The organism is Azoarcus indigens, assembly GCF_004361735.1.
GTDB lineage: Bacteria > Pseudomonadota > Gammaproteobacteria > Burkholderiales > Rhodocyclaceae > Azoarcus > Azoarcus indigens.
The window spans coordinates 57032-103676 of sequence record NZ_SNVV01000019.1 but is presented as its reverse complement, the minus strand read 5'-3'; the positions used below and the strand labels follow the sequence as shown (position 1 = coordinate 103676).

The 46645-nt window shown below is 67.2% G+C and carries 51 protein-coding genes; 31 read left to right on the top strand and 20 right to left on the bottom strand.

Annotated elements, in window-relative coordinates; translation table 11 throughout:
* The first annotated feature begins 306 nt into the window (after positions 1-306).
* From C7389_RS18700 to ribD, 8 genes are all read left to right on the top strand, one after another.
* Entirely contained in the window at positions 307-495 is a 189-nt protein-coding gene (locus tag C7389_RS18700) for a 4Fe-4S binding protein (RefSeq protein ID WP_133594161.1), read from the top strand.
* A gap of 10 nt (positions 496-505) precedes the next feature.
* On the top strand, positions 506-1351 hold the full coding sequence (locus tag C7389_RS18695; RefSeq protein ID WP_133594160.1) for an electron transfer flavoprotein subunit beta/FixA family protein: 846 nt from the start codon (positions 506-508) through the stop codon (positions 1349-1351).
* Positions 1352-1361: 10 nt separating this feature from the next.
* Positions 1362-2444, top strand: coding sequence for an electron transfer flavoprotein subunit alpha/FixB family protein (locus C7389_RS18690; RefSeq protein ID WP_133594159.1), 1083 nt, complete (start codon positions 1362-1364; stop codon positions 2442-2444).
* Positions 2445-2455: 11 nt separating this feature from the next.
* Positions 2456-3757 carry an FAD-dependent oxidoreductase gene (locus tag C7389_RS18685; protein ID WP_133594158.1) on the top strand — a complete coding sequence of 434 codons (1302 nt, stop codon included), beginning with the start codon at positions 2456-2458 and terminating at the stop codon, positions 3755-3757.
* A complete protein-coding gene (locus C7389_RS18680) occupies positions 3754-4053 on the top strand; it encodes a ferredoxin family protein (RefSeq protein ID WP_133594157.1) in 300 nt (99 codons plus the stop codon). Before C7389_RS18685 ends, C7389_RS18680 begins: the two co-directional genes overlap by 4 nt.
* Before the next feature lie 405 nt (positions 4054-4458).
* On the top strand, positions 4459-5709 hold the full coding sequence (gene glyA / locus C7389_RS18675; RefSeq protein ID WP_133594156.1) for a serine hydroxymethyltransferase: 1251 nt from the start codon (positions 4459-4461) through the stop codon (positions 5707-5709).
* Positions 5710-5797: 88 nt separating this feature from the next.
* Complete coding sequence (gene nrdR, locus C7389_RS18670) at positions 5798-6313, top strand: transcriptional regulator NrdR (RefSeq protein WP_133594155.1); 516 nt, start codon at positions 5798-5800, stop codon at positions 6311-6313.
* Positions 6294-7388 carry a bifunctional diaminohydroxyphosphoribosylaminopyrimidine deaminase/5-amino-6-(5-phosphoribosylamino)uracil reductase RibD gene (gene ribD, locus C7389_RS18665; protein ID WP_133594154.1) on the top strand — a complete coding sequence of 365 codons (1095 nt, stop codon included), beginning with the start codon at positions 6294-6296 and terminating at the stop codon, positions 7386-7388. The genes nrdR and ribD overlap by 20 nt, the downstream gene beginning before the upstream one ends.
* Here ribD and C7389_RS18660 read toward each other — a convergent pair.
* The 5 genes from C7389_RS18660 to gpmA all read right to left on the bottom strand — a co-directional run bounded on the left by C7389_RS18660 (position 7379) and on the right by gpmA (position 12171).
* A complete protein-coding gene (locus tag C7389_RS18660; RefSeq protein WP_133594153.1) occupies positions 7379-8143 on the bottom strand; it encodes a HesA/MoeB/ThiF family protein in 765 nt (254 codons plus the stop codon). The two genes, ribD and C7389_RS18660, sit on opposite strands and share 10 nt — an antisense overlap.
* 63 nt (positions 8144-8206) lie before the next feature.
* Complete coding sequence (locus C7389_RS18655; protein WP_133594152.1) at positions 8207-8656, bottom strand: hypothetical protein; 450 nt, start codon at positions 8654-8656, stop codon at positions 8207-8209.
* 17 nt (positions 8657-8673) lie between these two features.
* A complete protein-coding gene (locus C7389_RS18650; protein ID WP_133594151.1) occupies positions 8674-10038 on the bottom strand; it encodes a S41 family peptidase in 1365 nt (454 codons plus the stop codon).
* Positions 10039-10093: 55 nt separating this feature from the next.
* Positions 10094-11401 (bottom strand): murein hydrolase activator EnvC family protein, encoded by a 1308-nt coding sequence (locus tag C7389_RS18645; protein WP_246034892.1) that lies wholly within the window; start codon positions 11399-11401, stop codon positions 10094-10096.
* Positions 11402-11421: 20 nt separating this feature from the next.
* Positions 11422-12171, bottom strand: coding sequence for a 2,3-diphosphoglycerate-dependent phosphoglycerate mutase (gene gpmA, locus C7389_RS18640; RefSeq protein WP_133594150.1), 750 nt, complete (start codon positions 12169-12171; stop codon positions 11422-11424).
* A gap of 131 nt (positions 12172-12302) precedes the next feature.
* Between gpmA and C7389_RS18635 the strand changes: the two genes are divergently transcribed.
* The 6 genes from C7389_RS18635 to C7389_RS18610 all read left to right on the top strand — a co-directional run bounded on the left by C7389_RS18635 (position 12303) and on the right by C7389_RS18610 (position 15341).
* Positions 12303-12629, top strand: coding sequence for an ArsR/SmtB family transcription factor (locus C7389_RS18635; protein WP_133594149.1), 327 nt, complete (start codon positions 12303-12305; stop codon positions 12627-12629).
* A 43-nt stretch (positions 12630-12672) separates the two neighbouring features.
* Positions 12673-13089, top strand: coding sequence for a rhodanese-like domain-containing protein (locus C7389_RS18630; protein ID WP_133594148.1), 417 nt, complete (start codon positions 12673-12675; stop codon positions 13087-13089).
* A 2-nt stretch (positions 13090-13091) separates the two neighbouring features.
* The gene (gene grxC / locus C7389_RS18625) at positions 13092-13361 is read left to right on the top strand and encodes a glutaredoxin 3 (RefSeq protein WP_425455584.1); all 270 of its coding nucleotides are present in this window, start codon (positions 13092-13094) and stop codon (positions 13359-13361) included.
* 64 nt (positions 13362-13425) lie between these two features.
* Complete coding sequence (secB, locus tag C7389_RS18620; RefSeq protein ID WP_133594147.1) at positions 13426-13887, top strand: protein-export chaperone SecB; 462 nt, start codon at positions 13426-13428, stop codon at positions 13885-13887.
* A gap of 12 nt (positions 13888-13899) precedes the next feature.
* Entirely contained in the window at positions 13900-14352 is a 453-nt protein-coding gene (locus C7389_RS18615) for an SH3 domain-containing protein (protein WP_133594146.1), read from the top strand.
* Positions 14353-14357: 5 nt separating this feature from the next.
* Positions 14358-15341 carry an NAD(P)H-dependent glycerol-3-phosphate dehydrogenase gene (locus C7389_RS18610; RefSeq protein ID WP_211168420.1) on the top strand — a complete coding sequence of 328 codons (984 nt, stop codon included), beginning with the start codon at positions 14358-14360 and terminating at the stop codon, positions 15339-15341.
* Positions 15342-15389: 48 nt separating this feature from the next.
* On the opposite strand, the gene C7389_RS18605 is transcribed toward C7389_RS18610, so the two are convergent.
* Both C7389_RS18605 and C7389_RS18600 read right to left on the bottom strand, forming a co-directional pair.
* Positions 15390-15854: a tRNA (cytidine(34)-2'-O)-methyltransferase gene (locus tag C7389_RS18605; RefSeq protein ID WP_133594144.1), complete on the bottom strand. Its 465-nt coding sequence runs from the start codon at positions 15852-15854 to the stop codon at positions 15390-15392.
* A 72-nt stretch (positions 15855-15926) separates the two neighbouring features.
* A complete protein-coding gene (locus C7389_RS18600; protein ID WP_246034890.1) occupies positions 15927-16595 on the bottom strand; it encodes a ComF family protein in 669 nt (222 codons plus the stop codon).
* Between the two features lie 112 nt (positions 16596-16707).
* Between C7389_RS18600 and bioB the strand changes: the two genes are divergently transcribed.
* The 3 genes from bioB to C7389_RS18585 are packed head-to-tail and all read left to right on the top strand — an operon-like array spanning position 16708 to position 19279.
* Positions 16708-17700: a biotin synthase BioB gene (gene bioB, locus C7389_RS18595; protein WP_133594143.1), complete on the top strand. Its 993-nt coding sequence runs from the start codon at positions 16708-16710 to the stop codon at positions 17698-17700.
* Positions 17701-17719: 19 nt separating this feature from the next.
* Entirely contained in the window at positions 17720-18613 is an 894-nt protein-coding gene (locus tag C7389_RS18590; protein ID WP_133594142.1) for a methyltransferase domain-containing protein, read from the top strand.
* A 12-nt stretch (positions 18614-18625) separates the two neighbouring features.
* Positions 18626-19279 carry a pyrimidine 5'-nucleotidase gene (locus tag C7389_RS18585; protein ID WP_133594141.1) on the top strand — a complete coding sequence of 218 codons (654 nt, stop codon included), beginning with the start codon at positions 18626-18628 and terminating at the stop codon, positions 19277-19279.
* On the opposite strand, the gene C7389_RS18580 is transcribed toward C7389_RS18585, so the two are convergent.
* The 3 genes from C7389_RS18580 to yihA all read right to left on the bottom strand — a co-directional run bounded on the left by C7389_RS18580 (position 19262) and on the right by yihA (position 21689).
* A complete protein-coding gene (locus C7389_RS18580; protein WP_246034888.1) occupies positions 19262-19783 on the bottom strand; it encodes a GNAT family N-acetyltransferase in 522 nt (173 codons plus the stop codon). The two genes, C7389_RS18585 and C7389_RS18580, sit on opposite strands and share 18 nt — an antisense overlap.
* The gene (gene hemB / locus C7389_RS18575; RefSeq protein WP_133594140.1) at positions 19780-20796 is read right to left on the bottom strand and encodes a porphobilinogen synthase; all 1017 of its coding nucleotides are present in this window, start codon (positions 20794-20796) and stop codon (positions 19780-19782) included. The genes C7389_RS18580 and hemB overlap by 4 nt, the downstream gene beginning before the upstream one ends.
* 269 nt (positions 20797-21065) lie before the next feature.
* On the bottom strand, positions 21066-21689 hold the full coding sequence (gene yihA, locus C7389_RS18570) for a ribosome biogenesis GTP-binding protein YihA/YsxC (protein ID WP_133594139.1): 624 nt from the start codon (positions 21687-21689) through the stop codon (positions 21066-21068).
* A gap of 121 nt (positions 21690-21810) precedes the next feature.
* Between yihA and C7389_RS18565 the strand changes: the two genes are divergently transcribed.
* On the top strand, positions 21811-22437 hold the full coding sequence (locus tag C7389_RS18565) for a c-type cytochrome (RefSeq protein ID WP_133594138.1): 627 nt from the start codon (positions 21811-21813) through the stop codon (positions 22435-22437).
* Positions 22438-22549: 112 nt separating this feature from the next.
* Here C7389_RS18565 and C7389_RS18560 read toward each other — a convergent pair whose 3' ends face one another.
* Complete coding sequence (locus C7389_RS18560) at positions 22550-23473, bottom strand: ferritin-like domain-containing protein (protein ID WP_246034886.1); 924 nt, start codon at positions 23471-23473, stop codon at positions 22550-22552.
* A gap of 33 nt (positions 23474-23506) precedes the next feature.
* On the opposite strand from C7389_RS18560, the gene C7389_RS18555 reads away from it, so the two are divergent.
* Positions 23507-23953, top strand: coding sequence for a CBS domain-containing protein (locus C7389_RS18555; RefSeq protein WP_133594137.1), 447 nt, complete (start codon positions 23507-23509; stop codon positions 23951-23953).
* 87 nt (positions 23954-24040) lie between these two features.
* On the opposite strand, the gene pepN is transcribed toward C7389_RS18555, so the two are convergent.
* From pepN to C7389_RS18525, 6 genes are all read right to left on the bottom strand, one after another.
* Positions 24041-26731 carry an aminopeptidase N gene (pepN, locus tag C7389_RS18550; RefSeq protein ID WP_133594136.1) on the bottom strand — a complete coding sequence of 897 codons (2691 nt, stop codon included), beginning with the start codon at positions 26729-26731 and terminating at the stop codon, positions 24041-24043.
* A 98-nt stretch (positions 26732-26829) separates the two neighbouring features.
* Positions 26830-29568, bottom strand: a complete 2739-nt coding sequence (locus C7389_RS18545; RefSeq protein WP_133594135.1) for a cation-transporting P-type ATPase — start codon at positions 29566-29568, stop codon at positions 26830-26832.
* Positions 29569-29735: 167 nt separating this feature from the next.
* On the bottom strand, positions 29736-30248 hold the full coding sequence (locus C7389_RS18540) for an RDD family protein (protein WP_133594134.1): 513 nt from the start codon (positions 30246-30248) through the stop codon (positions 29736-29738).
* Complete coding sequence (locus tag C7389_RS18535) at positions 30245-30703, bottom strand: DUF3106 domain-containing protein (RefSeq protein WP_133594133.1); 459 nt, start codon at positions 30701-30703, stop codon at positions 30245-30247. The genes C7389_RS18540 and C7389_RS18535 overlap by 4 nt, the downstream gene beginning before the upstream one ends.
* Entirely contained in the window at positions 30676-31086 is a 411-nt protein-coding gene (locus C7389_RS18530; protein ID WP_133594132.1) for a DUF3619 family protein, read from the bottom strand. Before C7389_RS18530 ends, C7389_RS18535 begins: the two co-directional genes overlap by 28 nt.
* On the bottom strand, positions 31083-31646 hold the full coding sequence (locus C7389_RS18525) for an RNA polymerase sigma factor (RefSeq protein WP_133594131.1): 564 nt from the start codon (positions 31644-31646) through the stop codon (positions 31083-31085). The genes C7389_RS18530 and C7389_RS18525 overlap by 4 nt, the downstream gene beginning before the upstream one ends.
* A gap of 124 nt (positions 31647-31770) precedes the next feature.
* Between C7389_RS18525 and C7389_RS18520 the strand changes: the two genes are divergently transcribed.
* The 11 genes from C7389_RS18520 to C7389_RS18470 all read left to right on the top strand — a co-directional run bounded on the left by C7389_RS18520 (position 31771) and on the right by C7389_RS18470 (position 42669).
* Positions 31771-33480 carry an acetolactate synthase 3 catalytic subunit gene (locus C7389_RS18520; RefSeq protein WP_133594130.1) on the top strand — a complete coding sequence of 570 codons (1710 nt, stop codon included), beginning with the start codon at positions 31771-31773 and terminating at the stop codon, positions 33478-33480.
* A 154-nt stretch (positions 33481-33634) separates the two neighbouring features.
* Positions 33635-34126: an acetolactate synthase small subunit gene (ilvN, locus tag C7389_RS18515; protein WP_133594129.1), complete on the top strand. Its 492-nt coding sequence runs from the start codon at positions 33635-33637 to the stop codon at positions 34124-34126.
* Between the two features lie 82 nt (positions 34127-34208).
* Positions 34209-35225, top strand: a complete 1017-nt coding sequence (gene ilvC, locus C7389_RS18510) for a ketol-acid reductoisomerase (protein WP_133594128.1) — start codon at positions 34209-34211, stop codon at positions 35223-35225.
* Positions 35226-35294: 69 nt separating this feature from the next.
* Positions 35295-35945 (top strand): phosphatidylserine decarboxylase, encoded by a 651-nt coding sequence (locus C7389_RS18505; protein WP_133594127.1) that lies wholly within the window; start codon positions 35295-35297, stop codon positions 35943-35945.
* A 97-nt stretch (positions 35946-36042) separates the two neighbouring features.
* Positions 36043-36819, top strand: a complete 777-nt coding sequence (gene pssA, locus C7389_RS18500; RefSeq protein ID WP_133594126.1) for a CDP-diacylglycerol--serine O-phosphatidyltransferase — start codon at positions 36043-36045, stop codon at positions 36817-36819.
* A gap of 40 nt (positions 36820-36859) precedes the next feature.
* Entirely contained in the window at positions 36860-37549 is a 690-nt protein-coding gene (locus C7389_RS18495) for a response regulator transcription factor (protein ID WP_133594125.1), read from the top strand.
* Complete coding sequence (locus C7389_RS18490) at positions 37539-38840, top strand: sensor histidine kinase (protein ID WP_133594124.1); 1302 nt, start codon at positions 37539-37541, stop codon at positions 38838-38840. The genes C7389_RS18495 and C7389_RS18490 overlap by 11 nt, the downstream gene beginning before the upstream one ends.
* Before the next feature lie 91 nt (positions 38841-38931).
* On the top strand, positions 38932-39615 hold the full coding sequence (locus C7389_RS18485; RefSeq protein ID WP_133594123.1) for a class I SAM-dependent methyltransferase: 684 nt from the start codon (positions 38932-38934) through the stop codon (positions 39613-39615).
* Complete coding sequence (locus C7389_RS18480; RefSeq protein WP_133594122.1) at positions 39615-40295, top strand: lipopolysaccharide kinase InaA family protein; 681 nt, start codon at positions 39615-39617, stop codon at positions 40293-40295. Before C7389_RS18485 ends, C7389_RS18480 begins: the two co-directional genes overlap by 1 nt.
* A 29-nt stretch (positions 40296-40324) precedes the next feature.
* Entirely contained in the window at positions 40325-40981 is a 657-nt protein-coding gene (locus C7389_RS18475; RefSeq protein ID WP_133594121.1) for a class I SAM-dependent methyltransferase, read from the top strand.
* 134 nt (positions 40982-41115) lie between these two features.
* A complete protein-coding gene (locus C7389_RS18470; RefSeq protein ID WP_133594120.1) occupies positions 41116-42669 on the top strand; it encodes a 2-isopropylmalate synthase in 1554 nt (517 codons plus the stop codon).
* A 54-nt stretch (positions 42670-42723) separates the two neighbouring features.
* Here C7389_RS18470 and C7389_RS18465 read toward each other — a convergent pair whose 3' ends face one another.
* The gene (locus tag C7389_RS18465) at positions 42724-43095 is read right to left on the bottom strand and encodes a DUF2069 domain-containing protein (RefSeq protein ID WP_133594119.1); all 372 of its coding nucleotides are present in this window, start codon (positions 43093-43095) and stop codon (positions 42724-42726) included.
* Complete coding sequence (gene wrbA, locus C7389_RS18460; protein WP_133594118.1) at positions 43092-43694, bottom strand: NAD(P)H:quinone oxidoreductase; 603 nt, start codon at positions 43692-43694, stop codon at positions 43092-43094. Before wrbA ends, C7389_RS18465 begins: the two co-directional genes overlap by 4 nt.
* Before the next feature lie 67 nt (positions 43695-43761).
* Between wrbA and C7389_RS18455 the strand changes: the two genes are divergently transcribed.
* Complete coding sequence (locus tag C7389_RS18455) at positions 43762-44991, top strand: YihY family inner membrane protein (RefSeq protein WP_133594117.1); 1230 nt, start codon at positions 43762-43764, stop codon at positions 44989-44991.
* A gap of 96 nt (positions 44992-45087) precedes the next feature.
* On the opposite strand, the gene C7389_RS18450 is transcribed toward C7389_RS18455, so the two are convergent.
* Complete coding sequence (locus tag C7389_RS18450; protein ID WP_246034884.1) at positions 45088-46563, bottom strand: hypothetical protein; 1476 nt, start codon at positions 46561-46563, stop codon at positions 45088-45090.
* Between the last annotated feature and the right edge of the window lie 82 nt (positions 46564-46645).

Here is a 46645-nt window from a genome sequence, read left to right as displayed (position 1 = left end):
TTGCTCCTGAGATGAATCGACGACGTGGCCTTCCCAGAAGACCACGCCCAACATAGCATCGCGCATGACGGGGAAGAGGAAGGGGATCGGTTTGTTTGGCGACTGCCAATCTACCAACCTCCGAACCGTCAACCACTACTTCCCCCAGATTGCGCGAAGAACCGAAAGAAAGGCCGCTCCGAGCGGAAGCCCCGCTTCTCCACCCCTCTCGCATTTACGCTTTTTTTGCACCGCAGCATCGACTGTTTACCGGAATTAGCCATCGCAATCCCTAAGCTGGACTCATTCCCCATCCAGGAGCGAGTCATGGCCTTGAAGATAGATCCGCTGCAATGCACCAGCTGCGGCATGTGCGAATCCCTCTGTCCCACCGGTTCCATCGCGGAAAAGAAAGGCGTCTATCGCATCGACGCCGGCAGCTGCACCGAGTGCGACGGCGGCGACCCGGAGTGCATGGACAACTGCCCGGTCGACGGCTGTATTTCCTACGCCTGAGGAGCCCGCCATGCACAGCGTCGTCTGCATCAAGCAGGTACCGGACAGCGCCCAGATCCGGGTGCATCCGGTAACCAACACCATCATGCGGCAGGGCGTGCCCGCCATCATCAACCCCTACGACCTCTTCGCCCTGGAAGAGGCGCTGCGGCTGAAGGACAAGCACGGCGGCCGCGTCACCGTGATCACCATGGGGCCGCCGCAGGCCGAAGCCGCCCTGCGCAAGGCACTGTCCTACGGGGCCGACGAGATCATCCTCGTCACCGACAAGGCCTTCGCCGGCGCCGACACGCTGGCGACCAGCTTCGCCCTGGCCTCGGCCATCCGCAAGATCCACGAGAGCCACCCGGTCACCCTGGTGTTCACCGGCAAGCAGACCATAGACGGCGACACCGCCCAGGTCGGCCCCGGCATTGCCAAGCGCATGGAGCTGCAGCTGCTCACCTATGTGTCCCGCATCAACGAGCTGGATGAGACCAGCGGCACGATCACGGTGGAACGCCGCGCCGAAGGCGGCGTGCAGCTGCTCAAGACCGCCCTGCCCTGCCTGGTGACCATGCTGGAAGGCACCAACGAGATGCGCCGCGGCAGCCTGCCCGACCAGCTGCGCGCGGCGCGTCACGAGCTGACGCGCTGGGACCGCGTGGCCGCCGGCATCGAGGACGTCACCAAGATCGGCCTGAAGGGCTCGCCGACGGTGGTGAACAAGGTCTTCACCCCCAGCCCGCGCGCCGAGAAGGCGGAAATGGTGACGGTGGACAGCGGCCGCGCCGCCGACCTCGCCGTCGAACTCATCGCCCGCCTGGGCCAGCGCTTCCCGGTGGTGGAAGCCGAACTCGCCCGCCGCGCCGGCTAAGGAGACGAACATGAGCAATGACGCACCCGTGAAGAAGAAGCGCAAATTCGAACTGGACCCGCGGCTGGCCGCCTACAAGGGCGTGTGGGTCTTCATCGAGCATGAGCGCGGCCAGGTCCATCCGGTGTCCTGGGAACTGCTGGGCGAAGGCCGCAAGCTGGCCGACATGCTGGGCGTGGAGCTGGCCGGCGTGGTGCTCGCCGCCCCCGGCGACGATGGCCAGCGCTTCTGCCACGACGCTTTCGCCTACGGCGCCGATCTCTGCTACCTGATGGAAAGCCCGACGCTGCAGGACTACCGCAACGACCCCTTCACCCGCGGCATGACCGAGCTGGTCAACACCTACCAGCCGGAAGTGCTGCTGCTGGGCGCCACCACCCAGGGCCGCGACCTCGCCGGCTCGGTGGCCACCACCCTGCTCACCGGCCTCACCGCCGACTGCACCAGCCTCACCATCGACATGGACAACCGCAGCCTCGCCGCCACCCGCCCGACCTTCGGCGGCAGCCTGCTGTGCACCATCGTCACCCTGAACTACCGGCCGCAGATGGCCACCGTGCGGCCGAGGGTGATGGCGATGCCGGAACGCCAGAAAGGCCGCGGCGGCAGGATCATCGAGCATCCGCTGGCGATGGCGGAGGAGTCCATCATCACCAAGGTGCTGGACTACATCCCCGACGACAGCCGAGACAAGCCGCAGCTGCCCTTCGCCGACATCATCGTGTCCGGCGGCAAGGGCCTCGCCAAGCAGGAGAACTTCCAACTGGTGTGGGAGCTGGCCCGGGTGCTGAGCGCCGAAGTCGGCGCCTCGCGGCCGGTGGTGCAGGCCGGCTGGGCGGAGCTGGACCGCCAGGTTGGCCAGTCCGGCAGGACGGTGCGGCCCAAGCTCTACATCGCCGCCGGCATCTCCGGTGCCATCCAGCACCGCGTCGGCATGGAAGGCGCGGACTGCGTCATCGCCATCAACAACGACCCCAACGCTCCCATCTTCGACTTCGCCCACTACGGCATCGTCGGCGACGCGCTGCAGATCCTGCCGGCGCTCACCGAGGCCTTCCGGCAGAAGCTGGCCACCACCCGCCGCGCAGGCTGAGGAAAGCGACCATGTCCGAAAAATTCGATGTCATCGTGGTCGGCGCCGGGGCCTCCGGCAACGCCGCCGCCTACACCCTGGCCAAGTCCGGCCTCAAGGTGCTGCAGCTGGAGCGCGGCGAAACGTCCGGCGCCAAGAACGTGCAGGGCGCCATCCTCTATGCCGATGCGCTGGAGCGCATCATTCCCGACTTCCGCGAGGAAGCGCCGCTGGAACGCCACATCATCGAGCAGCGCATGTGGGTGATGGACGAGCGCTCCTACGTCGGCAGCCACTTCCGCTCGGACGACTTCAACAAGCCACCCTACAACCGCTACACCATCATCCGCGCCAAGTTCGACAAGTGGTTCTCCGACAAGGTGAAGGAAGCCGGCGCGCTGGTGATCTGCGAAACCACGGTGAAGACGTTGCTGCGCGATGACGCTGGCAAGGTCATCGGCGTCGAGGTGGATCGCATCGACGGCAAGATATACGCCGACCTGGTGATCCTCGCCGACGGCGTGAACTCCACCCTGGCGCGCAAGGCCGGCTTCCGGCCGGAACTGGATCCCAAGCATGTCGCGCTGGCGGTGAAGGAGATCCACTTCCTGCCCAAGGACGTCATCGAGTCGCGCTTCAACATCCAGGATGAAGAAGGCGTGGTGATCGAGATGATGGGCAAGATCACCCACGGCATGATGGGCACCGGCTTCCTCTACACCAACAGCGATTCGATCAGCGTCGGCGTCGGCTGCCTGCTATCCGATTTCATGACGCAGAAGATCACCCCCTACCAGTTGCTGGAACAGTTGAAGGCACATCCCTCGGTCGCGCCCATGCTGGAAGGCGGCGAGATGAAGGAATACGCCGCCCACCTCATCCCCGAAGGCGGCTACCACGCCATCCCGCAGATCTACGGCGATGGCTGGATGATCGTCGGCGACTCCGGCATGTTCGTGAATGCGGTGCACCGCGAAGGCTCCAACCTCGCCATGACCACCGGCCGCATCGCCGCCGAAACCGCCATCGAACTCGGCCGCGCCGGCAAGGCCATGAGCGCCGCCAACCTTGCGCTCTACCGCAAGCGGCTGGACGACAGCTTCGTCATCAAGGACCTGAAGAAATACAAGGATCTGCCCGAGTTGCTCGACAACAACAAGCAGTTCCTCACCACCTACCCGGAACTGCTCAACCGCTCCGCCTACGCCATGCTCAAGGTCGATGGCGAAGACAAGCGCAGCAAGCAGAAGGACATCTATCGCGGCTTCCGCGCCGAACGCAGCCTCTTCGGCCTGCTCGGCGACGCCTACAAATTGTGGAGGGCATTCCGATGAGCGACAAAGCGGTCAGCATCAAGGTCGAAGACAAGCTGTACCAGAACCGCTACCTGGTCGACGCCGAGCGCCCGCACATCCAGATCAAGGATGAAGCCCTCTGCGCCAGTTGCACCACCCGCCAATGCACCGTCTGCTGTCCGGCCGGCTGCTACGAGGGCGCGGCGGACAAGGTGGTGCTGACCACCGACGGCTGCCTGGAATGCGGCACCTGCCGGGTGATCTGCACCACCCACCGCAACGTGGAATGGGAATATCCGCGCGGCGGTTACGGCATCCAGTTCAAATTCGGCTGACGAAGCAGGCCGCCGACGCTCCCGCAACCATGGATCACGGCGGGAGCGCTGGCCGCCGGGCCCGGCCACGCGCCTTCCCCTGCGCGCTGCAGGAGAGCGGGCAGCCCCGGGTCCCGAACGACGCGAAAGGGCAGCGCCGTGACAAGACCTGGACGCAGACCCAGCCAGCTTCACCGCCGGCCACCGGGCAAAAAGCCGGGAACCGCATCCATGCGGACAACATGATTCAAAGGCAATGAGCGCGAAGAACCAGAGGCCGGCAACGGCAAGAGCCGCCCCGCCCCCTCCCGGAAGCACTTCTGCTGAGCTTCCGCACGGGATGCAGCTCACCGACGCCGATGCCACTTTTCTGTGCAGGCCGCGTGGTAACATCCGCTTTTAAAAACCACGCGTTTCGAGCCCCCCATGTTCTCCTCGCAAGACACCCTCGCCAAGGTTGATCCCGAGCTCTGGTCCGCCGTCCAGGCCGAGAACCGCCGCCAGGAAGATCACATCGAACTGATCGCCTCGGAAAACTATGTCTCCCACGCGGTAATGGAAGCCCAGGGCTCCCAGCTCACCAACAAGTACGCGGAAGGTTATCCGGGCAAGCGTTACTACGGTGGCTGTGAACATGTGGACGTGGTCGAACAGCTGGCCATCGACCGCCTGAAGGCGCTGTTCGGCGCCGAGGCCGCCAACGTGCAGCCCAACTCCGGCTCCCAGGCCAACCAGGCGGTGCTGATGGCCTTCGCCAAGCCGGGCGACACCATCATGGGCATGAGCCTGGCCGAAGGCGGCCACCTCACCCACGGCATGCCGCTGAACATGTCCGGCAAGTGGTTCAACGTCGTCGCCTACGGCCTCGACGAGAACGAAGAGATCGACTACGACGCGATGGAAGCGCTGGCCCGCGAGCACAAGCCGCGCATCATCGTCGCCGGCGCCTCCGCCTACTCCCTGCGCATCGACTTCGAGCGCTTCGCCAGGATCGCCAAGGAAGTCGGCGCCATCTTCTGGGTGGACATGGCCCACTACGCCGGCCTCATCGCCGCCGGCTACTACCCGAACCCGGTGCCGCACGCCGACGTCGTCACCTCCACCACCCACAAGACCCTGCGCGGCCCGCGCGGCGGCATCATCCTGATGAAGGCCGAGCATGAGAAGGCGATCAACTCCGCCATCTTCCCCGGCCTGCAGGGCGGCCCGCTGGAGCATGTCATCGCCGCCAAGGCGGTGGCCTTCAAGGAAGCGGCGACGCCGGCCTTCCGCAACTACCAGGAACAGGTCATCGCCAACGCCCGCGTCATGGCGCGGGTGCTGGGCGAGGAGCGCGGCCTGCGCATCGTCTCCGGCCGTACCGAGAGCCACGTCTTCCTGCTCGACCTGCGGGCGATGAAGATCACAGGCAAGGAAGCCGAAGCCGCGCTGGGCCGCGCCCACATCACGGTGAACAAGAACGCGATCCCGAAGGACCCGGAGAAGCCCTTCGTCACCTCCGGCATCCGCATCGGCTCGCCGGCGATGACCACCCGCGGCTTCACCGAGATCGAAGCCGAGAAGATCGCCCACCTGATCGCCGATGTGCTCGCCGCGCCAGCCGACGAGGCGGTGCTGGAGCGGGTGCGCGGCCAGGTTGCCGAGCTGTGCGCCAAGTTCCCGGTCTACGGCGCCTGAGCCGGTCGTAATACGCCGGCACGGGACGGCCCGCGATGCACGCTGCAGTGGCAGTCCCCTCCCCGTCAGGCCCCACGGCTCCACGTCCATGAAGTGCCCTTTCTGCGACGACCCCAACACCCAGGTCACCGACACCCGTGAGAACGAGGACGGTGACGTGGTGCGTCGTCGTCGCCGCTGCGTGAAGTGCGACAAGCGCTTCACCACCTACGAGCGCATCGATCTCAAGATGCCGCACATCGTCAAACGCAACGGCAGCCGCAGCGAGTTCGACCACCGCAAGCTCACCGCCAGCATGCAGCTGGCGCTGCGCAAGCGGCCGGTGACCACCGAAGACGTGGAGGCCGCGGTGGACCGCATCGAGGCCCGCCTGCTGTCGCTGGGCGAGCCGGAAGTCCCGAGCGAGAAGATTGGCGAACTGGTGATGAAGGAGCTGAAGAAGCTCGACAAGGTCGCCTATATCCGCTTCGCCTCGGTGTATCGCAACTTCGCCGACGTGGACGAGTTCGCCGAAGTCGTGCGCGAGGTGCAGGCCAGGCCCAAGCGCAGCCGCGGTAGCGGTCCGGCCACCCCGGACCCCGAGCATGACCTTTTCGGCGGCTGACCATGCCGCGATGGCGCGCGCGCTGGCGCTCGCCGAGCAGGGCCTCGACACCACCACACCGAATCCACGCGTCGGCTGCGTACTGGTACGCGACGGCGTCATCGTCGGCGAAGGCTGGCACCAGCGCGCCGGCGAACCACACGCCGAGATCCATGCGCTGCGCATGGCCGGCGAGGCCGCCCGCGGCGCGACCGCCTACGTCACCCTTGAACCGTGCTCCCACTTCGGCCGCACCCCGCCATGCGCCGATGCGCTGGTGGATGCCGGTGTCGCCCGGGTGGTCGCGGCGATGGAAGACCCCAATCCGCTGGTCGCTGGCCGTGGCCTTGCCCGCCTGCGTGCTACCAGCATCATTGCGGAAAGCGGGCTGATGGAAGCCCAGGCGCGGGATCTGAACATCGGCTTCGTCTCGCGCATGACCCGCGGCCGCCCCTGGGTGCGGCTGAAAGCAGCCAGCACCCTGGATGGCAAGACCGCGCTGGAGAATGGCGTCAGCCAGTGGATCACCGGCGAAGCCGCGCGGCGCGACGGCCACCGCTGGCGCGCGCGTGCCTGCGCCGTCCTGACCGGCATCGGCACCGTCAGGGAAGACAACCCCCAACTCACCGTGCGCGCCGTGCCCTGCGAACGCCAGCCGCTGCGCATCCTCGTCGACGCCAGGCTGGCTATCCCTTCCACCGCGCGCCTGCTGGCGGGCCCCCCCATCCTGATCGCCACCGCCGGCGGCAATCCGGCGCGCGAAGCGGAACTACGGGCAGCCGGCCATGAAGTGCTGCCACTGCCGAACGCCGCTGGCAAGGTCGATCTGCCGCAGCTCTTCCGCGCCTTGGGCGAACGCGGCCTCAACGAAATCCACGTCGAAGCCGGCTTCAAACTCAACGGTTCGCTGCTGCGGGAAGGCTGCGTGGATGAGTTGCTGCTCTATCTCGCGCCCCTGCTGGTCGGCGATGCCGCGCAGGGGCTGTTCAACCTGGCGCCGCTGAGCGCGCTGGACCAGGCCCTGCGCCTGGACATCCGCGACCTACGCCAGTTGGGCGACGACTTCCGCCTGCTGGCGCGACCGCGTCAGGCCTGAGCCCTCGCGCGCTCGGCGCACACCGGGCAAGCCGGGTCGCGCCCGAAGGACACGCTGCGCCAGTTCATGCTCAGGCTGTCGAGCAACAGCAGGCGGCCATCCAGCGTGGCGCCGCAGCCGCTGAGCAGCTTCAGCGCCTCGGCCGCCTGGGTGGCACCGACGATGCCGGTCAGCGGTGCAAACACCCCCATCACCGCACAGCGCACCTCCTCCACATCCTCCCCTTCGGGGAACAGGCAGTGGTAGCAGGCGCCATCCGGCTGACGCAGGTCGAACACCGAGACCTGGCCATCGAAGCGGATCGCTGCGCCTGAGACCAGCGGTCGTGCGTGATGAGCGCAGGCGCGGTTGATGGCGTGACGGGTGGCGAAGTTGTCCGAGCAGTCCAGCACCACATCGGCTGCAGCCACCTCCGCCTCCAGGGCCTCGCCCTCCAGCCGCAGCGCCCGCGTTTCCACCCGCGCCAGCGGATTCAGCCGGTGCAGGGTATCCCGGCCAGACTCCACCTTGAGCCGCCCCACCCCTTCCGCGCTGTGCAGAATCTGGCGTTGGAGGTTGGTGAGGTCCACCGTGTCGTCGTCGGCCAGCACCAACGTGCCTACGCCGGCCGCGGCCAGGTACATGGCCGCCGGCGATCCCAGGCCGCCGGCGCCGACGATCAGCGCGCGGGCAGCCAGGATGGCCTCCTGCCCCTCGACACCGATTTCAGGCAGCAGGATATGGCGGCTGTAGCGCAGCAGTTGATCGTCGTTCATGGCATCGGAAAATGAAAAAGGACCGCGGTGCGGTCCGGTGTTCTCCACTCCGGCAGAGCTGGTTTACTTGTAGCCCCGTAGTTCCGGCGGAGTGGTGTCGTGGTCGCCGTGGGGGTGGTGCTCCCAGGCATGCACATACACTTTGTGGGATTGCTTGAGCAGACGCTCGGGCGACCTCAGATTGCGGCGCTGGGTCTCCTCGCTGAAATACACCAGCCAGCGGGCAATCTGCCAGCGAAACCGCTCATCCAGCACCAGCCCTTCAGTTCGAAGTCCAGCTTCCAGCCCTTGCAGCGTATGGTCCAACACCGAATAGACCACCAGCAGTTCGGAAGCCGCCTGCCCCTGCTCCACGCAGGCAACCCCCAGCGCTTCGAGCACCGCGACCGCCCGTTCACGCCCTCCGGGACAGCGGGGATGCAGCCGCAGCACCCGCCGCTTCAGCAGACCGCCCCCCGGAGTGGGATGGTGGTGACGCCTGCCGGCCAGCTTGTACGCCGTTTCCCTCAGCATCACCCACCTCCATTGCCTTACTTCTTGTTCTGGACGATCTGCAAGCCCTTCAGCAGATTCACCGCCTGGGCAAGCTGGTAGTCATCCTTGCCCGCCAGTTCGAAGCGGGGCGGCATGTCTTCATCGTCGCCCCCCTTGCCGCTGTTCTGCAGCAAGCGCTCGGCGTCCGGATCGCGATCATTGCCCAGATGACCCTGCAGATCCGCCTCACGCACGCGGCGGGCAGAACCGTTGGTGCTCTCCTCGACCACGATGTCCGGTTCGATGCCCTTGGCCTGGATGGAACGGCCGCCCGGCGTGTAGTAGCGCGCGGTGGTGAGCTTGATCGCAGTGTTCGCATTCAGCGGGATGATGGTCTGCACCGAGCCCTTGCCGAAGGTCTGAGTGCCCATTACCACCGCGCGCTTGTGGTCCTGCAGTGCGCCGGCAACGATTTCCGAGGCGGAGGCGGAACCGCCATTCACCAGCACCACCATCGGCAGATCCTTGATGCTGGGCGGCAGGGACTTCAGGAAGTCGTCGCGGGTGCCGCGCAGGTAGTCTTCCGGCGCGGCGCGGTATTCGCGCTTGGCATCCTCGGTGCGGCCGTCGGTGGAAACGACTACCGTATTGGCCGGCAGGAAGGCTGCGGCGACACCGACGGCCCCATGCAGCAAACCGCCCGGGTCGTTGCGCAGATCGAGCACCAGGCCCTTCAGCTGCCCTTCCTTGACCAGCTTGTCCAGGTGCTGGACCAGCGAGGAGGCGGTGTTCTCCTGGAACTGGGCGACGCGCACGTAGCCGTAGCCGGGCTCGACGATCTTCGACTTGACGCTCTGCACCTTGATGACTTCACGCGTCAGCGTGATCACCACCGGCCGGTTCTCGCCCTTGCGCATGATGGTCAGCGTGATGTCGGTCTTGGGCTTGCCACGCATGCGCTTGACCGCGTCGTTCAGGCTCATGCCCTTGACCGGGGTGTCGTCCAGCTTGACGATGAGGTCGCCCGCCTTGACTCCGGCGCGGAAGGCCGGCGTGTCCTCGATCGGGGAAATGACCTTGACGAAGCCGTCCTCGGTGCCAACCTCGATGCCGAGGCCGCCAAACTCGCCCTGGGTGCCGACCTGCAGGTCCTTGAAGGCCTCCGCATCCAGGTAGGCGGAGTGGGGATCCAGTCCGGACAGCATGCCGCTGATCGCCTGGGTGATCAGCTTCTTGTCCTCGACCGGTTCGACGTAGCCCTGCTTGATCGCATTGAACACATCGGCGAAAGCGCGCAGTTCTTCCACCGGTAGCGGCGCCGGCGTGACCTTGTCGGCGTTGGCGGAGAAATTGAGGCTGATCATCACACCGGCGAAAACGCCGGTCATCACCAGGCCGACTTGCTTCAGCTTGCTGCGCATAAGGACTCCATCGGGGCGCGTCCCGGCCTTCCGGGCCGCATCTTCATTCGTTTCGTCAGTTGAGCCTGACCCACAGCATCGGGTCCAGCGGCCGGCCTTGGTGACGGATTTCAAAGTATAAACCTGATTCCGCCGCCCCCCCGCTGGCCCCCACGCTGGCAACCGCATCGCCGCCACCCACCTTGTCACCGACCTCTTTCAGCAGGGCATCGTTGTTGCCATAGACCGAAAGGTAGTCGCCGCCGTGGTCGATGATGAGCAGATTGCCATAGCCGCGCAACCAGTCGGAGAAGACCACTTCACCGCCCGCCACCGCGCGCACCTCGCTGCCATTGCCGGCGCGGATGAACACGCCCTTCCAGGTGGTTCCGCCTTCGGCCCTTGGAGCGCCGAAGCGCCCAACCAGTTCTCCCCGCACCGGAAATCTGAGCTGGCCGCGCAACTGGGCGAAGCTGACGCCAGTGGGCGTGGCGCCCGCGGCATGGCGGACCTCGCCCACCACCGGCTCGGACCGGCGCGGCGCCTGACTGCCCTGCGACGGCGGGTTGGCCGCCGCAGCGGCCCGCTCCCGCGCCGCCTGCTGCTCTGCAGCCCGACGTGCGGCGGCCTGGCGCGCCGCAGCTTCGCGCGCGCGCTGCACCAGGGTATCGATGAGCCGGCCCAGGCGCTGCTCGTCCTGACGCAGGGCGCTCACCTCTTTCTGCTGGGTCTTCAGTTGATCGGAAATCAGCGCCAGGGCCTGTTTGCGGGTTTCATGAACCGAGGCCAGCTCGGTCTGGCGTGCCTGCTGCTCCGCCGCCAAGGTGACGACGCGGTCACGACGCTGGCCGATCTCGGCCGCACGCAGCGCCTTTTCCTTGAGGTCCGCGCGCAGGGATTCGATCAACCCCAGGCGGGCGCGGCCAAGGTGTTCCAGGTAATGGGCATCGCGGGCAAGCTGGTTGGGATCGCGCGCCGACAGCAGCGGCGCCACACCGTCGGCCGCGCCGTGCATGTAGTGACGGCGCAGCCACTCCGCCAGTTCGTCCTGGCGGGCGGCGATGCGTCCCTCAACTTCACGTTGTTCCGCCTCCAGCAACGCCAGCTTGCGCTCGGCATCTGCCCTCTCGCTGCCGAGCCGGCGCACTTCGCGCTCCACCCGGGACACCGCGCGCTCGGCTTCCGCCAGCGCGGTCGCCGCGCCGGAGCGCGAGGCCTCGGTCTGCGCCATGTCCTTCTGCAACTCGCGGATGCGGCGCTTCAGGTCGTCCAGGTCGGAGCGCTTCTCGGCCAGATCGCCGGCCTGCTGCGCCTGCGCCGGCCCGGCAAGCGACACCGCCGCCGCAACCAGCAGGCAGCGCAGCACGCGGCGTGATGTCATCATCTGGCGAAGCGGAGGGAAAGTCAGGCCTTGGCCTTGCCCTGGCTGGCGACCGCGGCCTGGGCGGCGCGGATGGTCTCTTCGTCGGCGAGGTAGTAGTGCTTCACCGGCTTGAGGTCTGCATCCAGTTCATAGACCAGCGGCTGAGCGGTGGGGATGTTGAGGGCGACGATGTCGTCGTCGGAAATCCCGTCCAGGTACTTGATGAGCGCACGCAGGCTGTTGCCGTGGGCGGCGACCAGGACGCGGCGACCGGCCAGGATCTGCGGCACGATCACGGTTTCCCAGTAAGGCACCACGCGCGCCACCGTGTCCTTCAGGCACTCGGTGCGCGGGAACTGCGCCTTTGGCAGGCCGGCGTAGCGCGGATCGTCCACCGTGAGGCGCTCGTCGCCCTCGGGCAACGGGTCCGGCGGGGTATCGTAGGAGCGACGCCACACCAGCACCTGCTCGTCGCCGAAGCGGGCGGCGGTTTCGGCCTTGTTCAGGCCCTGCAGCGCGCCGTAGTGGCGCTCGTTGAGGCGCCAGGAGTGCTCGACCGGCAGCCACAGGGAGTCCAGCTCTTCCAGGACGATGTTCAAGGTCTTGTTCGCGCGCTTCAGCACCGAGGTGAAGGCGAGATCGAAGCCGTAGCCCTCGGCCTTCAGCAGCTTGCCCGCGCGATGCGCCTCTTCCGTGCCCTGCTCGGTAAGGTCTACATCGGTCCAGCCGGTGAAGCGGTTTTCCTTGTTCCAGGTGGATTCGCCGTGGCGAAGCAGAACGATCTTGTACATGGGGGGATCGAGTCCGGTTTAGGGGGGTTGAACGGGGGATGACGGCTCGGGCGGCAGCCAGGGCGGCTGCCGCCCGAGCAAGACCTCGGCGCGATATTTTATACTAACGGTTTTGCCCGCCCGGCCCTCACGTGAACAAAGAAGACATCTTCGAGCTGATAGACAAGCATGAGCACATCGAGATGGCCGCCCGGGCGCTCAAGGCGATCGCCCACCCGCTGCGGCTGAAGATCCTGTGCGTGCTGGGCGAAGGCGAGGTCTGCGTGCAGGACATCGTCGAGGCGGTGGGCACCTCGCAGAGCAACATCTCGCAACATCTGGCCATCCTGCGCGACAAGGGCGTCCTGCAGACGCGCAAGGATGCCAACCGGGTCTACTACCGCGTGGGTGACCAGCGCACCCTGCAACTCATCGTGCTGATGCGTGAAGTATTCTGCGGCGTGCCACCCAAGCACTGAACCCGTCCATCGATTTTCCCAACCCAACCGGAGCGACGTTTTCGTGGAATTCCTGCAACAGAACTGGTACTGGGCCGCCCTGGCGGTGGTCAGCGGCGCTTGGCTGCTCGTGGAAACCGTGCGCAGCGGCAACAACAAGACGCAGCTCTCGCCGGTCCAGGCCACGCTGCTGATCAACCGCGAAGACGCCATCGTCGTCGATGTGCGGGACCAGGGCGAGTATGCCGCCGGCCACATTGCCGGCGCCCGCCACATCCCGGCAGGCGAGCTGGAACGGCGCAGCGGCGAACTCGACAAGTTCAAATCGCGTCCAATCATCCTCTGCTGCGCCACCGGCAACCGCTCTGCAGGCGCGCTGGCCCAATTGCGCAAAGCCGGTTTCGAGAAGGTGTACAACCTGCGCGGCGGCATCATGGAATGGGAGAAGGCGGGCCAGCCGCTGAGCCGCAAGAGGAAATGACCATGCCCCACATCCGCATGTACGCTACCGGCACCTGCCCCTACTGCCATCGCGCCGAGCATCTGCTGCGCAGCAAGGGGGTCGGCGACGAACTGGAACTGATCCGGGTGGACATCGACCCCTCCCGCCGTGCAGAAATGATGCAACTCAGTGGACGACGCACGGTTCCGCAGATCTTCATCGGCGATTACCATGTCGGCGGTTGCGACGACCTGCACGACCTCGACCACCGGGGCGGCCTGGATCCATTGCTTCAAGGCCGGGGGGCCTGAGTCCCCCGGGACATCCGCTGCAACACCCATCCTCACCAAAACACCACCGAACAGGCTTTCCGAAATGACCGAAAACGCGCAACCCGTATTCTCCATCGAGAAGATCTACGTGAAGGATCTCTCCCTCGAGGTCCCCAATGCCCCGCAGGTTTTCCTCGAGCGCGAGACGCCGCAGATCAACGTGCAGCTGCGCACCGAGGGCAAGGGCATCAACGACGGCCTGTTCGAGATCGTGCTGACGGTGACCGTGTCCGCCGAACTGCCGGAATCCAAGACGGTGTTCCTGGTCGAAGTGGCCCAGGCGGGCGTGTTCCAGATCCGCAACATCCCGCAGGAAGACCTGGAGCCGGTGATGATGGTGGGCTGCCCCAACATCCTGTTCCCCTACGCCCGCGAGGCGGTTTCCGACGCGATCACCCGTGCCGGCTTCCAGCCGGTGGTGCTGGCGCCGGTGAACTTCGACGCGCTCTACCAGCAGCAGCGCGAGCAGGCCGCCGCCCAGCCGGGCGAGGTCCCGGTCCAGTAAGGACGTGCAGCCATGATCGCATCCCGCCTGCGCCTCTCTCTCGGGCTCGGGCTGGCGCTCGCCTGCGCCAGCCCGCTCGCCCAGGCCATCGAGTTCCGCTCGGTCGCCGCGCCGGCCATCCTCTACGACTCGCCCTCCAACCAGGGCAAGCGGCTGTTCATCGTCGCCCCCGGTACGCCGGTGGAGGTCGTGGTGGCGCTGGACAAATGGGTGAAGGTGCGCGACCCGGCGGGCGCGATCAACTGGATAGAACGGGGCGCGCTGACCGACAAGCGCACGCTGATGGTCACCGCTCCACGCACCATGGTGCGCCAGCAAGCCTCCGAGGAGGCCCCGCCGGTCTTCGAGGCGGTGCGCGACCTGGTACTCGAGCTCGTGGAAGCGCCCGCCAATGGCTGGGTGAAGGTCCGCCACCAGGACGGCGCCAGCGGCTATATCCGCGTCGGCGAAGTCTGGGGGCTGTGAGCCGGATGCGGATAGCCGTATTCGGTGCCGGCGCCTGGGGCACCGCACTCGCCCAGGCGTTCTCCTCCGCCCACGAGACGACACTGTGGGCGCGCAATCCTGAACATGTTAATGCCATGCAGCAGTCGGGCGAAAACGCCCGCTACCTGCCTGGCATTCCGCTGTCTCCGGCGCTGTCGCTGAGCGCGGATTTTGCTGCTACCGCCCGTGGCGCCGATCTGCACTTGGTCGTCACTCCGCTCTCCGGACTGCGCACCACGGTCAGAAGCCTGCGCCAGTTGCAGCCGGATACGCCGCTGCTATGGGCCTGCAAGGGTCTGGAGGCCGGCACCGGCAAGCTCCCGCACGAAATCGTCACCGAGGAACTGGACGCAGACGCGGCCTGCGGTGTCCTCACCGGCCCCAGCTTCGCTGCCGAGGTCGCCCGCCTGCAGCCCACCGCGGTAACGCTGGCCGCGGCGGATACGACCTTCGCCCAGTTCTGGGTGAACCAGCTGCACCAGCCGCTGCTGCGCATTTACGCCAATACCGACCTCGTCGGCTGCGAGATCGGCGGCGCGGTCAAGAACGTCATGGCCATCGCCGCCGGCGTCTCCGACGGCATGGGGTTCGGCCTCAATGCCCGCGCCGCGCTCATTACCCGCGGGCTCGCGGAGATCGCCCGCCTGGGCGCCGCCCTCGGCGGCCGTCCGGATACGCTGATGGGCCTGGCCGGCATGGGCGATCTCATTCTCACCTGCACCGGCGACCTTTCGCGCAACCGCCGTGTCGGCCTGGCACTGGCTGCCGGCAAGACGCTGGACGATATCCTGCGCGAGCTCGGCCATGTCGCCGAAGGCGTGTCCACCGCACGTGAAGTGGTCGGCCTGGCCGGCCGGCTGGGCGTGGAGATGCCGATCTGCGAGGCAGTCCATGGCCTGCTGCATGACGGCCTGATCGCCCGCGATGCGGTGGAGCAGTTGCTGTCCCGCGACCCCAAGCACGAATAAAGCAGGAAAACAGGGCGCAGACGGCGCTCCCGCCTTCACCCTGCCGGCTCAAGCCCCGCCGGCAAAACCCTGCTGCCGCCAGGCCTCCAGCACCAGCACCGCCACCGAATTGGACAAGTTCATGCTGCGACAACCCGGCCGCATCGGAATCCGCAGCCGCCGCTCCGACGGCAGCGCGTCCAGTATCTCCGCCGGCAGCCCGCGACTCTCCGGACCGAAGACGAAGACGTCCCCCGGCTGGAAAGCAACCTGATCGTAGCGCGCCCTCGCCTTGGTGGTCAGTGCGAAGAAACGACGCCCGGACAGGGCCGAGACGCAGCTATCCCAATCCTTGTGCACCGTCACCTGGGTCATGTCGTGGTAGTCCAGCCCCGCCCGCGCCAGCGTCCTGTCGGTGATGACGAACCCGAGCGGCTCCACCAGATGCAGATGCGCGCCGGCATTCGCCGCGAGGCGGATGACGTTGCCAGTATTCGGCGGAATTTCGGGCTGGAACAGGACGATATCGAACATGGACCGGGCGGGCGGAACAACGGAAAGCGCGCACTTTAGCCCAGAAGCCGGGCGTCGTTCTGCCCCGCTGCCTCAACCCGGCGGCGGAGTCCGGGCCACCACCAGGTTCTCCACCCGCGATGCACCGCTGCGCTTGAGGCAGCGCGCCAACTCGTCCAGCGTAGCGCCGGAAGTCATCACATCGTCCACCACCGCCACCCGGGCGCCGGCCAGATCTCGCCCGCAGGCAAAAGCGCCACGCAACGTCGCCCTGCGCTCCTGGCGCGACAAGCCCTCCAGCTTGGGCGTAGCGCGCAGCCGCAGCGCTCCGTCCAGCGCCAGCGGCACTCCCGCGAGGCGAGCCAGGGGCCGGGCGATCTCAACCGCCTGATTGAAACCGCGTTCGGCTAGGCGGGAGCGATGCAATGGCATGGGCAGGATCAGGTCCACCTCGCGCGGAAACATCGCCGCCACCATCTCCTCGGCAAAGAAGCCCGCCAGGGAAAAGCGCTGGTGATACTTCAGCCCTTGCACCAGCCCATCCAGGGGAAAGCGGTAATCGAAGACGGCCTGGCTGGCATCGAAGGCCGGCGGCCGTTTCAGGCATTGCCCGCAGACGCCGCCGCCAGGCAAGGGCTGGGCGCAGACCGAGCATCTGCCGCTGCGGACATGGGGCAGATCGGCCGCGCATTCCGGGCACACTGGCGCACCGCCCTGCTCCCGCCCGCAGATGCAGCAACGCTGCGGCAGAAGCGCATCCACCGCCGCGCGCAGGCCGCGACGCCACGCGCTTGGCCCCCCTGGCGTATTTGACAAGTTTTCCGCCCTTGAATGAACATGCTGGATTGCCACATTTAAGTCCGGAACGCACCTCATGACAACAACATTGACCGCTCCTCCCGCCGCCAGCCAGAACCATCCGGAACAGGCGCAGCGCAAGAAATGGGCGGTCGCCGAGGTGCAGGCGCTGTTCGAACTCCCCTTCCTCGATCTGCTCTTCCGCGCGCAGCAGGTGCATCGCGCCCACTTCGATGCCAACGAGATCCAGCGCTCCACCCTGCTGTCGATCAAGACCGGCGGCTGCTCCGAAGACTGCGGCTACTGTTCCCAGTCCGCCCGCTACGACACCGGCCTGGAGCGCGAGCGCCTGATGCCGATCGACGAGGTGCTGGAGCATGCTCGCGCCGCCAAGGCCAAGGGCGCCTCCCGCTTCTGCATGGGCGCCGCCTGGCGCGGCCCCAGGGAGAAGGACATGGAGCCGGTGCTGGAGATGGTGCGCGAGGTCAAGAAGCTGGGCCTGCAGACCTGTGTCACCCTAGGCATGCTGCGCGACGGCCAGGCCGAGCAGCTCGCCGACGCCGGCCTCGACTACTACAACCACAACATCGACACCGCGCCCGAGTTCTACGGCCAGGTCATCACCACCCACACCATGCAGGACAGGTTGAACACCCTGGACAAGGTGCGGGATGCCGGCATCAACGTCTGCTGCGGCGGCATCATCGGCATGGGCGAAGGCCGCAGCAGCCGCGCCGGCCTCATCGCCCAGCTCGCCAACATGGAACCGCCGCCGGATTCCGTGCCCATCAACAACCTGGTGGCGATCCCCGGCACGCCGATGGCCGAGAGCGAGCAGCTGGACCCCTTCGAATTCGTCCGCACCATCGCCGCCGCCCGCATCACCATGCCAGCCAGCTACGTACGCCTGTCGGCGGGCCGCGAGCAGATGAGCGACGAACTGCAGGCCCTGTGCTTCATGGCCGGCGCCAACTCCATGTTCTATGGCGACCGCCTGCTCACCACCAGCAACCCGGAGGCTGACCGCGACGAGAACCTGCTGGCCCGCCTCGGCCTGAAGGCCGTCTGATCCGCCCGCTCAGCCTTCCGTGACAGCAGCAGATTTCCAGCTCGACCGCAGCCTGCTGCGTCGGCGCTACGGCCGCGCCGCGGCCACCAGCGACGGCGCCGATGCCCTAGGCCGCGAGATCGCCCGGCGCATGGACGAGCGCCTGGACTACATCCGCATCACGCCCAAACGCATCCTCGATCTCGGCTGCGGCACCGGTCAGGACTTGCTGCGCCTGGCCGAACGCTATCCGGAGGCCGCGGCCTTCGGCGCCGACTTTGCGCTGCCGATGCTGGCCCGGGCCAACGCCCGGGTCACGCCGCAGGCCGGCCTGCTGAAACGCCTCATGGGCGCGCGACCGGTGCCGCCGCTGCTCGCAGCCGACGCGCTGGCCTTGCCGCTGGCGCGCAGCAGCATCTCGCTGGCCTGGTCCAACCTCATGCTGACGGCGCTGGACGATCCGCTGCCGGCGCTGCAGGAAATCCACCGCGTGCTGGAAGTCGATGGCCTGCTGATGTTCTCCACGTTGGGCCCGGACACGCTGAAGGAACTGGGCGACGCACTGCCCAAACACGCCGGCGAGCGCATCCACCGCTTCATCGACATGCACGACCTGGGCGACGCGCTGGTCAAGGCCGGCTTCGCGGATCCGGTCATGGACATGGAGATGGTGACGCTGACCTACGCCGAACTGGATGGCCTGCTGGACGATCTGCGCGCCACCGGCAACGCCAACGCCAGCCGGGGGCGCCCGCGCGGCCTCTCCGGCCGTGGCGGCTGGGACCAGGCCCGCGCCGCTTACGAGAAGCAGCGCCGGGACGGCCGCCTGCCGGCCACCTTCGAAGTCATCCAGGGCCACGCCTGGAAGGCCGCGCCCAAGACCACCGGCGACGGCCGCAGCATCATCCACTTCCAGCCGCGCCCCCAGCGCTGAACACGACACCGCATGCCCGCTCCACCCGTTTGGCTTTTCGACCTCGACAACACGCTGCACAACGCCAGTCCGCATATCTTTCCGCATATCAACCGGAGTATGACGGCCTACCTGGAGCAGCATCTGTCCCTGAGCCATGAGGCCGCCAACTCTCTGCGCATGCACTACTGGCAGCGCTACGGCGCCACGCTCTCAGGACTGATCCGCCATCACGGCACCGATCCGCATCACTTCCTGCGTGAAACCCACCGCTTCGAGCAGTTGCATGAGCTGATGGTGTTCGAACGCGCGCTGGGCGCCATGTTGCGCCGGCTGCCGGGGCGCAAGATCGTGTTCTCGAACGCACCGCGGATGTATGCGGACGCGGTGCTGGAGGCGATGGGCATCGCCGGTCGCTTCGACAGCGTCGTCGGCATCGAGCAACTCGGCTTCCATCCCAAGCCCGGCATCGAGGGCTATCGCCGGCTGCTGCACCATTTCGGCCTGAATCCGCGCCAATGCGTCATGGTGGAAGACACCGCAGTGAACCTGAAAACCGCGCGCCGCCTGGGCATGCGCACCGTCTGGGTCAGCCGCAGCCTGCGGCGGCCGTCCTATGTGGACATCAAGATTTCCAACGTGCTGGGCCTGCGCCGGGCCTGCGCCCACTTACTGACTGCGGTCTGAATCTGCGGTCGCAAGCAGCAGCGACATGAAGGCAGCGCCTGCGCCATAGCCCTCCGGCGAACCCGCTGGCTGCGCCCTGAAGCCGTGGCGTTGCCAGTAAGGAATGGCATCGGCCAGCGCCACCAGCGTCAGGCAAGGCAGGTGCCTCACCGCCGCCTCGGCCGCCACCTGCCGGAACAATGCGCCAGCCGCGCCGACACCACGCAGCGCCGGCATCACTGCGACGTCGTGGACGAACAGGCAGTCTGCAGCCCGAGGCAAGGACTCCATCCGGCTGTGCAAGGGCGGCGGCGCCTGCCGGCGCCAGGGATGGGCGAAGACATAAGCCCCCACCTTTCCCTGCTGCTCCACCACCCAGCAGCAGTTCGGCGCCAGCGCCAGCTTCGCCCCAAGGACTTCGGCCGACTCCTGATAACCATCGCCATAAGCGGCGCGCTGAACCTGCAGCACCGCGGACAGATCAAGCGCCCGCATCGGCCGCAGGCCTTCCAACGTAATACTCAAACGCCTTCCTTCAGCCAGCGGGCCGCATCCAGCGCGTAATAGGTGAGGACGCCGTCGGCGCCGGCGCGCTTGAACGCCAGCAGGGACTCCAGCACGCAAGCACGCTCGGAGAGCCAGCCATTCAATGCGGCCGCCTTGAGCATCGCGTACTCGCCACTGACCTGGTAGGCGTAGGTTGGCACCTGCAGTTCGGCCTTCACCCGGCGCACGATGTCCAGGTAGGGCATGCCGGGCTTCACCATGAACATGTCCGCGCCTTCGGCAATGTCCAGTTCCACTTCGCGGATGGCCTCGTCGCTATTCGCGGGGTCCATCTGGTAGGTGTATTTGTTGCCCTTGCCGAGATTGGCGGCGGAGCCGACCGCGTCGCGGAACGGACCATAGAAGCTGGAGGCGTACTTTGCCGAGTAGGCGAGGATGCGGGTGTAGATCAGGTCGTGCTCGTCGAGTATGGAACGGATGCGACCAATGCGGCCATCCATCATGTCGGAAGGCGCAACCACGTCCGCACCGGCCTGGGCGTGGCAGAGAGCCTGCTTGGCCAGCGCCTCCAGCGTCTCGTCGTTCATCACGTAGCCGCGCGGATCCTTAGGGTCGATCAGCCCATCCTGCCCATGGCTGGTGTAGGGATCCAGCGCCACATCGGTGATCACGCCCAGCTCGGGGAAACGCTGCTTCAGCGCACTGACCACACGCGGCAGCAGCCCGTCCGGGTTCCACGCTTCCTCGGCGCCATCGCTCTTGCCCTCCGCTCCCACCACCGGGAACAGCGCCAGAGCCGGAACGCCCAGGGTAAGCGCCTCTTCGGCCACCGCCAGCAGCTTGTCCAGCGAGACGCGGCTCACGCCCGGCATGGAAGGCACCGCTTCGACGTGCCCCTCGCCCTCGAGGACGAAAACCGGGTAGATCAGATCGGCAGTGGTCAGGACGGACTCCTGCATCAGCCGACGGGAAAAGGCATCGCGGCGCATGCGGCGCATGCGTGTGGCGGGAAAGGCTCCAGTGGGTCGCATGATGATCTCGAAAACGATACGGAAGGGGCAAAACGGGCAGGAAAGACAGGCTTCTCCGTGACTCCAGTGGCCTGAAGAAAAGCGGCAAAAAGGCCTGAAACCAGACACATCCGGTAACGAATTGCGCTGGGAACTTCCCGTTTCGGCTCACTATCTTATCAAGCAGATGGTGCTGAGCCGTCTCCCGCTTCACCTCCCTGAGCGGGTGCCTTAATCTACTTAAGGCATTTTTACCCCCGGCTTTATCCCCTTTAGCCGGGGGTTTTTGTTTACTCGAGCGTCGCGTTCTCTTCGCCTGCTTCAGCCGCCAGCCAGCGTGCCACCACTGTCTCGGTTTCTTCCACACCGGTCTTCTTCAGGCTGGAGAAGAGTTGCACCGTCACCTTCTCGCCCAGCGGTGCCAACTCCCGCTTCACCGCCTGCAGGGTGGCAGTGGCCGGGCCGCGGGTGAGCTTGTCGCTCTTGGTCAACAGGATGTGGATGGGACGGCCGGAGGGCGCGAACCAGTCGATCATCTGCCGGTCCAGCGGTGTCAGCGGATGGCGCGAATCCATGATCAGGACCAGGCCGATGAGGCTCTCGCGGTGCTTCAGGTAGGACTCGATCAGCCCCTGCCATTGCTTGCGCACCTTCTCCGGCACCGCCGCGTAGCCGTACCCTGGCAGGTCCACCATCAGCGCGCCGCAATTGAGGCGAAAGAAATTCAGCAGCTGGGTGCGACCGGGCGTCTTCGAAACATATGCCAGGCGAACATGCCCGGCGAGTGTATTGATGGCGCTCGACTTACCCGCATTGGAACGACCGGCGAAGGCAATCTCCGGGCCGGAAGGCGAGGGAAGCCCGGAGGGCTTGGCAATGGAGGTTTCGAAACGGGCGTTGCGGAAGAGCGGCATGGGGCTTGAATCAGCGAAGCGCGGCCTCTCGGGAAAAACCCTGCTGGCGTCGCGCAAATCCAGGTTGATGTTATAGAATACCAAGTTTGAGACAACCACTGACGGCTTTTCCGAGGACATTATGATCAAGCGTTCCCTGCTGCTTCCGCTGCTGCTGGTCGCAGGCGGTCTTCAGGCTCAGGAGCAAGCTCCCGACCTGGACAAGGCTAAACAGATCGCCGAAACGATCTGTGCCGCATGCCATGCGGCAGACGGCAACAGCCAGCTCCCGGCCAATCCGAAGCTCGCAGGACAGATCCCGGAATACCTGTACAAACAGTTGCGCGAGTTCAAGGCGCATGACGGCAAGAAGCCGGTACGTGACAACGCGGTCATGAGCGCAATGGCCGCCACCTTGGAAGACGGCGACATGAAGGCGCTGGCCCATTACTTCTCGAGCCAGACCCAGAAGCCGGAACCGGCCAAGAGCCTCGCCACCATCGAGGCCGGTCAGAAGATCTGGCGCGCCGGTATTGCGGCCAAGGGCGTTCCCGCCTGTGCGGCCTGCCACGGCCCTGCCGGTGGCGGCCTGCCTGCCCAGTATCCGAAGCTCTCCGGCCAGTTCGCCGAGTACACCGAAGCCCAGCTCAAGGGTTTCCGCGACGGTGTCCGGACCAATGATCCGAGCCGCATGATGCAGATGATCGCGCTGAAGCTGACCGACGCCGAGATCAAGGCCGTCGCCGACTACGCGGCCGGCCTGCGCTAAGCGGCCCTGCGGCGGGAAGGCCAGCCCTTTCCCCTACCGCCATACGAAAGCCCGGCTCACGCCGGGCTTTTTCTTTGCCCTCGGCGCTCTCCGGCCCATCCTTGCGGCCCCGTCACTTGCGAACCAGGGCGTAAAGCTCGGCCTCACTGAAGCCGGCAGCCAGCCGGGCCTCGCGATGCAATGGAGGATGCGGCCGTGGCGCCTCGAAATCCTCGATCAACTGCAGATAAGTCCGCTCCGGTTCCAGACCACGGGCCGCACACAGCAGGCGGAACCAGCGGTCACCGATGGCGACGTGGCCTATCTCGTCGCGCAGGATGATCTCAAGCACGCCGACGCTGGCTCTGTCGCCTATCGTGCGCAGTTTTTCCATGATGGGCGGCGTCGCATCCAGTCCGCGGGCTTCCAGCACCCGGGGCACCAGGGCCATGCGAGCCAGCAGATCATGGGCGGTGCGGCAGGCCATCACCCAGAGGCCGTCGTGCGCGGGAAAATCGCCGTAGACATGCCCAAGCGCCTCCAGCCGTTCCTTCACCAAGCCGAAGTGATACGCCTCCTCCGCGGCAACGCGCACCCAGTCGGCGTGGAACCCGGCCGGCATGCTGCGGAAACGGTGCACGCAGTCCAGCGCGAGATTGATGGCGTTGAATTCGATGTGGGCGATAGCGTGCAACAGAGCCGCATGCCCTTCGCGGCTGCCAACCTTGCGTTGCGGCAACTGCTGCGGCGGGATGAGTTCGGGCCGCGCCGGACGGCCGGGCTCAAGGACGGGGGCCGGATCATCGCCGCCGGGAAGGCAGATCAGCGCGCCGCTTTCCCAATCGGCGGCGAGGCAGGCGGTGGCGGTGCATTTCGCCGCCGGATCGGCGCACATCAGGGCGGCCAGGGCAGCTTCATGAAGCGACTGTTTCATGGGAGAGAGTTTAGCCGGGTGCACCGACGCTGGGGGTTCCCCCACCTTGCGCCCTGCCGATTGCTGTTCCAAGCTGAGCCAGGGAGGAAGACGTTCCGGCGCCGCGATCCACTCGAACGGCAACGGCGCCGCCATCGCACAGGAGGAACGACAGGCATGACGACCACGGTACAGCAGATACTGGAACAGAAAGGCAGCGCGATCCACACGGTGACGCCAGAGGTGTCGGTGTTCGAGGCCCTGGCGCTGATGGCCAAGTTCGACATCGGCGGCGTGCTGGTCACCGACCAGGGCAAGCTGGTGGGGATATTCACCGAGCGGGACTACGCCCGCAAAGTGGTCCTGAAGGGCCTGGTATCCCGTGATGTGAAGGTGGGCGACCTGATGACCACCAATGTGCGCACCATCACGCCATCGGAGACGGTGGACGAGGTGATGGCGCTGATGACGGAGCGCCGCTTCCGGCACCTGCCGGTGGTGGAGGACGGCCAGATCGCCGGCATCATCACCATAGGCGACGTGGTGAAAAGCATCGTCAGCCAGCATGAGAACACCATACGGCAGCTCTCCAGCTACATCGCCGGCGACATCGCCGCGCATTGAACCGCTGGCCGCCTGGCCCTGCGCCTACAGCCGTGGGCGCCAGGGCCGATCAAAAAGGGCCTCCCATTGCGGGAGGCCCTTTTCATGTCAGTCCTGCAAGGCCTTGCCTATCACCTCGCTGACGTCGGGGGACAGCCCCTTGGTCGCCAGCACACGCTCCAGCTGCGGCCGGATGCTGGCCTGCAGCGCCGGCGTGTAGCGCCGCCAGTTCTCCAGCGCGCGGGCCATGCGGGCGGCAACCTGCGGATTGCGCGCATCCAGCGCGATCACCATGTCCGCCCAGAAAACGTGTCCACTGCCATCGGCGGCATGGAATTCTGCCGGATTGGCGCGGAAGAAGGTGCCGAGCAGGGAATAGACCTTGTTGGGGTTGGAGAGGCTGAAAGCCGCATCGTCCAGCAGGGCCTTGACCCGCAGCAGCGTGCCCGGCGCGTCGTCCTGCCAGCGCCAGGCGCCGGCCTGCAGCGAGAACCACTTGTCCAGCACCAAGGCATCGTCCTTGTAGCGGGCGTGGAAAGCCGCCAGCGCATCTTCGCGGGCGGGGCTGGCGCTCTGCACCAGCGCCGCCAGGGCGCCAAAGCGGTCCGTCATGTTGCCGGCGGCGCCGAAGCGCTGCCGCGCCAGCGCCAGGCCGGCCTCGTTGCCAGCAGCGGCAAGGTAGCGCAACGCCAGGTTGAGGAGCGCGCGGCGGCCGGCATCCGCCGGGTGATAGCGGTATTCGCCCGCCACCGGCAGACGCTCGCACAGCGCCAGCCAGTCCGCCGCCAGGCGTTCGCCCAAGGTGGCATAGAGCAGGCGCAGCGCCGCCCGCAGCGCAGCGGGATCGGCCGGGCTCATGCGCTCCAGCAGATAGCCTTCGGCCGGCAGCGCCGCGGCCTGGGCGCGGAAGGCCGGGTCCAGCGCTTCATCAGTGGCCAGGCTGCGGAAGGCGCGAATGAAGGCTTCCGGCACGGCAGCGGCGCGGCCCTGGCCGAGGTCGGCCGCCAGCGCCAAGATCACCCGTTCGGCGTAGCGCTGGGCGGCGTCCCAGCGGTTGCAGGGATCGCTGTCCTTGGCCATGCGGAAGGCGAGGCGCTCGTCATCCTCTTCCAGTTCCAGCAGCACCGGCGCGGAGAAGCCACGCAGTAGCGAGGGCACCGGCTCGGCGCTCAGGCCGACGAAGCGGAAGCGCTGCTCGGCAGTCTTGAGCTCCAGCACGCGGGTGCTCGCGCCCGGCTGGCTCTCGCCTTCAAGCTGCAGCGGCAGATCGCTGCCGTCCGGCGCGATCAGGCCGACGGCGACCGGGATCACCAGCGGCAGCTTCTCCGCCTGGCCCGGCGTCGGCGGCGTGTGCTGGGTCAGCCTGAGCGTGTAGCTGCCGTCGGCGGCATTCCATTCGCCGCGGGCGCCGAGGCGCGGGGTGCCGGCCTGGGCGTACCAGCGCATGAACTGGTCGAGATCGCGGCCATTGGCTTCGGCCATGGCATCCACGAAATCGTCGCAGGTCACCGCCTTGCCGTCGTGGTAGCTGAAGTAGAGGTCCATGCCGTTGCGGAAACCCTCGGTGCCCAGCAGGGTGTGCAGCATGCGGATGACTTCGGCGCCCTTCTCGTACACCGTGGCGGTGTAGAAGTTGTTGATCTCCTGGTAACTGTCCGGGCGGATGGGGTGGGCCATCGGGCCGGCGTCCTCCGGGAACTGGGCGGCGCGCAACACGCGCACGTCGTCGATGCGCTTGACCGCCCGCGCCGAGGCGGCGTCCTCCTCGCCCGCCGCTTCCGCCAGCATGTCGGCGGAGAACTGCTGGTCGCGGAACACGGTGAGGCCTTCCTTCAGCGTGAGCTGGAACCAGTCGCGGCAGGTGACGCGGTTGCCGGTCCAGTTGTGAAAGTACTCGTGCGCGACCACGCTCTCGATGTGCTCGTAATCGACGTCCGTGGCGGTGTCCGGCTTGGCCAGCACGTACTTGGTGTTGAAGATGTTGAGGCCCTTGTTCTCCATCGCGCCCATGTTGAAGTCGGCCACGGCGACGATCATGAAGCGGTCCAGGTCCAGCTCCAGGCCGAAGGTGCGCTCATCCCAGCGCATGGAGTGGATCAGCGAATCCATCGCATGGCCGGCGCGGTCCAGATTACCCTCCTCCACCCAGACCTGCAGCAACACCTCGCGCCCGGAGGCGGTCTGCGCCTTGCGCTCCAGCACCACCAGCCTGGCTGCGACCAGCGCGAACAGGTAGGACGGCTTGGGGAAAGGATCTTCCCAGCGCGCGTAATGGCGGCCGCCAGGCAGCTCGCCCTGCTCCAGCAGGTTGCCGTTGGACAGCAGCACCGGGCAGCGCTCGCGGTCCGCCTCCAGGGTGACGGTGTAGCGCGCCATCACGTCCGGGCGGTCGGGGAAATAGGTGATGCGGCGAAAGCCCTCCGCTTCGCACTGGGTGAAGAAGCCGCCGTTGGAGAGGTAGAGACCGGACAGCGTGGTGTTGGCCTGCGGGTCGATGCGGGTGTGGATCTCCACCACCGCGCGCTCTCCAGCCAGATCCACCTCCAGGCCATCTTCCAGCTCGCGCAGCGCGGCGGCAGCCGGCTCGGCGCCGTCCACCGTCAGCAACAGGCACTCCAGGGTGTCTCCCCACAGCCGCAGCGGGCCGGCCTCCACTTCCGGATTGCGCACACAGTTCAGCCGGCTGGTGACCACGGTGGCGGTCGGGTCGAGATTGAAATGCAGGTCGATGCGCTCCACCGTCCAGGGCAGCGGGCGGTAGTCGGCACGGTGGATGGTGGGGGCGTGTTCGGTTTTCATTCTGGCTCCAAGGGCATCTCGGGCCCCGTTTCGGCTTGGGGACAGCACTCAGTTTAAGGCGGCGGGGCAAGGCCGCCCAAACAGCCCGCCCGCTTTCCTCACACCCTGGCCTGCGGCCTGGCTTTCAAGACGTGGCGCAACAGCGCCTTTTCCAGCTCGACGATGAGCAGCACGCCAAGGCCGAAGGCCAGGATGCGCCACCAGGAGTCCATGGCCAGCGCCGCGCTGCCGAACAGCGACTGCATCGCCGGCAGATAGGTGAACAGCAGCTGGCACAGCACCAACACCCCGGCAGCCAGCAGCACGTAGCGGTTGCCCAGCAGCCCTTCGCGGTTGAGCACCGGGGCGGTGAAGCTGCGCATGTTGAAGAGGTAGAACAGCTCGCCGGCAAACAGCGTATTGACCGCCGCCGTGCGCGCCAGCTCCACCGATGCGCCCAGCCGCAGCTCCCAGGCGAAGATCGCCATGCTGCCGGCCACCAGCAAGCCGCCGACGAACAGGATGCGCCAGCCGATGAAGCGGTCCAGCAACGGCTCGCCCGGGCTGCGCGGCGGCCGCCGCATGATGTCGTCCTCCGGCGGCTCGAAGGCCAGTGCCAGTGCCAAGGTAACGGCGGTGATCATGTTCACCCACAGGATCTGTACCGGGGTGATGGGCATGATCATGCCGAACAGCACGGCGAAGAACACCATCGCGGCCTGGCCGAGGTTGGTCGGCAGGATGTAGGCGATGGCCTTGCGCAGGTTGTCGTAGACGGTGCGACCTTCCTCCACCGCCGCCGCCACCGAGGCGAAGTTGTCATCCGCCAGCACCATCTCCGCCGCCTCCTTGGCCGCCTCGGTGCCCTTGCGCCCCATGGCGACACCGACGTCGGCGCGTTTGAGCGCAGGAGCATCGTTCACCCCGTCGCCGGTCATCGCCACCACCTCGCCGCGCGACTGCAGGGCCTGCACCAGCCGCAGTTTGTGCTCCGGGCTGGCGCGGGCGAAGATGTCCGTGTCCTGCACCGCGACGGCCAGCGCGGTGTCGTCCAGCGCTTCGATCTGCTCGCCGGTGAGCGCCTTCACCTCGTGCCCCAGACCGAGTTGGCGGCCGATGGCGCAGGCGGTGGCGGCATGGTCGCCGGTGATCATTTTCACCCGTATGCCGGCATCCAGGCAGCGGGCGACCGCTTTCACCGCCTCTTCCCGCGGCGGGTCGGACAAGCCGCAGACCGCCAGCAGCGTGAAGCCGCCCGCCTCCACGCCGGCGAAGTCCAGCCCGTCCCCGCCCGCCGGCTCGGTGCGCTCGGCGATGGCCAGCAAGCGCATGCCCTCGGCGGCCATCCCGTCCATGCCGGCGCGCAGGGCGTCGCTCTCCAGGGGCTGCGCTTCGCCACCCTCGCCGCGCAAGCCGTCGCACAGCGCCAACACCCGCTCCGGCGCCCCCTTCAGGTAGATGCGCAGCGGCCCCTGGTGGCTACGGTGCAACGTGGCCATGAAGCGGTGCTCGGATTCGAAAGGAATGACGTCCACCCGCGGCAGCCGCTCCCGCTCCAGCGCGAACTCCAACCCGGCCTTGCCCGCCAGCCCGAGCAACGCGCCTTCGGTGGGATCGCCGAGCAGCACCCAGTCCGCGCCGTCCTGCCGCACCGAGGCGTCGTTGCACAGCAGGGCGGCGCAGGCGATGTCGCGTAGCAGCGGCAGGCCGTCGGCGTCGAGGTCATCGCCCTGGCGGGAGAAACCGCCCTGGGGCGCGTAGCCGGGGCCGGAGACTTCGATGAGGCCGGCGCCGGTCAACAGGCGGCGCACCGCCATCTCATTGCGGGTCAGCGTGCCGGTCTTGTCGGAGCAGATCACCGTCACCGCGCCCAGCGCCTCCACCGCGGGCAGGCGGCGCACGATGGCGTGCCGGCACGCCATGCGCTGCACGCCGATGGCCAGCGTGATGGTGACGATGGCCGGCAACCCCTCGGGAATCGCCGCCACCGCAAGGCCGACCGCGGCGAGGAACATCTCGTCCAGCGCATAGCCGCGCGCCAGCACGCCGAAGCCCAGTGCGGCGGCAGCAACCACCAGGATGATCCAGGTCAGCATCCGGCCGAAGGCGGCCAGCTGACGCAGCAGCGGCGTACTCAGCGCTTCCACCGAATCCAGCAAGGCACCGATGCGGCCGATTTCGGTGGCAGCGCCGGTCGCCACCACCACCGCACTGGCCTGGCCGCTCACCACCAGCGTGCCCGAGTAGGCCATGGAGCTACGGTCGCCCAGCGCGGCCTGCGCTCCCACCGGCGCTAAGCCCTTCTCCACCGCCAAAGATTCTCCGGTGAGGGCAGATTCATCCACGCGGAAATTGCGCGCCTCCACCAGCCGCAGGTCGGCCGGTACGCGGTCCCCGGAGGCAAGGAAGACGATGTCGCCCGGCACCAGCTCGCTCGCCTCGATCTCCCGCCTATGGCCGTCGCGCCGCACCGCTGCGTGCGGCGACAACATGTCGCGGATCGCGTCCAGCGCCTGCTCGGCCTTGCCCTCCTGGATGTAGCCAATGATGGCGTTGATCACCACCACGCCCAGGATTACGCCGGCATCCACCCAGTGGCCGGTGAGCGCAGTGACACCGCCGGCGGCCAGCAATACGTAGATGAGAACGTTGTGGAACTGCAGCAGGAAACGCTTGAGCGCGCTGCTGCGCTTGGGCGCCGGCAGCGCGTTCGGACCGTGCCGCGCCAGTCGCGCGGCAGCCTCCTCGGCGCTCAGGCCCTGGCGCGGCTCGACCGCGAGGCGGGCCAGAACCTGCTCGCTGGAACACGCATGCGGCGGCATCTCCGCCACGGCTTCTTCGGGACGATGGACGTCCATGACCTCTCCTCTCTTCCGCATGAGGGAACAGGGAATGCGAGCAGGAGGCCGGGAGTGAAGTTCCTCGCCGACACCCCGCCCCATTGCCCTAGCATACGGAGCGGGTGTTGCGCCGTCATGATGCGGATCAAGCCGCACGCCGGCAGGCTTGCGCGGATTACGCGGGATTACTTGCGCGGCATCACCGGCAGCAGCACGACGCGGCTGCCGATCAGGCGGTCATGCAGGAACTGGCGATCACGGTCGACCAGCGCCCACAGCAGGCCGATGCCGAAGCCGAGCACGGAAGGCCAGGCCAGCGCGTAGCGCAACCAGCAGCGGCCCAACCCGAGGCTGCGGCCATCCTTGGCGGCCACCAGCTTCAACCGCCAGGTCTGCATCGCCAGCGTCTGCCCACCACGGCGCCAGTACCAGACGAAATAGGCACCCAGCACCAGGAACACATGCACCCAGGCCAGCCAGCCCGGCGGCGCCACCTGGAAGGCAAGTCCGAGTATCAGGTAGGGCACCATGAAGGTCAGCGCCAGCACGCCCAGCAGCAGCAAGGATTCATAGAGCAGGCTCGCCAGCCGGCGCCGGAAGCCCGCCAGTTCCACCAGGGTGCGCGCCGAGGGCGCAGCAGGACCGGCGGGCGCCTCCGCGCCGACCGCGGAAGCGCGGCGTTTCGCACGTACGTTCATTGATTGGATTGCTTGTCGTTTTCGGAGATGGCTGCGCCGGGGCGGCGCATCTGGGCGGCATTCACCACATCGCGCCGGCTTTCCGGCGGCAGGCTCTGGAAGCGTTCCCACTCGGCATTGAGATTACCGCGCACCTCGGCGGGAATGTCGCGCAGGCGGAGGTAACCCTCGCGCGCCTTCTGCCGCTCGGCTGGCTGCAAGCGGGCCCAGTCGCGCATGCGGGCCTGCATGCGGGCCTGCTCGTCGGTGGAGAGCTTGTCATACCGGTCGGCGATCCCCACCCACTTGCGCCGGCTGGCGGCCGACAATTCGCCCCATTCGTCCGCCAGCGGAGAGAGGATCTCCTTCTGGTGCTGGCCAAGTTCACGCCAGCTGGGCGCCAGGACCGGAGCGGCGGAAACAGCCTGGGCGGCGACCAAAGCGAGGATCAGGACTGCGTAGCGTGGCGCAGCCATGCCCCGAAGTCCTCATCCAGATATGCATCGATGGGAAGCTCATCCACCAGCAAGGCGGCGTCGATCTCTTCCAGCTCAGCCAGACGGACGGAGGTGGCCCACATGTCGCCGACCGCCACCACCACCAATACGGCAGCCACCGCACCGGCTTGACGCAGCACTGCCGCTGGCGACACACCAGCCCTCGCCCAGCCGGCAATACGGACCAACAGGCCACGCTTCGGTTGATGCGCCGCCAGCGCGCGCTGGCGGGCAGCCCGCAAGCGGGCCAGCGTGTCGTCATCGACTTCATGGGCGGCAACGGTGAGATGCGCGGCGATACGCCGCGCGAACGCCACGCCATCGTCCGCGTCACCGGCCAGCTTGCAGGCCCGTTCGTTCATGGCACGATCCCCCTTGCCTTCAAAGCCGCGGCCAAAGTGTGCGTGGCGCGCGAACAGTGGGTTTTGACGCTGCCCTCCGAGCAGCCCATGGCCTCGGCCGTCTCGGCGATATCCATCTCTTCCCAGTAACGCATCAGGAAAGCCTCCCGTTGACGAGCCGGCAGGCGCGAGATTTCCCTTTCCAGGAGCCCCAGCAGGTGCTTGCGCTCGAAACAGCCGTGGGGCGTCTCGCCTTCGGCCGCCTCACGGTTGTCCGCCAGGGTGTCGAGCGGATCGGCTTCGTCTTCGGCCTCGCCGGCAAACACCGACAGCGGGGAAAGCCAGAGCCGGCGCACCTTTTGCCGGCGATGCACGTCGAGGATGACGTTCTGCAGGATGCGCTGGAACAGCATCGGGAACTCCGCCACAGGCCGGTCGCCGTAGCGGGCGGAGAGTTTCATCATGGCATCCTGCACCGCGTCGAGCGCGGCCTCCTCGTCCCGGAGTGACCACGAGGCCTGCTTGAACGCGCGCTTTTCGACGCTTTCGAGAAACGCGGAGAGTTCGACCCGGGAAGCCAGCTGGAAGTCCTTGAGAAATCCGGCCCTTGGGCTCTTCTTCGCGGCCTAGCCGCAGCCTTGACCTACGCCCCCGTGCCCGGTAACGTTCGCTGTTTCTTCGAACGAAATACAGAGCGAGTTTGCGATGGTGCTGACCGGAGCCGAAATTGTAATCAGGAGCCTGCAGGAAGAAAAGGCCGAGTATGTGTTCGGATATCCGGGTGGTGCGGTACTGCATATCTACGACGCGCTGTTCCAGCAGGAAAACGTCCGCCACGTACTCGTTCGGCATGAGCAGGCCGCCGTACACGCCGCCGACGGTTACTCCCGCAGCACCGGCAAGGTCGGCGTTGCGCTGGTGACCTCCGGCCCGGGCGCCACCAATGCCGTGACGGGCATCGCCACCGCCTACTGCGACTCCATCCCGCTGGTGATCATTTCCGGCCAGGTGCCCACTGCCGCCATCGGCCAGGACGCTTTCCAAGAGGTGGATACGGTCGGCATCACCCGCCCCTGCGTCAAGCACAACTTCCTGGTGCGCGACGCCCGCGACATCGCCAGCACGATCAAGAAGGCCTTCTACCTCGCCCGCACCGGCCGCCCCGGCCCGGTGCTGGTGGACATCCCGAAGGACGTCACCGCCGCCAAGGCGGAATTCGAGTATCCGGCCGAGATCTCGATGCGCTCCTATAACCCGGTGGTCAAGGGCCATCACGGCCAGATCAAGAAGGCCGTCCAGCTGCTGCTTGAAGCCAAGCGGCCGATGATCTACACCGGCGGCGGCGTGATTCTGGCGGATGCCGCCGAAGCGCTGACCAAGCTCACCCGCATGCTGGGCTTTCCCATCACCAACACGCTGATGGGCCTGGGCGGCTATCCCGCCTCCGATCGCCAGTACCTGGGCATGCCGGGCATGCACGGCACCTACGAAGCCAACATGTCCATGCACTACTGCGACGTGCTGCTGGCCGTGGGCGCCCGCTTCGACGACCGCGTCATCGGCGACCCGAACCACTTCGCCTCCGAGCCGCGCAAGATCATCCACGTGGATATCGACCCCTCCTCCATCTCCAAGCGGGTGAAGGTGGACATCCCCATCGTCGGCGACCTGAAGGAAGTGCTGGAGGAGATGATCCGCCAGCTGGAAGCCGGCACCCAGCGGCCGAACGCCGAGCAGCTCGCGCCGTGGTGGAAGCAGGTCGAAGAGTGGCGCAGCCGCGAGTGCATGAAGTTCAAGAACTCGGACGAGATCATCAAGCCGCAATTCGTGGTGCAGAAGCTGTGGGAAGTGACCGGTGGCGATGCCTTCGTCACCTCCGACGTCGGCCAGCACCAGATGTGGGCCTCCCAGTACTACCGCTTCGACCAGCCGCGTCGCTGGCTGAACTCCGGCGGCCTCGGCACCATGGGTGTCGGCCTGCCGTACGCGATGGGCGCGCAGCTCGCCAACCCCGGCCGGCCTGTGGCCTGCGTGACCGGCGAAGCCTCCATCCAGATGAACATCCAGGAACTGTCCACCTGCAAGCAGTTCCGCCTGCCGATCAAGATCTGCAACCTGAACAACCGCTACCTCGGCATGGTGCGGCAGTGGCAGCAGCTCTTCCACGGCGGCCGCTACTCCGAGTCCTACATGGACTCGCTGCCCGATTTCTCCCGCCTGGCCGAGTCCTATGGCCACGTCGGCATGAAGATCGAGCGGCCGGGCGATGTCGAAGGCGCGCTGCGCGAAGCCTTCGCACGCAAGAACGATCTGGTCTTCCTGGACTTCCAGGTGGATCCGACCGAGAACGTGTATCCCATGGTCCAGGGCGGTAAGGGTCTCACCGAGATGATCCTGTCCGCCGAGGATCTGTAACCTCCCGACCACCAGGACGGGGCGCGGCGGCCATCCCCTGCCGCGCCGGCGCGAGCCTCGCCCACCGGCGGGGCCGTGCCGCGGATGCCGGCCCCCGGCAGTCCGTGACGTCAGGGCGGACGGCTCAACGTCCCCTCCAGCACACGAGCGCAACATGAGACACGTCATCTCCCTGCTCATCGAGAACGAATCCGGCGCGCTGTCGCGCGTCTCCGGGCTGTTCTCGGCACGCGGCTACAACATCGAGTCGCTCACCGTGGCGCCCACCGAAGACGCCTCGATGTCGCGCATGACCATCGTCACCGTCGGCTCGGACGAGATCATCGAGCAGATCACCAAGCAGCTGAACAAGCTGGTCGAGGTGGTGAAGGTCGTGGACATCTCCGAAGCCGCCCACATCGAGCGCGAGCTGATGCTGATCAAGGTGCGCGCCACCGGCAAGGACCGCGAGGAGATGAAGCGCACCGCGGACATCTTCCGCGCCCGCATCATCGACGTCACCGACGCCTCCTACGTCATCGAGCTGACCGGCAACCAGTCCAAGCTCGACGCCTTCCTCGGCGCCATCGATTCCAGCCTGATCCTGGAGACGGTGCGTTCCGGCATCTGCGGCATCGGCCGCGGCGACCGCGTGCTGAAGATCTGACGTTTTGCAGCCGGCCGCCGTGCCGCTATCATGGCCGCCGCCGGCACTCCCTGCCACAGAAAGAAAAGCTGAAAGGAAAAGCATGAAAGTCTATTACGACAAGGACGCCGACCTCTCCCTGATCAAGGGCAAGAAGGTCACCATCGTCGGCTACGGCTCGCAGGGCCACGCCCACGCGCAGAACCTGGCCGACTCCGGCGTCAAGGTCACCGTTGCCCTGCGCAAGGGCGGCGCCTCCTGGGACAAGGCCAAGGCCGCCGGCCTGAAGGTCGAGGAAATCGCCAAGGCAGTGAAGACCGCCGACGTGGTCATGATCCTGCTGCCGGACGAGAACATCCCGCAGGTGTACAAGGACGAAGTCGAGCCGAACATGAAGAAGGGCGCCGCCCTGGCCTTCGCCCACGGCTTCAACGTCCATTACAACCAGGTCGTGCCGCGTGCCGACCTCGACGTCATCATGATCGCCCCCAAGGGCCCGGGCCACACCGTGCGCTCCGAGTACCTGCGTGGCGGCGGCGTGCCCAGCCTGATCGCGGTGTACCAGGACAAGTCCGGCAAGGCCAAGGACATCGCCCTTTCCTACGCGGCGGCCAACGGCGGCACCAAGGGTGGCGTCATCGAGACCGATTTCAAGGAAGAGACCGAGACCGACCTCTTCGGCGAGCAGGCCGTGCTGTGCGGCGGCGCCGTCGAGCTGGTGAAGATGGGCTTCGAAACCCTGGTCGAAGCCGGCTACGCGCCGGAAATGGCCTACTTCGAGTGCCTGCACGAACTGAAGCTGATCGTCGACCTGATGTACGAAGGCGGCATCGCGACGATGAACTATTCCATCTCGAACAATGCCGAGTACGGCGAGTACGTGACCGGCCCGGAAGTCATCAACGAGCAGTCCCGCGAGGCGATGCGCAACGCCCTGAAGCGCATCCAGACCGGCGAATACGCCAAGATGTTCATCCTGGAAGGCAAGACCAACTACCCGAGCATGACCGCCCGCCGTCGTCTGACCGCCGAGCATCCGATCGAGAAGGTCGGCAGCCAGCTGCGCGACATGATGCCGTGGATCAAGGCCAAGGCGCTGGTGGACAAGTCCAAGAACTGAGCACCGCCAGTTCATCCGGGCCGGGGATCGCTGCATGCGGGCCCCGGCCCTTTTCGTTGAGGGCGCCCCATGTCCGACAAGCAATACCCCCATCCCATCCTGGCCCGCGAGGGCTGGCCTTTCATCGCCATCGCACTTGCCCTGGCGCTGGTCGTCAATGGCGCCGCCGGCTGGGCCTGGGCCCTGCCGTTCTGGATCCTGCTGGTTTTCGTGGTCCAGTTCTTCCGTGACCCGGCCCGGCCGATCCCGCAGGATCCCAAGGCGGTGCTGAGCCCGGCGGACGGCCGCATCGTCGCCATCGAGCCGGTGCGCGACCCCTGGCTGGACCGCGACACGGTCAAGATCAGCGTGTTCATGAACGTGTTCAACGTGCACTCCAACCGCAGCCCGGTGGATGGCGAAGTGAAGCAGCGCTGGTATCACCCCGGCCAGTTCGTGAATGCCGCGCTGGACAAGGCTTCGGTGGAAAACGAGCGCAACGCGCTGCATATCCGCAGCCGCGACGGCCATGACATCACCTGCGTGCAGGTCGCCGGCCTGGTTGCCAGACGCATCCTCTGCTACGTCGAGGCCGGCGCCAAGCTGAGCCGCGGCCAGCGCTACGGCTTCATCCGCTTCGGTTCGCGGGTGGACCTCTACCTGCCGGTAGGCACCCGCGCCCGCGTCACCATCGGCGACAAGGTTTCCGCCAGCAGCACCATCCTCGCCGAGCTCCCCTGAGCCCGGCCAGCCATGCGGCCGCGCGGGCCCGCGGCCGCATGAGCTAGAATCAGACTTTACCCAGCCCGATCCTGTCATCGTGGACCATCCCGATCACATGCCCCTGATCTCCCTCGAAAAGCGGCGCCGCGGGATCTACATCCTGCCCAACCTATTCACCACTGCCGCCCTGTTCGCCGGTTTCTACGCCATCGTGCAGGCGATGAACCAGCGCTACGAATACGCGGCCGTCGCCATCTTCGTGGCGATGATCTTCGATGGCCTGGACGGCCGCGTTGCCCGCCTCACCCACACCCAGAGCGCCTTTGGCGCCGAGTACGACTCGCTGTCGGACATGGTCTCCTTCGGCGCCGCCCCGGCGCTGGTCGTCTATGAATGGGCGCTCAAGGACCTCGGCAAGCTGGGCTGGATCGCCGCCTTCATCTACTGCGCCGGTGCGGCGCTGCGGCTGGCGCGCTTCAACACCAACATCGCGGTGGTGGACAAGCGCTACTTCCAGGGCCTGCCCAGCCCGGCCGCCGCCGCCCTGGTGGCCGGCCTGGTGTGGGTGGTGTTCGACAACGGCCTGCACGGCGAGGATGTCAGCTGGTATGCCTGCGTGCTCACCATCTTCGCCGGCATCTCCATGGTCAGCAACGTGATGTTCTGGAGCGGCAAGGACATCAACCTGCGCAAGAGCGTGCCCTTCATCGTCGTCATCGCGCTGGTGATGGCCTTCGCGCTGGTTTCCAGCTATCCGCCAGGCGTGCTGTTCGCCCTCTTCCTCGCCTACGCCTGCTCCGGCTACGTGCTGTGGCTGTGGCGCTGGACGCGGCGCAAGAAGCGCCAGGCACTGCTGCGCGAACGCGACGGCGGCACGCCGCCCGAAGCCTGATCCCTGAATCCCGGTTGCCGATATCCGGCGCGAGGACACGATGGCCGTCCGCCTGCTGCTGATCGAAGACAACCGGGACATCCTCGCCAACCTGGCCGACTACCTCAGCCTCAAGGGCTTCGAGGTTGACTGCGCGCAGGACGGCCTTGGCGGCATCCACCTTGCCGCCATCCAGCATTACGACCTCATCGTGCTCGATGTGATGTTGCCGGGCATGGACGGCTACAGCCTGTGCCAGCGCCTGCGCGAAGGCGAGCGCAACGACACCCCGGTCATCATGCTCACCGCCCGCGATGCGCTGGACGACCGCCTCAGCGGCTTCCGCGCCGGCGCCGACGATTACCTCACCAAGCCCTTCGCGCTGCCCGAACTGGCCGCCCGCATCGAAGCGGTGCTCAAACGCAGCCGCGGCGGCGGCCGGCGGCGGCTGCAGGTGGCAGACCTCAGCTACGACCTCGACACACTGGCAGTCAGCCGCGCCGGCCAGGCCCTGCACCTCGGCCCCATCGGCCTCAAGCTGCTAGCGACCTTGATGCAGCGCAGCCCCGGCGTGGTCCGCCGCGAAGTGCTGGAGAACGTACTGTGGGGCGACGAACCGCCCGACAGCGATGCCTTGCGCAGCCACATCCACGCCCTGCGCCAGCAGATCGACAAGCCCTTCGCCAGCGCACTGCTGCACACGGTGCATGGCGTGGGCTACCGGCTGACGCCGGCTGAACATGAGCGCTAGCCAGCCCACACCCGCCTTCCAGCGCCACGGACTGGCGAGCCGCATCGTCATCGCCTTCACCCTGATGGCCACCACCGTCGCCGGCCTGTTCTCGGTCGGCGTCATCCTCGCCATCGGCATGGCCGAGCAGGAACTGGTCACCGAAGGCATGAGCCGGCAACTGGACTTCGTCATCGCCAGCGGCGAGGACAGCGCCTCGCGCCAACTGAGCGCCGGCCTGCACCTCTACCGCAGCGGAGCGCCGGGCGATCCTCCGCTGCCGGCCTGGCTGCAAGGCTATGGGCCCGGCTTTCACGAGATCATCCACGACGGCGTGGAATACGAGACGCTGTTCAGCGAGCACGGCCCGACACGCTACGTGCTGCTGCTCGACCAGGAGGACTTCGAGCGCCACGAGCGCACGACCTTCCTCATCGTCGGTGCCGGCTTCCTGCTCAGCGCCTTGACCGCGCTGGTGCTCGGTCTGCTGACCGCGCGCCGGGTCATCGCCCCGGTGGTTCGGCTGGCCGGCCAGGTGCAGCACCGTGACCAGCTACTGCCGCTGGCGCCCCCCCTGGCGCCGGACTATCCCGCCGACGAAGTCGGCCAGCTCGCCGCCGCCTTCGACAGCACCCTGGGCCAGCTGCGCCAGGCCCTGCAGCGCGAAACGCTGTTCACCAGCGACGTCAGCCACGAACTGCGCACCCCGCTGATGGTGATCGCCAGCTCCTGCGAACTGCTGCTGGAAGAACTGCCCGTCGGTTCGCGCGAACACACCCAGTTGCTGCGCCTGCACCGCTCCTGCGGCGAAATGCGGGAACTGATAGAGACCTTCCTGTGGCTGGCCCGCGGCGCCAGCGGGCGCAATCCGCTCGCCAGCGACACCACCCTCGCAGCCGTCGCCGAGGAGCAGCGCGAGCGCTGGGCGCAGGAGGCCGCGCAACGTGGCCTCGCCTTCCACCTGGAGGGCGCGGCCGCCCACCCCGATGCACCACATTACCCGGCGCCGCTGTTGCGCGCGGTGATGTCCAACCTGCTGCGCAATGCGCTGCATTACACCGACCGCGGCTCGGTACGGCTGACCCTGCATGCGGACGGATTCGACGTTGCGGACACCGGCGCCGGCATTCCCGAAGCGGAACGCCTGGACATCTTCCGGCCCTTCATCCGCGGCAGCACCAGCCGGGGCGACGGCATCGGCCTCGGGCTGTCGCTGGTGCAACGCATCTGCAGTCAGCAAGGCTGGCAGGTATCGCTGGAAGCCAACCCGGGCGGCGGCTGCCTCTTCCGGGTAAACCTGCAGCCGCGCTGAACACCCGGTTTCACGAAATTCTCACAACAGGTTGACGCGGCGCTGACGCCCACCCCGCCAAGCTGCGGGCTCCTCACACCAGGAGCCTCCGATGAGCAGCCCCGCGCCACATCCGATCTCACTGCCCTTCTCGGACAAATACGACCAGGCCCACGCCCAGGCCTACTTCCGCAAGCACCGTAACAGCCTCGCCCGCCGGCTCTCCCACCTGCGCGACGAGCAGATGGCCCGCCGCGCCCTGCGCCTGGCCGACGATCCCACCCTGGTACTCGACCTGCCCTGCGGCGCCGGCCGCTTCTGGCCGGTGCTGGCGGAGCAACCCAACCGCGTCATCATTGCCGGCGACAACTCCGCCGACATGCTGGCCGTCGCCCGCAGCAACCATCCGGCCAGCCTGCTCCGCCGCGTTTCCCCGCTGAAGACCTCCGCCTTCGACATCGACCTGCCCGAGCGTGCGGTGGATTGCGTGTTCTGCATGCGCCTGCTGCACCACATCGGTGATGCCGGGCACCGCCTGGCGATGCTGCGGGAATTCCACCGCGTCACCCGCGACACGGTGATCCTCTCCCTGTGGGTAGATGGCAACTACAAGGCCTGGCGGCGCGCCCGGCTGGAGCGCGAGCGCAAGACCGGCGCCTACCAGAACCGCTTCGTCATCCCGGCCCAGACCGTGGAACAGGAGTTCCGCGAAGCCGGCTTCGACATCCTTGGCCATACCGACTTCCTGCCGCGCTACGCCATGTGGCGGGTCTACACGCTGCGGAGGAGCGCCTGATGAGCACCCACATCCTGGGCGCCGGCGCGCCCGTCCCTGCCAGCGAGGGCGCCGACGCCTTCGCCCACTGGTGGACCTTCCCGGGCGAATGGGTGGAGCCGGTCAACCGCCGCCGCGCCGGCTGGAGCGGCGTGCTGCGCGCAACACAAGGCGACAAGGTGCTCTATATCAAGCGCCAGTGCGGCCACCTCTGCCACACCCCCACCCGCCCGCTGGGCTGGCCCACCGCCAGCCGGGAGTGGCACTACCTCGGCCGCCTCGCCGCGCTCGGCATTCCCGCGCCGCAGCCCCTTTTTCACGGCTCCCGCCGCGGCGGACAAGGGCCAGAGACGGTGCTCGTCACCGCCGAGCTGCAGGGGTACCGGCCGCTCGCCGAACAGACGGCCTTGTCGCCCGAGCAACGCAGGCAGCTCGCCGCCGAGGTGGGCAAGACGCTGGGCCGCCTGCACCGGGCCCGCCTGCAGCATGGCTGCCTATACGACAAACACATCATGGTGCGCTGGCGCGACGGACAGGCCGACGTCGCCCTGCTCGACCTGGAAAAAATGCGCCCCCGCCTGCGCCGCAGCCTGGCCGCCGGCCACGACCTGGAGCAGCTCTCCCGCCACCAGACCCTGTGGCAGGCCAGCGACTGGCAGCACCTGCTGACCGCCCACGCCCAGCACCTCGACCCGCGCTGAACGCGCCGCCCCCAACTGGAACGGAATCCATGAGCACCCTCCTCCATACCTACCGCGGCCGCTTCAAGTACGACGAAGCCACCGCCCACGCCTACCAGAACAAGAGCAGCAGCCGCCACCGGGCGGAGATGAAGCTGGTGGAGCGCGCCCTGCGGCAGATCCCGCATGGCCACCGCCTGCTGGATCTGCCCTGCGGTGGCGGCCGCGCCACCCTGCATGCGGCGGCGCTGGGTTTCAACGTGAGTGCCGCCGACTACTCGGATGCGATGTTGGAAATCGCCCGCCGCCGGCTGCGCGAGCAGGGTCTGGAATGCCCGGTGGAAAAGCAGGACATCGAGAACCTGGAGTACGCCGACGACAGCTTCGACAGCGTTCTGTGCTTCCGCCTCTTTCACCACTTCCCCACCCCGGAAGTGCGCGAGCGCGCCGTCGCCGAGCTTTGCCGCGTCAGCCGGCAGTATGTGCTGCTGTCCTACTTCTCACCCTTATCCATCACCTCGATCAAGCGCCGGCTGCGGGTCTCGCTCGGCGGCAGGCAATCGGAAAAACACGCCACCCCGCTGCGTGAAGTACGCAGCTACTTCGAACGGCAGGGCTTCCGTCTGGTGCGGGACTTCGCCGTGCTTCCGCTGCTGCACACCCTGCACCTGGCGGTTTTCGAGCGGAATCCCGCCGCGGCGCGCTGAGGCGGTGAAAAGGCCTCCGCCCGTTTGTGCCGCTCCCATGCCGGGCGCCGGCGCGATAAGATTCCGCTTTTCCCCCGCCGGCGCGACTTCCGCGCCGACACGCCGCGCCGGAATCGAATCCGCAGGAGCCCCTCATGAGCACGCCGCACTCCCCCAAAGACTCGCTGATCATCTTCGACACCACCCTGCGCGACGGCGAGCAGAGCCCCGGCGCCTCGATGACCCGCGAGGAGAAACTGCGCATCGCCCGCCAGTTGGAGCGCATGCGGGTGGACGTGATCGAGGCCGGCTTCGCCGCCGCCTCCAACGGCGACTTCGAATCGGTGCGCTCCATCGCCGAAGCGGTGAAGGAATCCACCGTCTGTTCCCTGGCGCGCGCGAACGAGAACGACATTCGCCGCGCCGGTGAAGCCATCCGCCCGGCCGCCCGCGGCCGCATCCACACCTTCATCGCCACCAGCCCCATCCACATGGAGAAGAAGCTGCGGATGACGCCGGACCAGGTGGTGGAACAGGCGGTGAAGTCCGTCGGCTGGGCGCGCGAATACACCGACGACGTCGAGTTCTCCGCCGAGGACGCCGGCCGCTCCGAGCTGGACTTCCTCTGCCGCATCTTCGAGGCGGTGATCAAGGCCGGCGCCAGGACCATCAACGTGCCGGACACCGTCGGCTACAACGTGCCGGAGCAGTACGCCGGCACCCTGCGCAAGGTGATGGAGCGCGTGCCCGGCGCGGACAAGGTGATCTGGTCGGTGCACTGCCACAACGACCTTGGCCTCGCCGTCTCCAACTCGCTGGCCGCGGTCATGGCCGGCGCCCGCCAGGTGGAATGCACCATCAACGGCCTGGGCGAGCGCGCCGGCAATGCCTCGCTGGAAGAGATCGTGATGGCGGTACGCACCCGCGCCGACATCTTCCCGGTCGAAACCCGCATCGACACCACCCAGATCGTGCCCGCCTCCCGGCTGGTGTCGCAGATCACCGGCTACCCGGTGCAGCCGAACAAGGCCATCGTCGGCGCCAACGCCTTCGCCCATGAATCCGGCATCCACCAGGATGGCGTGCTCAAGCACCGCGAAACCTACGAGATCATGCGTGCCGAAGACGTCGGCTGGGGCGCCAACAAGCTGGTGCTCGGCAAGCACTCCGGCCGCAACGCCTTCCGCGCCCGCCTGCAGGAGCTGGGCATCGCGGTGGAGACCGAGGAGCAGCTGAACGCCGCCTTCGCCCGCTTCAAGGAACTGGCGGACAAGAAGCACGAGATCTTCGACGAAGACCTGCACGCGCTGATGAGCGACGAAGCCGTCACCCCGGAGGTGGAGCACTACCGGCTGGTGGCCTCGCGCTTCCACTCCGAGACCGGCGAGACGCCGCAGGCGGAGCTCACGCTGACCATAGGCGGCCGCGAAAGCCGCAGCCAGGCGCAGGGCTCCGGCCCGGTGGATGCCGCCTTCAAGGCCATCGAAGCGGTCGCCGCCAGCGGCAGCGAGCTGCTGCTCTACTCGGTGAACGCGATCACCACCGGCACCGACGCCCAGGGCGAAGTCACCGTCCGGCTGGCCAAGGACGGCCGGGTGGTGAATGGCCAGGGCGCGGATACCGACATCATCGTCGCCTCCGCCAAGGCCTATCTGAACGCGCTGAACAAGCTCAGTGGAAATGCGGAAAAGCTGAATCCGCAGCTGTAAACGCGGAACGGGGAGCCGTCAGCTCCCCGTTCAGTTCTCCCGACGCCCGGCGGCTCAGCCCCCTGCCCCCTGGCGCGACGGCGCGGTCAGCCGCGCATACGCCACCGTGCTGCAGAACAGCAGCACCGACAGCACCACCTCGGCCAGCGCCAGCGCGCCGCCCGGCGCCGCATCGGCAGCCCGCATCACCCCTTCGGTGAAGTACAACAGAGACAGCATGGACGTCCACTGGTAGGTGTAGCGGCGGCCGCGCAGGATGCCGAACAGCGCACCCATCAGCGGCAGCGCCTTCAACGTCATCCACGAACCGCCCGGCCGCAGCGGCGCCAGCCAGCCTTCCCACAGCACGCAGAGCACGATCAGCGCGATCAGGCTGGCGCTGGCCAGCAGCCACAACCGCCGCACGGTAGCATCCCCGCCGCTCATCGCCCCCTGCCCCCCAGCTTCTGCGCGGTCTGCGCCAGCCGGCGCCCCAGCGCCTGCGCCAGCACGGCCTCCTCCTCGCTCAGCCGCGCCACGCCATCCGCGCCGGCCACATGGCTGGCGCCATAGGGCGTGCCGCCGCTGCGGGTAGCGTTCAGCGCCGGCTCGGTGTAGGGCAGGCCCATCACCAGCATGCCGTGGTGGAACAGCGGCAGCATCATCGACAGCAGCGTGCTCTCCTGCCCGCCGTGCAGGCTGGCCGTGGAGGTGAACACCACCGCCGGCTTGCCGGCCAGGGTGCCGTTGGCCCAGGCGGCGCCCAGACCATCGAGGAAGTACTTCATCGGCGCCGCCATGTTGCCGAAGCGGGTCGGGCTGCCCAGCGCCATGCCGGCGCACTCCTCCAGGTCGCGGAGCTCGACATAGGGCGGCCCCTCGGCAGGAATGTCGTCCTCCACCGCTTCGCAGACGGCGGAAACCCGGGGCACGGTGCGTACCCGGGCGGCGGAGCCGGGAACCTGCTGGATGCCGAGCGCGACCTGTTCAGCCAGAGCGCGCACCGAGCCGCGAAGGCTGTAATACAACACGAGGATTTCCTGCATGAAGGGGAGGACTCGATAGAATGCGTGGATTATACCTGCCGCCCCCCGGCGCCCCCGCCGCAACCCCATGCCCCTCCAGCCTTCCCGCGAATTCGTTCGCCTGCTCGCCGAACGCTTCGCCGCCGCCCGCTGCCCCCAGGTGGCCGGCAGCCTCGCCTTCACCACCTTGCTGGCGCTGGTACCGCTGATCGCGGTCACCCTGGGCGTGGTCGGCAACCTGCCGGGAATGGACCGCGTCAGCGAATCGCTGCGCGACTTCCTGCTGGAGAACCTGCTGCCGGAGCGGGCCGGCAAGATCATCACCACCTATGCCCTGCAGTTCTCCCAGAAGGCCGCCCGGCTCACGCTGATAGGCACCGCGCTGCTGGCCATCACCGCGCTGATGCTGCTGTCCACCATCGAGGGCGTGTTCAACCAGATCTGGGGCGTGCGCCGGCCGCGAGCGCTGCTGCTGCGCATCACCGTCTACTGGTTCGCGCTCACCCTAGGTCCGGTGGTCCTGGGCGGCAGCGTGGTCGCCACCGGCTACCTGGCGAGCACTTCGGCGGAACTGTCCTCCCACCTGCCCTGGCTGGGCGAACTCGCCGCCCGCCTGCTGCCGCCGCTGTTGCTGGGCGCCCTGTTCTCCTTTCTCTACTTCGCGGTGCCCAACCATCCGGTGAAGGCGCTGCACGCGCTTGCAGGCGGCCTGGCCGCGGCGCTGGTGTTCTTCCTCATGCAGCGCGCCTTCGGCCTCTTCATCGCCCGCTTTCCCACTTACACGCTGATCTACGGCACCTTCGCCGCGCTACCCATCTTCCTGGTCTGGCTCTACCTGTCCTGGCTGGTGGTGTTGATGGGCGCCCTGGTGGCAGCCAGCCTGCCGACCTTCCTGGAACGCCGGCTCGTCGCTCCGGCCTTCCCCGGCGACCGCGCCTGGGCGGCACTGCAGATCATGATCACCCTGGCGCGGGCGCAGCAGGACGGCAAGGCCGCCGCCTTCGACGAACTACGCCGCCACACCGGCCTGCCCGAGCATGTCGCCGAGGAACTGCTGGGCACCTTGTGCGAAGCCGGCTGGGCCGCACGCAGCGAGGAAGGACACTGGCTGCTGACGCGCTCGGCGGACGACATCGGCACTGCCGCGCTGATCGCGCGCTTCGCCCTGGACCCCCTAGCCTGGACCGCGCACGCGAACGATGCCTCCACCCGGAATATCGGCCAGTTGCTGCAAACCGGCCTTGAAGGCGCCGATCGCCGCCTGGGTGAGCTGGCCCGTACGGAGCCTGCGGGCGAGACCGCCGCGCGGACGACCTGAAGCCTCTGGCCCACTCCGCACGCAAACGCCCAGAGGAAACAAGAAAAGTCGCCGGCGGCACCGTCAGCGGCTTAAGCCTTCCTGCCGGCCACGGCCTCAGATCGGGTAGGGATCGATCTCGTACTGGAACAATTCGACCGCCGCCGTCTGCATGTCCAGCCCGAGCACGCGCGCCTGGGCCACGTAGAGGTGGCTGCTCTCGTGCACCAGGATGAAGCGGCGCGAAACGTAGGAGCCAGCCGGCGCGAGGATGGCCTGGTTGCGCCGCACCGCCGCCATCGGCGGCAGGATGAGGGCCGGCGCGGTGCCCCGCATGTCGCTGCCACGGAAGCCCACCGATACCGGCGTGAAGGCCTGCGACAACAGCTGCAGGCCCAGTTCCACTTGGTCCGGGTTCTCGCTGCGCAGCCAGCGCACGATGCAGATGGACCACGGCTGCGAAGCATCCCGCCTCAGCGCCAGCGCCATGCCGGCGGAGAGCACGCCCTCGACCCCGGCCACGCACATGATGGCGTAGCCCCCCGGGCTCTCGTTGAACACCATCCACTCGGCAAGGGTGACGTTTTCCTCGCCGCGCCGCGCCATCTCCCAGATGGCTCTGAGCCCGGTGCAGACCTGCACCGTGTATTGGTGTTTGCGTCTAGGCAGCTCACGCATGGGAGGCAAGGTCCAGCGCCCGCGCAGGCGGCGCAACAGGGTCAGGGCCTCCACCGGGGTCAGCCCCTCGGGCAGGCCGGAAACGTCCGGAGCCAGCAATTCGCCGTCGCGCTCCAGGCCCACCACTTCCGCTTCCAGGATGCGGCTCTCCAGCCAGGTCATCTGCTGGTCCACCAGGCGGACCAGCGGCACCGGGGTGAAATGCAGCACCCGCACGTCTTCCGGCGCCTGCCGCCTGGCCGCCGCGACCGGCGGGCCATCCTGGGCGCAGTCCATCCAGTAGCTCATCTGCTCCGGCTGCAAGGGCGACAGGGACAACTCGGCGGGGACGGCGAAATCGCCCAGGTAGTCGAACAACCAGGCCAACTCGCGCGCGGTCAGGCTCTCCGGCTGGGCCACCGCGATCGCCAGTAGGCGCTTGTACTGGGTGGTGAGCCGCGCTGCCGCGCCGCTGTCGGCCAGCAGATCGGAACCGTTCAAGTTTGCCATCAGGCCATGCGCATGCAGCCACAGCCCGGGCGGGGCGACCGCGCCCGCCATGCACCCAATGAGATAGGCCTCGCCGACCAGCAGTTGCGCCCAGGCGGCGGACTCCAGCGGCTCCCCGCTGGACACCAGCCGCCACCGGCCACGGCCATCCTCGGCCAGACGCTGGCAGGCCGCGGCAATTTCCAGCAGCGCATCCACCAGGCTGGCGGCAGCCAAGTGCATCTCCCGCGCCAGCGGAAGGGATGCACTGATCAAACGCGGGCCGAAGCGGCCGCAGACATCCAGCGCCCGTGCGCTGAAGGCATCCAGCAGCTCCTGCCGCTGCAACGCACTTGCATCCGCCCGCGACACCTGACCGAAAAGCTCCCGCAGCGCGGCCAGATCAGCTACCGGATCGTCGGCCGGCTCGGCTGCTAGCCACTCCATCGCGGCTGCGACGGGATCGGAAGAACGATCGGGTTCGGACATTGTGTCGGTATTGAGATGAACGGCTGACAATTGTAGGCAA

Coding starts and splice junctions, on each gene's coding strand:
- C7389_RS18700 (WP_133594161.1), top strand. CDS start 307: ATGGCCTTGAAGATAGATCCGCTGCAATGCACCAGCTGCGGCATGTGC.
- C7389_RS18695 (WP_133594160.1), top strand. CDS start 506: ATGCACAGCGTCGTCTGCATCAAGCAGGTACCGGACAGCGCCCAGATC.
- C7389_RS18690 (WP_133594159.1), top strand. CDS start 1,362: ATGAGCAATGACGCACCCGTGAAGAAGAAGCGCAAATTCGAACTGGAC.
- C7389_RS18685 (WP_133594158.1), top strand. CDS start 2,456: ATGTCCGAAAAATTCGATGTCATCGTGGTCGGCGCCGGGGCCTCCGGC.
- C7389_RS18680 (WP_133594157.1), top strand. CDS start 3,754: ATGAGCGACAAAGCGGTCAGCATCAAGGTCGAAGACAAGCTGTACCAG.
- glyA (WP_133594156.1), top strand. CDS start 4,459: ATGTTCTCCTCGCAAGACACCCTCGCCAAGGTTGATCCCGAGCTCTGG.
- nrdR (WP_133594155.1), top strand. CDS start 5,798: ATGAAGTGCCCTTTCTGCGACGACCCCAACACCCAGGTCACCGACACC.
- ribD (WP_133594154.1), top strand. CDS start 6,294: ATGACCTTTTCGGCGGCTGACCATGCCGCGATGGCGCGCGCGCTGGCG.
- C7389_RS18660 (WP_133594153.1), bottom strand. CDS start 8,143: ATGAACGACGATCAACTGCTGCGCTACAGCCGCCATATCCTGCTGCCT.
- C7389_RS18655 (WP_133594152.1), bottom strand. CDS start 8,656: ATGCTGAGGGAAACGGCGTACAAGCTGGCCGGCAGGCGTCACCACCAT.
- C7389_RS18650 (WP_133594151.1), bottom strand. CDS start 10,038: ATGCGCAGCAAGCTGAAGCAAGTCGGCCTGGTGATGACCGGCGTTTTC.
- C7389_RS18645 (WP_246034892.1), bottom strand. CDS start 11,401: ATGATGACATCACGCCGCGTGCTGCGCTGCCTGCTGGTTGCGGCGGCG.
- gpmA (WP_133594150.1), bottom strand. CDS start 12,171: ATGTACAAGATCGTTCTGCTTCGCCACGGCGAATCCACCTGGAACAAG.
- grxC (WP_425455584.1), top strand. CDS start 13,092: ATGCCCCACATCCGCATGTACGCTACCGGCACCTGCCCCTACTGCCAT.
- secB (WP_133594147.1), top strand. CDS start 13,426: ATGACCGAAAACGCGCAACCCGTATTCTCCATCGAGAAGATCTACGTG.
- C7389_RS18615 (WP_133594146.1), top strand. CDS start 13,900: ATGATCGCATCCCGCCTGCGCCTCTCTCTCGGGCTCGGGCTGGCGCTC.
- C7389_RS18610 (WP_211168420.1), top strand. CDS start 14,358: ATGCGGATAGCCGTATTCGGTGCCGGCGCCTGGGGCACCGCACTCGCC.
- C7389_RS18605 (WP_133594144.1), bottom strand. CDS start 15,854: ATGTTCGATATCGTCCTGTTCCAGCCCGAAATTCCGCCGAATACTGGC.
- bioB (WP_133594143.1), top strand. CDS start 16,708: ATGACAACAACATTGACCGCTCCTCCCGCCGCCAGCCAGAACCATCCG.
- C7389_RS18585 (WP_133594141.1), top strand. CDS start 18,626: ATGCCCGCTCCACCCGTTTGGCTTTTCGACCTCGACAACACGCTGCAC.
- hemB (WP_133594140.1), bottom strand. CDS start 20,796: ATGCGACCCACTGGAGCCTTTCCCGCCACACGCATGCGCCGCATGCGC.
- yihA (WP_133594139.1), bottom strand. CDS start 21,689: ATGCCGCTCTTCCGCAACGCCCGTTTCGAAACCTCCATTGCCAAGCCC.
- C7389_RS18565 (WP_133594138.1), top strand. CDS start 21,811: ATGATCAAGCGTTCCCTGCTGCTTCCGCTGCTGCTGGTCGCAGGCGGT.
- C7389_RS18555 (WP_133594137.1), top strand. CDS start 23,507: ATGACGACCACGGTACAGCAGATACTGGAACAGAAAGGCAGCGCGATC.
- pepN (WP_133594136.1), bottom strand. CDS start 26,731: ATGAAAACCGAACACGCCCCCACCATCCACCGTGCCGACTACCGCCCG.
- C7389_RS18545 (WP_133594135.1), bottom strand. CDS start 29,568: ATGGACGTCCATCGTCCCGAAGAAGCCGTGGCGGAGATGCCGCCGCAT.
- C7389_RS18540 (WP_133594134.1), bottom strand. CDS start 30,248: ATGAACGTACGTGCGAAACGCCGCGCTTCCGCGGTCGGCGCGGAGGCG.
- C7389_RS18535 (WP_133594133.1), bottom strand. CDS start 30,703: ATGGCTGCGCCACGCTACGCAGTCCTGATCCTCGCTTTGGTCGCCGCC.
- C7389_RS18530 (WP_133594132.1), bottom strand. CDS start 31,086: ATGAACGAACGGGCCTGCAAGCTGGCCGGTGACGCGGACGATGGCGTG.
- C7389_RS18520 (WP_133594130.1), top strand. CDS start 31,771: ATGGTGCTGACCGGAGCCGAAATTGTAATCAGGAGCCTGCAGGAAGAA.
- ilvN (WP_133594129.1), top strand. CDS start 33,635: ATGAGACACGTCATCTCCCTGCTCATCGAGAACGAATCCGGCGCGCTG.
- ilvC (WP_133594128.1), top strand. CDS start 34,209: ATGAAAGTCTATTACGACAAGGACGCCGACCTCTCCCTGATCAAGGGC.
- C7389_RS18505 (WP_133594127.1), top strand. CDS start 35,295: ATGTCCGACAAGCAATACCCCCATCCCATCCTGGCCCGCGAGGGCTGG.
- pssA (WP_133594126.1), top strand. CDS start 36,043: ATGCCCCTGATCTCCCTCGAAAAGCGGCGCCGCGGGATCTACATCCTG.
- C7389_RS18495 (WP_133594125.1), top strand. CDS start 36,860: ATGGCCGTCCGCCTGCTGCTGATCGAAGACAACCGGGACATCCTCGCC.
- C7389_RS18490 (WP_133594124.1), top strand. CDS start 37,539: ATGAGCGCTAGCCAGCCCACACCCGCCTTCCAGCGCCACGGACTGGCG.
- C7389_RS18485 (WP_133594123.1), top strand. CDS start 38,932: ATGAGCAGCCCCGCGCCACATCCGATCTCACTGCCCTTCTCGGACAAA.
- C7389_RS18480 (WP_133594122.1), top strand. CDS start 39,615: ATGAGCACCCACATCCTGGGCGCCGGCGCGCCCGTCCCTGCCAGCGAG.
- C7389_RS18475 (WP_133594121.1), top strand. CDS start 40,325: ATGAGCACCCTCCTCCATACCTACCGCGGCCGCTTCAAGTACGACGAA.
- C7389_RS18470 (WP_133594120.1), top strand. CDS start 41,116: ATGAGCACGCCGCACTCCCCCAAAGACTCGCTGATCATCTTCGACACC.
- C7389_RS18465 (WP_133594119.1), bottom strand. CDS start 43,095: ATGAGCGGCGGGGATGCTACCGTGCGGCGGTTGTGGCTGCTGGCCAGC.
- wrbA (WP_133594118.1), bottom strand. CDS start 43,694: ATGCAGGAAATCCTCGTGTTGTATTACAGCCTTCGCGGCTCGGTGCGC.
- C7389_RS18455 (WP_133594117.1), top strand. CDS start 43,762: ATGCCCCTCCAGCCTTCCCGCGAATTCGTTCGCCTGCTCGCCGAACGC.
- C7389_RS18450 (WP_246034884.1), bottom strand. CDS start 46,563: ATGGAGTGGCTAGCAGCCGAGCCGGCCGACGATCCGGTAGCTGATCTG.